The organism is Hymenobacter sp. APR13 (assembly GCF_000737515.1).
In the GTDB taxonomy this organism is placed as follows: Bacteria; Bacteroidota; Bacteroidia; order Cytophagales; family Hymenobacteraceae; genus Hymenobacter.
Window position 1 is genome coordinate 57,672 of the sequence record NZ_CP006587.1, and the last position, 57,671, is coordinate 115,342.

Consider the following 57,671-nt stretch of genomic DNA (forward strand, 5'->3'; position numbering starts at 1 on the left):
CCGGCAGCTGATTGAAGACTACGCCGCCGCCGCCATTTCTACCGATAGCCTGATTGCGCTGCTGGACGCGCACCCCGAGTTGGTAGCTCTTAATGCCCACATCGAACAGAAGAAGCTGTAACGCACTGGGCGGTAGTAGGCGGGCAAAAAACCGCCTCACGCAGGCCCAACCGCGGGTTTTCACTTTTTAATTCTCGATTTTTAATTGACTCCTCCCCGCCTTGTGCTCCGCGCCGATGGCAACTCCCGCATCGGGCTGGGCCACGTGATGCGCCTGCTGGCGCTGGCTGAGATTCTGCGGCCGGACTTCACCGAGCAACTGTTTCTGATTCGGGAGCCGGATGAGGCGCTGGGGCAGCAGCTGGCGGCCGCCGGCCTGCGCGTGGTGGCGCTGCCCGCCCAGCCACAGCCCGAGGAAGCGGCCCATCTGGTGCGCCACGTATTGCGCGCCACCGACGTGCTGGTGCTCGATGGATACGATTTCCGCTACGACTACCATAACACAGTGCGCGGGGCAGTGGCCCGGCTGGTGTATGTGGATGATCTGCACGGCTTTCCGCTGGCCGCCGACCTGGTGCTGAATCCCGCCGGCGGCGTGCAGCTCCGCCAGTACCAGATGCGCCAGCCCGGGGCCCGGCTGCTGGCCGGCCCGGCTTTTGCGCCGCTGCGTAGCGCCTTCCGCGAAGCCACCCGGCAGCCTGCCTCTGAGGCTCCCTGCACGTCGGTGCTGGTGTGCTTGGGCGGCGCCGACCCCACCCACCAGACCCGCCATGTGGCCGCCGCCCTGCTGGCGCTGCCCACCGTGGCGCAGGTGCACGCCGTGGTGGGCAGCGCCTACAGCGGCCGGGAAGCCCTGCAAGCCTGGGCTGATGAGCAGCCGCGCCTGACGCTGCACCACAGCCTGCCGGCCCCGGAGCTGGTGGCGCTGATGCGCCGCTGCGGCGCGGCCGTGTGCTCGCCCAGCACCATCAGCTACGAGTACTGCGCGGCCGGGGGCGGCCTGCTGCTGCTGCTGCCCGTGGCCGACAATCAGCACGACATCAACCACTTTCTGCTGGAAGCCGGCCTGGCCCTGCCCTACCCCAGCGCCCCCAACGTGCTGACCAGCCCCGAGGCCAACCGCCTGACCCGCCAGCTGCGCCAGACGCAGCGCCACGTATTTGATGGGCTGGCACCGGTACGGCTGCGCCAGGAGTTCCGGGCGCTGGGGCTGCCGGCGCCGCCGTTTCTGCTGCGCCCGGTAGTGGCCGCCGACTCTGCGCAGCTGCTGGCCTGGACCAACGACCCGACCGTGCGACAGTTTTCCTTCAACCCCGAACCAGTAGCCCGGCCCGCGCACGAGCAGTGGCTGGCCGCCCGCCTCCAGGACCCCGCCAGCCTGCTGCTATTGGCCGAAGACGCCGCCAGCGGCCAGCCCCTGGGCCTGATCCGGTTTCAGGTGGAAGAAGCCCGTGCCACGCTCAGCTACCTGCTCGATGCCCGATTTCGGGGCCAGGGGCTGGCGCCGCTGTTGCTGCTGGCCGGCACCCGGGTGCTGGCGCAGACGTTTGGCAGCGTCCGGCAGGTGGTGGGGCACGTGCAGGTGGCCAACGTAGCGTCGGTGAAGGCGTTTGAGCGGGCGGGGTTTCAGCTGAACACGGAGGCCGGCCCCGCGCCTGATTCGGTAACATTTAGTTGGGAAACTGCCGGGCTTTAGGCTTCTTTGAGAAGTCAAATCCTACCGATTTATTTCTCTTGCTTTATGCTCCGCGACAATTCTGCCCGCAGTCAGCAGGCTTGGTACATTTTCCTTAGCCTGGGCATCGTACTGGCCGCCAGCGCTGCCGTGAGCCTGATTTATTGCTTTATGCTGGCCAGCAACGACGCCTACTCCACTATGGGCACCGCCTTCGCGAGCTTGCAAGGGCTGCTGAGTCTGGTGGTGCTGGGCCTGACGCTGGCGAGTGCCGTGGCCTTTATGCGGTGGATGCGGCGCGCCTACTACAATCTGGCGGCGCTGGGCATCGGGGTGGAATACGACGACAGCTGGGCCGTAAGCGGCTGGATTATCCCTGTCGTGAGTCTGTACCGGCCCTACACCATCATGCGCGAAATCTGGCAGCGCACCCAGCGCATGGGCTACGGCTACGTGACTTCGCACACGCTGCTACGGGTATGGTGGACGCTGTTTCTGCTGCGCAGCGCCACCGGTATCGTCACCAACCTAATTGCCAACCAGGTGAATACGCTGGAAGGCGTTCGGGCACAGCTCCTGTGGCTGGCCGGGTCGACGGTTTTCGATCTGGCAGCGCTTTTTGTCACAATGAAGGTAATTCGGCGAATTGCCGATTTCGAGCAGCAGATGCAGCTGCAGGCGCAGGTGGCCACAATAGGCGGCCTGCCCCCAGAGCCGGCAGACCTGAGCCCTACGGCAGAGGAATCCTACGGCTGATATTCCTGCGCCCGGCTTCGTAGTTTTGCGGCATGACGATTTCCTTTGGCTCCCGCCTCGTGGGCCCCGATCAGCCACCGCTCATCATTGCCGAGCTCAGCGGCAACCACAACCAGGACCTCAACCGCGGCTTGGCCATCGTGGATGCCATGGCGGCGGCCGGCGCCCACGCCATCAAGCTCCAGACCTACACCGCCGATACCATGACGCTGCCCGGCGCCTACCGCATCGACGACCCCAACTCCCTGTGGTTTGGCCGCGAGCTGCACGAGCTGTACCAGGAAGCCCACACGCCCTGGGAGTGGCACAAGCCGCTCTTCGACCGCGCCCGGCAGCACGGCATGCTGGCTTTCAGCTCGCCTTTCGATGAAACCGCCGTCGACTTCCTGGAAACTCTCGACGTGCCGGCTTACAAGATTGCCTCGTTTGAGAACACCGACTGGCCGCTGCTGCGCCGGGTGGCCGCCACCGGTAAGCCCGTGATTATGAGCACCGGCGCCAGCACCCTGGCTGAGGTGGCCGAAGCCGTGCAGGTGCTGCGCGAGGCCGGCTGCCGCGAGCTGGTGCTGCTCAAGTGCACCAGCACCTACCCCGCCACGCCTCAGAATACCAACCTGCGCACCCTGCCCCACTTCCAGCAGCTCTTCCCCGATGCCTTAGTGGGCCTCTCCGACCACACCATGGGCGTGGGCGCGGCCGTGGCGGCCGTGGCGCTGGGGGCCTGCGTGGTGGAAAAGCACGTAACCCTACGCCGCGCCGACGGCGGCGTGGACTCGGCTTTCTCGCTGGAGCCCGAGGAAGTGGCCCAACTGGTTACGGAAACCGAGCGCGCCTGGCAGGCCCTGGGCCAGATTCAGTACGGCGTGCAGCGCGCTGAGGAGAAGAGCCGCCTCTACAAGCGCAGCCTCTACGTGGCGCAGGATATCCGGGCCGGCGAGCTGTTCACAGCCGAAAACCTACGCGTAGTACGACCCGGCGACGGCCTGCCGCCCCGCTACTACGACCAGCTGCTGGGCAAGCCGGCCCGCCAGGACCTGCGCGCCGGCACCCCGCTCACCTGGGACGCGCTGTAACGCCGGCCATGCCTGATTCTGCTGTCCCGCCTACCTCCGCTGCCCGCCTGCGCGACATATTGCAGCTGCGGTTTACGCCGCTGTTTGCGGCGCTGCCGGCCCGCATGCTGGAGCCGATTTCCCCGGCCAGCCCGTGGAAGCGGCTACTGAAAGTTGCGGGCTATGCGGCCGTGCGGCTGGTGGGCAATGTGCTGCATAAGGTGCAAAACCCAGAGCAACTGCACGGCAAAGTGTGGCTGTACGTGGTGAGCCAGAACAACTACGACGCCCTGCATTTCCTGCGCGAAGCCCGGCCCGATGCCGTGCTGGTGGCCGGGCAGAGCAAGGAAATCGGGCGTTATAATGGGCAGGTGAACCGGCTTTCTCTTCGGCGCAAACTGCTGTATTATGGGCAGCTGCCGGGTGTGTACCGGGCGATGCGCCGCACGGAGGGCCTGCAGGCCTGGCGGTTTTTTGATTTGATTTTCAACGCCATCGGCTACTACGAGGTGTACCGACGGGCCCTGCGCCACTACCGGCCACGGGCCGTGGTGTTTGCCAACGACCACAACGACGACGCCCGGGCCCTGCTGCTGGCCTGCCACGCCGAGGGCGTGCCCACGGCCTACGTGCAGCACGCCAGCGTAAGCACCAACTTCCCGCCCCTGGGCTTCGACCTGAGTTTGCTGGAAGGCCAGGATGCGCTGGACAAGTACCGGCAATGCGGCCCCGTACGCGGCCAGGTGGCGCTGGTGGGCATGCCCAAAGCCGACGCGTTTCTTGGTCAGAAAAACCAGCGCCCGGTCGTGCGGCGCGTGGGCGTGGCCTGCAACACCCTCGACACCACCGAGGCCATTCGGGAAACGCTGGCCTACCTGCTGCGCGAGTTCCCGGCTCTCACCTTCACTTTCCGCCCCCACCCCGGAGACCCGCGCGACTTTTCGTTTCTGCGGCAGCAAAACCCGCAGCTGCTGCTTTCTGATGCGCGGCAGCAGAATGTGTTTGAGTTTCTGCAGCAGCAGGATGCGCTGATTGCCGCCGACACCAGCACCCACCTCGAAGCCACGCTGCTGAATCTGGCCAGCCTGTACTTCCGTTTCGGCACCCACGCCGTGGCCGACGACTACTACGGCTACGTGGCCCACGGCCTGGTGCCCCGCGCCGCCACCCTGCCGGAGCTGGCGGCGCTGCTGCGCGGCTACCAGCAGCACAAACCGCTGGATTTATACCAACGGGCAACTTACTACAATGCCACCCTGGGCACCTCTGACGAGGGCCACAGCCGGCAGCATGCCGCCCGCCTCCTGCACACGTGGCTGGAAACTGTAGCATAAGCTTTAGCTTGTGCCGGCAAGCTTCTTTGGTTTCCAAAGCCCACTGCTTTACCGATTCAATTCTCTGCCGAAACCATGCTGCCGCCGCTGCCTCCTGTTGTTGCTACCACGCCCGAAAGCCGGCTGGCGTACGTGCTGCACCACTTCTGGCAGGCTTACGACGGCCAGCCACAGGTAACCATCGGCTATGCCGCCACGCAGCCGCAGGTGGAAATTGCGGAGGCGGCCGGCTCCTTTTTCAGCGAAACTGGACCCTACCCTGCCCCGCCCAACTGGCGCGACTGGCACGGGCAGCAACTGCCGTTCTTCTTCGACCCGCACCCCGAAGCGCCGCTATTGGAGCTGCTGCCGGCCGGCCGAGCGCGCATCAACGCCGATATCATATCGGCGGCGTTTTACCTGCTTAGCGGCTGGCAGGAGTTCTTCTCTGATGAGCGGGACCGGCACGGGCGCTTTCCGTTTGCAGCCAGCGTGCAGCACCGCTATGGCTTCGTGGCCGTGCCCGTCGTCAACTACTACTTTGAGGTGCTGAAAACGGCCGTGGAGCACGCCACGGGCCAGCCGCTGGCGGCGCGCCGCTGGGCGGGCGGCGCCCCCTTCGCCACCTTCGTCACGCACGATATCGACAGCCTGCACGGCGCCTGGAAGGCGCCGGCGAAAGCCGCTCTTCGCAGTGGCCGGCTGCTGAACTTCGGCCGGCAACTATGGCGGCATTTCACGCAGCCCGATGCCTGGGACAACTTGGAGCTGGTGCAGCGCACAGTGGCGGAGTTCGGGGCGAAGAGCACATTTTTCTTTCTGCCTGAGCACCGGAAAGCAGCCAACGGCACGCCGAATGCGGATTACGACCTCAAAATTGTTTGGCCACGCATCAAGCCACTAGTAGATAATGGGGCAGAAATCGGGCTACATGCCAGCTTGTTAGCCATTAATCAGTTACGTCTTGATAATGAGGTCGAATTAATGAGTGGGTATTCCCCCATTTTGGGCTTACGCTTCCACTATTTGCGTTGGGAACCACGTTCAACTCCAAGCATCGTCAAAGCAACGGATTGTAACTATGAATCTACGCTAGGCTTTGCCGAGCACTATGGCTTCCGCAACTCCTACTGCCTGCCGTTCCAGCCATTCGACTTCCAAACCGGCAAGCGGTTCGACTTCCTGGAAATCCCGCTCAACGTCATGGATGCCACGCTGCACCACCCCAACTACCTGCAGCTGGCCCCCGACGAAATCCTGCCGGCCCTGACGCCCATGTTCCGGGAAATCGAGCGATTCGGCGGCGTCTGCACGCTGCTCTGGCACAACGACCACTTCGACCCGGCCAACACGGCCACCGGCCCACGCCAGTTCGCCGAGCTGATGCACTACCTTCGCAGCCGCAACACAGCCTTCGTCAACGGCACAGACATATGGCAGGCCGTGATGTAGCTGTCATGCTGAGCTCGCCGAAGCATCTCTACCGAAGCTATTCAATTCGCTTTGCAACGAAGCGGTAGAGATGCTTCGGCAAGCTCAGAATGACGTTCTAGCCTCTCACCCCATCACTTCATTACCTCATCACGTCCATTGGGTATCGTTCGGCGGCAGGGGCTGCGCAATACGGTTATTTCTTACGCGGGCCTGGCGCTGGGCTTCGTGAATACGGTGCTGGTGCTGCCCAAAGTGCTGGAGCCGCGCCAGATTGGCCTGACCAGCGTGCTGGTGGCGCTGGCCACCATGTTTGCGCAGGTGTCGGCGTTTGGGTTCGGCAACATGGGCGTCCGGTTTTTCCCGTATTTCCGGCAGCCCGAAACCGGACACCGGGGGTTTCTGCCGTTTCTGCTGGGCGTGCCGCTGCTGGGCTTCGGGCTGGTGGCGGCGGCGTACCTGGCGGGCAAGCCGCTGGTGCTGAGCTGGTACGCCAAGGATGCGGACCTGCTGCGCGACTACTACGTCTGGGGGCTGGTGCTGGCCTTGTTCACGCTGCTGCTCAACCTGCAGGATACTTACCTGAAGTCGCTCTACCACACGGCTTTCTCGTCGTTTGCGCAGGAAATCATCCTGCGGCTGCTGATTACGGTCGGGGCGCTGCTGTTTGGCGGCGGCTACCTCAACTTCCACGGCTACGTGCTCTGGTACATCGGGGCCAGCAGCAGTATTGCGCTGCTGCTCACGCTCTACACGGCCTACATCGGCGAGCTGCACCTGCGGCCCGCGCGGGCGGCGCTGCGGGTGCGGCCGCTGGGCGAAATGCTCAGCTTTGGGGCCTTCGCGCTGCTCGGCAACGTGTCGGGCGTCATCATCACCACCATCGACTCGCTGATGGTTGGCTCCAAGGTCAGCTTTGATGGGGCCGGCATCTACAGCGTGGCGTTTTTCATCAGCACGGCGCTGGTGCTGCCGTTTCGGGCGCTGTACAAAATTGCCTTCCCGCTGCTGGCCGACTACTGGAAAGACAACGACCACGCCCGCATGGCCGACTTCTACCAGCGCACCACCCGCCTCAACACGCTGCTGGGCTGCTACCTAGCGCTGGGCATCGGCCTCAACCTCGACTTCATCTTCGCCCAGATGAAGCCGGCCTACGCCGCCGGTGCCACCTCGGTGCTTGTTCTGCTGGCTGGCCGGCTGTTCGATGGCATCACCGGCGTCAACGGCCTCATCGTCGTCACGTCGCCGCGCTACCGCTACGACTTGGTGTTCAATGCCTCGCTGGCCGGCGCCACGGTGCTCATGAATCTGCTACTGATTCCACGCCTCGGCCTGACGGGCGCCGCCGTGGCAGCTTCCGTAGCCATGGTGCTCATCAACATTGCGCGCACCTGGTTTGTGTGGCACAGCTTCGGGCTGCAGCCGTTTGATAGGCGCGTCCCGCTGATTCTGCTGCTGGCGGCCGTGGCGGGCGTAGCGGCGTGGCTGGTGCCGTTCGTGCACTCCCTGTTCGCCACAATGCTGCTACGCTCCACGCTGCTGACGGCCGTGTACGGCGGCCTGCTGCTGCTCACCAACGCCGAGCCCCAAGTGCGCGAAACGCTGCAGAAGCTACTGAAAAGAGGGGCAGCTTAAGTAAGCTGAGTTGCGGCTCACTACCTGAAAACGCCTCCTGCCGGCGCAGGCCGCCGCAGAATTTCCCCCAAATTACCTGCTGGCTGCCTCTACTATTGGTTGCACTTCCTCCGAAACGGGTTCGGCTGGTGGCTTAGTGGTTTGGTGCACGCGCCACAGTAGCCCGGCCAGCACGAGGGCGCTTAGTGCCACCACTGCCGCATATATCCAGGGCGCCCCAAACATAGCCGTAACCTCTTTGTCCTTGGCTGCCTCGGTGGCGGCCAGCATAGCTGTGAAGAAGAACATATTGTGAAGGAAATGCACGCCCATGCACAACCATAGCGAGCGTGTGCGATAGTAGAGCCAGCCCAGCAGCAACCCCAGCACAAACGCCAACAAACTCTGCGGCGGATTGAAGTGCATCACCCCAAAAACCAAAGCCGACTGGCCAATGGCTATCCACGGCCGGCCGGGAAAATTGCGCAGCAGCCCCTGCAGCATCACGCCCCGTAGCAGCAGCTCCTCCAGCACCGGAGCCGCCACGCACAAAATCAAAAACGCTACTACGGGCAATTGCTCTAGCTTCTGATAGGGTTCACCCTCGAAGCCCGGCAGGTGCAACAGGTCTATCAGCGAAAGCACCATATCGGCCGCCAGCACCAGCACGGGCAGCGCGATAATCAACCAGCCGGGTACATGCCCATGCAGGTTGATACTGGGCCAACGGCCGGAGTAGCGCCGCCGGAGAAACCACAGCAGCGTACCGTTGCCAGCTACCGCAAACAGCAATAGCGCTACGGCCGTGGGCAGGGAAAGTAGCTTCTCCCCTAACAGCAGAACCGGCACTCCCACCACCAATGAAAACAACATATACCACCCCAGAAAACCCCAGCTTTCTTTGATGGTAGGATAGACTGTCTTGGCTTGAACGGCCGGAACGGGAAGCGCAACTATAGTTTCCACAGAAGATAGGATAAGCTGGATACGGGCTCAAAGCTACGTGTCAGCAGGCCTAATCCCAACCGCAGAAACCCCTAATTCCACTGCTCAACGGCACCTCCTACGCGCCCAACTGCCGGGCAATATCCGCTATAGTAGGGCCGGTGTAGGCGGGGGCGGCAGCCAGCGGGTACAGCGCCTGGCCGGGGCGCGCCACGAAGGCCGCCTGCAGGCCGGCACGCACGGCCCCGGCCGTATCCCAGCCGTGAGCCGCAATCAGCAGCGTGTCGGCGGGGGCTACCTGAAGCTTCTGGCAGGCCATGCGGTAGGTGTCGGGGTGGGGCTTGTAGCGCTGCACAACGTCCACGCTCAGTAGCTGCTCGAAGAAGCTGCTGAGGCCCGCGTAGGCTATCTGCTTTTTCACGGCCGGACCCGACGAGTTGGTGAGCGTGGCCATCCGGAACCCGGCTTTTTGCAGGCGCGTGAGGGCTGGCACCACGTCGGGGTGCGGCGGCAGCTCGGTGATGAGGGCCAGCAGCTCCTTCTTGCGCGCTTCCGGGCGAGCCGACTGACCGAGGGACTGCGCCAGCATATCGAGGGCGGCGGCCCCAATCTGCCCGAAATCGTGGTAGGCAGCGGTGGCAGTATCCACCAGCGAGTATTGCAGCAGCAGCGAAAACCACTGTTTGAAAGCGAATTCGGACTTGAACTCTTGGTTGATGGCCGTCTGCAGCTTGCTCAGGTCCAGCAGGGTTTCGTTGACGTCAAACAGCAGCAGTTTGGGACGGGCGGCGAGGGGCAGGGCCATAAGCGAAGAAGGCAGCGCGGCCGCCGTAGCAGCCAGCGCGAGAGAAGAAAGAAACGTGCGACGAGTACTCATAGCCCCGTTATACGCAGAAACCCGGCGCCGACCGGGTTTTTCTCCACATGCCACCCCGTAACGCAAACAGCCGGAACATCCCGGCCCCGGCTGCTTCATAGGCCATAACGGCCCAATTTTTAATTCTTAATTTTTAATTCATTTCCCAGCTTGCTATGCTTGCGGCCGTAGCCGAAGTAGATGGCCAGGCCGATAGCCAGCCACACGGCCAGCCGCAGCCACGTTTCCCAGGGCAGCGCCAGCATCATCACCACGCAGGTCAGGATGCCGAGGATGGGCACCAGCGGCACCCAGGGCGTGCGGAATCCGCGCGGGGCGTCGGGCTCGCGCTTGCGCATAATCAGGATGCCCACGCACACCATCACAAAGGCCAGCAGCGTGCCGATGCTCGTCATCTCGCCCACCACTGAAATCGGCACGAAGCCCGCAAACAGCGCAATGAACAGCCCCAGCAGCAGATTCGACTGCAGCGGCGTGCGGAACCGCTCGTGAATCCGGGCGAAAACCGGGGGCAGCAGGCCATCTTTGGCCATGCTGAAAAACACCCGGCTCTGGCCCAGCAAGTCCACCAGAATCACGGACGTATAACCAACGATGATGGCCAGAATTACGGCCGACGACAGCCAGGCGTAGGGCGTTTTCTCGATGGCAATGGCCACCGGCGCAGCGCTGTTCTTGAACTCGGTGTAGTTGGCCAGTCCGGTCATCACGTGCCCGAACAGCACGAACAGCACAGTGCAGATAAGCAATGAGCCGATGATGCCGATGGGCATGTTGCGCTGCGGGTTCTTGGTTTCCTGGGCCATGGTAGCCACGATATCGAAGCCGATGAACACGAAGAACACCACGCCCGCCCCGCGCAGAATACCGCTCCAGCCAAACTCGCCAAACACGCCGGTATTGGCCGGAATGTAGGGTTGGTAGTTGGTGGGGTCGATGTACTGCCAGCCCAGCGCAATAAACACCAGCACCACCGACACCTTCAGCGTCACGACCAGCGCATTAAACCACGCCGAGCCCGACGTGCCGCGAATGATAATCAGGGTGATGGCCAGCACAATCAGCATGGCCGGAATATTGACGAAGCCGTGCACGATACTGCCGTCGGCCAGCGTGGCCGTTTCGAACGGCGACATCACCAGCTGCGGCGGCACGATGATGCCGTACTTGCTCAGGAACTTAAGCAGATATTGCGACCAGCTGATGGCCACCGTGGCCGCGCCCACCGAGTATTCCAGCACCAAATCCCAGCCGATAATCCAGGCGAACAGCTCGCCCATGGTGGCGTAGGCGTAGGTGTAGGCCGAGCCGGCCACGGGCACCATGGAGGCAAACTCGGCGTAACACAGCGCCGAGAAGGCGCAGCCCACGGCCGCCACCACAAACGAGAGCGTCACGGCCGGGCCGGCGTTGTTGGCGGCGGCAATGCCGGTTAGCGAGAACAGGCCCGCCCCGATAATTACGCCGATGCCGATGGTAATGAGGTTGAAGCCGTTCAGGCTTCGTTTGAGCGTTCCGGCGCCGGTTTCGGCCGCCTCCTGCCGCAGCAGTTCCAGTGATTTTCTAAGCATGAAAAAGGGTGAAGACGCGCGCAGCCGTTGTGTAGCGGCGCCTTGCTGGTAGTGGGGTGATAGGCAACTGGCTGGGACTGAGCTGCCCGCCAGTACGTGAGAAACTGAAGTTTGAGGGCGAACGAGCTACGCCACTACCTGGATAACGGATTCAGAGAAACGCTCCATTTCTTCCAGCTGCGGACTGGCCTGCAACAAAAAGAAATCCACGCCTACGGCCTCGAAAGCGCCAATCCGGTCCTGCAGCTGGGCAGGCGTGCCGGTCAGGCCGGTGCGCAGGCCGCGGTTGGAAACCGAGTAGTCGTGCAGCGACACCTGCTGCTCCAGCTGGGTGCCGGCCAGCCACTGCTGGTAGTTGCCGTAGCCCGAGGCCGAGGCTTTTACGTTGGTGATGCGGTCCAGTTCCTTCTTCACGTCCTGCTCCGAGTCGCGCACGATGGTGTAGCCGGCCACGCCGAATTTCATCGGCGGCAGGCCTTTCTGCTCGCGGCGGCGGCGCATATCCGCAATGCGGGCCCCAATCAGCTCCGGCGAGTCGCCGTGCATCACGTAACCGTCGCACTGGGTGGAAATGAGGTCCTTGGCCGCTTCCGATTCGCCGCCGGCGTACAGGAATGGGGCTTTGGCGGGCTTGGGCTGCAGCACGTTGTCGGCTACCTGGTAGTACTTGCCGTCGTAGCTGAAATGGTCCTGCTTCCACACGTTGGTCACCACGTCCAGCCACTCGCGGGTGCGGGCGTACCGGTCGTCGTGCTGCTCGAAGTGCAGGCCATACTTGGTGGCCTCATCCTTCCACCAGCTCGATACCACGTTCAGCGACAACCGCCCGGGCGCAATCAAATCGATGTTGGCGGCCTGCTTGGCCAGCAGCGCGGGGTTGTGGAAGGTGGGCCGCACGGCCACCATAATTTCCAGCTGCTCGGTGACAGCGGCCAGCGCGGCGGCCGTGCTCCAGGCCTCCAGCGAAGGCGCCTCGGTGCCTTTGATGTCGTTCAGGTACAGCTCCGCAATCAGCGTGAGGTCGTAGCCCAACGCCTCGCTGCGCTGCGCCAGCTGCTTCACATAGCTCCAGTCGGTGGGCATCTGCTCGTCCTCGACGTTGCGCAGCCAGCCCCCGAAAACGGGCATCCAATAGCCAAATTTCATGGTTCGTTGAGTTGAGTAGAACGTCATGCTGAGCTTGCCGAAGCATCTCGCGTGCTGACGTTGTGATAGTAATCCGGCGTCAGCACGCGAGATGCTTCGGCAAGCTCAGCATGACGTTCTGATTGTTTGCTTGAATGAATCGTCGGCCTATGCCGTGGCCACTCCCTCCTGAGCCACCGCCGTCACCGGCAGCTGCGATTCCAGGTAGTCCACGAAGCGGGCGTAGGGGTCGAAGCCGACCACGTTCACGGCGTCGGCCACGAAGTTGGACAGGGCGTTGATGTCGTAGAACAGCACGTCGCCGGTGCGGTCATCAAGCAAGTATTCGATGCCGCCCACGTCGATTTTGGCGGCGGCCACGATGCGCTCCACGGCTTCAATCACCTCGGCGGGTGGCGTGAAGGCCTCTACCTGGATTCCCTTTTTCGGGGCTTCCGTCAGGCAGAACTCGGCCGACTGCTCTTCCGGAATCTGGCAGATTTCGGCCGGGCACAGGTTGAAGCTCTCGCCGGTGGTGTACACCTTCATGGCGTAGAGAAACTTGCCATTGAGCGTTTCCACGCGGTGAATGTGGCCGCCGCGGGGCGTCACGTACTCCTGCACCAGCGCCGTCTGGTCGATGCCCAGGTCAATCTGGTTGTTGTCGACGGCGGCTTGCAGGCCTTCCGGCGTATCGAAGCGGATGATGCCCGCGCCGCTGCCGCCGATGTTCACCTTCACCACCACCGGAAAGCGCAGCTCGCGCGCGGCATCCGCGGCCCGCGAGGCGTGGTTGATGACCCGCGAAGCCGGATATTTTAGCCCCAGCGACTCAAACAAGGACAGCTGCCGTGCCTTGTTGGTCTCGATGGCCGTGGCCGCCGAGCCGTTGATGATGCGCGTACCGATGCGCTCCAGATGCGTGGCGTAGCCGGCCGTGTGGAAGATACCCTGCCCATGCCCGCGCAGGTACGCCGACGAGCTCATGCGGTTCACCACGAGGCTGTAGCGGCTTTCCCTTTCCGAGGGGTTGAACAGGTGATGCGCGGCGTCGATTTTCTCGTAGGGCAGGCCGCGGCGGTCCAGCTCCGCAAACAGGGGCTTGAACCACTCGGGGTGCTCGAAATAGATACCTATGGGCTTTTGGAGGGATGACACAGTCAGAAGCAAAAAGACGGAAAATGAAAAACGAAACGGCGCCGGCAGAAGCGCAACGCCACCGGCTCCCGGGAAAAAACAACGCAGGAACGGAAGTCCGGCCTAGCCGATTACACCGCCCGCAAACCGCGCAACGAACGAATCAGCAGCCACCGCAGGCCGCCAAACGGAGCGCAAAGCCTGCACCCGGCCTGGCCATCGGGCGACAATCCGAGAAAAAGAGGAGGTGCGGGCGCGAAGCCGCTCAGTGCAGCAGCCGGCCGACGTGCAGCGCCGGCGGGCGCATACCCGCGAAAACAGAGAAGGGGCTAGCTACGCCCGACAACAACAGCAACAACAGCCCCGGCCCGCCAGCCGCAACGCGGCAGCCGGAGCCAAAAAAGCGGAGGTTGAATGCAGGAGGTTGTTGGAAGCGTCCACGGCAACTTGTTTTTATATGGTCAGGAATTGGCACCGTTCCGGAGGGTTCCGGGTGGTTGCCGACGCTTCATCGAGCCTGTCTCTCAGCGCCTCTGTATAAAAACAATCCTTCGGGCTAGAAAGAATTGATAGGGCAAAGGTAAAACCGGATTGCTGCCCCCGCAACCCGGACTGTACAAAGCCCCAACCGCCCCATTTTGTTGCGACTGGCGGTTCTTTCCTCGCCCCTGGCTGCCCGCCTCCGCCAGCCCGAAGCCGGGGCCACGGCCTTCGCCCGCCAGTGCTGGAACCGGCCGATTCCAAGGCGTCAGCCCCGATAAAAACCCGCGACCGAGCCCGCAAACGAAGGTTTAACCGAAAAATTTAAATTTTTCAAGAGGCCAGTTTTTAGCCTTGGCACCGAAAACTGGCACCGGAGTTGCAAATGACCTTGCAGAAGCCCGGCCGCCAGTCCGGACGGCAGCGGGCTTCTTTCACCCGTCATAAATTTTCCAATCATAGCCATGAAGAAGTTCCTCGTCATCCTCGCCGCTTTCTCGTTTTCTGCCGCCGCCGTTTCGGCCCAGACGCTGCCCGCCAAAGCGCCTCACGGCCAGCACCGCATGAAAGGCGACAAAGCCGCCAAAACGCCCGAGCAGCGCGCCGACCACGCCGCCAAGAGCCTCACCAAGCAGCTCGGCCTGTCGGCCGCCCAGACTGAGCAGGTGCGCCAGCTGCACCTGAGCCGCGCCAAGGAAATGCAGGCCTACAAAGCCCAGGTCGGCACCACGCCCGCTACCAAGCGCCAGCACCATGAGGCCATGAAGGGCAAAAAAGCCCAGTACGACGCCCAGCTCAAGCAAATCCTGAGCGCCGACCAGTACGCCAAGTACACCCAGCTGCAGTCTGACCGCATGGCCAAGCGCAAAGCCCACCAGGGCCCCAAGCAGGCCAAAGGCTAAGCTTTCCTGCCACCAAAAAAAACCAGCCCTGACGGTAACGTCAGGGCTGTTTTTTTGTGTCATTCCGAGCGAAGCGAGGAATCTGGGTGATGCTGTAGCATGCGTGGTTACCCAGATTCCTCGCTTTGCTCGGAATGACACCCTACTTTGCGGAATCCGCCTCACCGGCAATGCGGCCGTGCTCGGCAAACCAGCGCAGGCGGTAGCACATGATGGCCGTGTCGCCGAGCTGGGCCAGCAGGCGGTAGTTGGCCACGGCCCCCACGGCGGCCCCGATGACGGGCACCAGCTGGGCCAGCTTGGCCAAGTCGATGTAGTCGCGGTACTCCTGCTGGAACGTGCGCCAGTCGAAGGTTTCGGCAGTGACGGTTTGCTGCGTTTCGGGCCAGGCGGCGAGCTGGCAGTAGGTTTCGCGGCGGGTGTGCTGGCTGCTGAAGGCCAGCTGGAAGATGTGCAGCAGGTAGAGCCGCTCCGGGAAGCTGCGCACGTCATGGCCGTAGAGGGCGGCAATATCAAACAGCAGCTTCAGCTTGATGCCCAGCAGCAGCGGAAAATCGGCCAGGCCCAGCAGGAAGCCGCCGGCCCCGGTCACGCCGCCTTCCACGGCCGCCGTGTTGCGGTACGCCCGGATGCGGGCCCGCACCCGCGCCTCCCGCTCCTGTAGCGTGCCTTCCGAAACCGGCTTCTGCGTGGTGTGCGTGGATCCAAACAGCACGCCCTGCACCATCTTCTGAATGGCCACGGTAATGGCCACATGCACTTTCTCCGGCAGTAATGCGTTCAGCCGCGCCTGCACACGCCGCGCCACCTGGTTCAGCCACGTGGGCTGCTGCTGCATCCGGCGCTGCCAGGCCTGCAGGTCGTGGAGGGCTTGTTGGTCGGAGGAGTTCATGGCGTTGGCTTCATAGGTCCTTTATAATAACCTGGAGATATCGGTATTTGGTGTCATTTGGCTTGTGCTGCGCACTCTGCGCCATGGCTTCTTCGGCCGACATTACTCTCAGAATAAAACGCTTATTGCCATTCCAAACCAGATTAATGGGCACCCACTTTTGCTGATTGATAGCGAACATCTTTCTAATTCGTCCTCCCGCGCTACTATACACCTGAACGCCATTGAGGTCATCTTCGAATACCAGACCCTCATTTAAAGCCGCCATCAATTTGAAGTCTGGTGCACATATAGGTTCAGACCAGATAGTATCCGTTTGGCCACTACGCTCATCTACCAGAAAGACTCGGCCAGCCTCCCAGAACATCCCGGCCACGACGTATTTTTTGAGAGCCGGAATACGGCCTTTGTAGCGAAACTCTGCCACCTCGTCCTCATTCTGCGGAGTTAGCTTATTTTGAAAGAAGCGGGTTTTGCCCGTGTTCAGTTTTAGGAGAACACCTTTCTTGTCGGCCGTCACACCGGCTTTATCGACCACGATACTTGCCTTGGCGGCTTGGCGGGCTTGGTCAAAAGCAACTCTAGTACTAGCCTGGATAGTGTAACGCAAGACGGCCCCACTACTTTTTGCCGATCTTCTCGGCGCCTGCCTGCTGGTGCAGTTAAGGTTACCGACGGAAGCATCTACACAAAATAGGTGCAACAAACTTAGAATTACAGGTAAAAACATGGGTCAGCCTTGCCGTAGGTTAAGATTTCTCAACGCATAAATCCGCTCAATCATCTCCACCACCTTCAGGCCTTCTAGCGCATTAGTGGTGGCTACGCCACGCTGCTGGATGGTGTCGACTACGTTGTCGATGACGTGGACGTGGTTGGCGGCGGAGCCTTGGTAGGGGCCATATTGGTTGGCAGGGTTGGTGGGCGCGAGTTCGGGCATCTGGTAGTCGCGCAGGTGGCAGTAGTCCACTTTGTCCATGTACTGGCCGCCGAGGCGCAGGCTGCCGTGCTCGGCCACCACCGTGAGGGAGCTTTCCAGGTTCCGGTCCCAGACGGCAGTGCTGTATTGCAGGGTGCCGCTGCCACCGCGCAGCAGGTCGAACGTGACGAGGCCGCTATCTTCGAATTCGGTGAGGCCGGCGTGGTTGAAGTCGCGGAAGCGGGCCGAGATATTGGTGATGTCGCCGAACACCCAGTAGAGCAAATCCACGAAATGGCTGAACTGGGTGAAGAGCGTGCCGCCGTCGAGGGCGCGGGTGCCGTGCCAGCTGCCGGGCGTGTAATACCGCTCGTCGCGGTTCCAGAAGCAGTTGAGCTGCACCAGATACACCTGTCCCAGGCGGCCTTCGTCCATCACCTGCTTCAGCCAGGCAGCCGGCGGCGAGTAACGGTTCTGCATCACCCCAAACACAAAACGGCCGGTTTGCAGCGCCGTGTGTACAATCTGCTCGGCATCGGCTTTGCTCAGGGCCAGCGGTTTTTCCACCACCACGTGCAGGCCGGCGCGCAGGCCGCGCACTGCCTGCGGAGCGTGCAGGCCGTTGGGCGTGGCAATGGTCAGCACGTCGGCGGCGGGGCCGTAGATTAGGTAGTCATCGAGGGAGGCGAAGAACGGCACGCCGGAAAACTCGGTAGCCAGCTCCGCCTGCACTTCGGGGTTTGTGTCGATTAGGGCCACGAGTTGGGCGCCGGGGTGGCGCGCCACCAGTGCGGCGTGGCGGCGCCCGATGTGGCCCACGCCGCAAATGGCAAAACGAACGGCAGCAGAAGAATCAGCCAAGGCAAGCAGGGTTCAGAGCACATGAATGTTCGGCAAGCTCCGAAAAAACGCGGGTTTCTCCTGCGCCTATCCTGCCGCTCGTTCCGGGCACGCCGCACGCAGCCACCAGTAGAGCGGACTTTGTAGTTCGCGCCCCGCGCCGATTGCCCCATTCAGGTAGTTCTACCGGCGCGAGGGCGCGAACCATAAAGCTCGCGCTACTGCCACGGGCTGTTGGAAACGCCAAAAGCCGGTTCTGGCCTGTTGAGGCACTGGAACCGGCTTTTCATACCGAAGCGAATAGCAGCAGCCGTTACAGCAGCCGCTTCAGCTCCGCAAAGTTGGTGTTGCTGACCGTGCGGCTGGCGCAGCCCAGGGCCTGGGCGCTCTTCTGGATGTTGGTGATGCGCGAGCCGGGGTTGGGGTGGGTACTCAGGAACTCGGGCGTACCGCCTCCCCCCTGCTTTTCAGCCTTGATGAAGAAGCCGGCGGCCCCGTCGCAGTCGTAGTAGCGGGTGCCGTTGAGGTAGATGGTGGAGTATTTGTCGGCGTCCAGCTCGTAGTCGCGGCTGAACTTGAGCTGACCCACGCCCGCCGCCAGCTGCACCAGCTGGCTGTTAGAGCGGTTGCCGAGCACGATGCCCAGCAGCAGGCTGGTACCGTACTGCTTCTGCAGCATCTGGGTGCTGTGGCGGCGGTCGGCGTGGGCAATTTCGTGGCCCAGGATGCCGGCCAGCTCGCTTTCATTGTCCAGGAACTTGATCAGGCCCGAGTACACGTAGATGTAGCCGCCAGGCGTGGCAAAGGCGTTCTGCACGGCGTCGTCCTTGATGATCTTCACGCTCCACGGAAACTGGGTGCGGTACTTCAGGTTGCCGTTGTCGAGCACGCGCTTCACCACCCCGTCGAGCAGCTGGTAGGCGCGGGCATTGCGGGAGTTGCGCTCCAGCAGCTGGCCTTTAGCGCGGTAGGTGGAGTCGGTCTGGCGGGCCACCCGGGCCCCCAGCTCAATATCCTGCTGAATGGAAAACAGGCTGAACTGGGCGGGCTTGTTAACGGCGGCGGTAGTTAGGGCCGCTACGCCGGCCAGCGGCAGCAGCAGTGTCAGGAAAGAACGGCGCATAAAACGAGGAATCTGGAGTCGTGAAAAGAGGTGTCTATACGGCAGAATGAAAAAACAGTGCCAGTAGCGGCCTGTCATTCCAAGCGAAGGAACAATCTGAGGTACGTGCCGGACCAGCGAACCTCAGCTTCCGCCGGTGCCGGAAAGGCAGCCGGCCCGCACCACGGTCACTACGTACGCTACCTGCTCGTCGCTGAGCGTGGGATGAATCGGTAACGACAGCACCGTGCGGCACAGCCGCTCAGCCACCGGAAATTGTCCGGCGCGGTAGCCCAGGTGGGCGTAGGCCGGCTGCAGATGCGTGGGTAGCGGATAGTACACGGCGCTGGGCACGCCATGCGCCGCCAGATGCTGCTGCAGCGCGTCGCGGCGGCCGGGCCTGTCGTTAGGGAGTGTGAGGGTGTACTGGTGAAAGACGTGGGTGCTGCGCGGGTCGCGGGCCGGCACCGCCAGGCCGGGCACGTCGGCTAAGGCGGCATCGTAGCGGGCGGCCACGTGCTGGCGGGCGGCGGTCCAGGCGGGCAGGTGGGGCAGCTTCACGCGCAGCAGCGCGGCCTGCAGCGTATCGAGGCGGGAGTTGAGGCCGATGTGGGCGTGGTGGTATTTGCGGTCCTGGCCGTGGTTGGCGAGCTGGCGCAGATAGGTGGCGCGGGCTTCGTCGCGGGTAAACAGCGCGCCGCCATCACCGAAGCCGCCCAGGTTTTTGCTGGGAAAGAACGACGTAGTACCTACCTCCCCCACCGTGCCGGCCACCCAGGTTTCGCCCTGGCTGGTCTGGAACGTGGCCCCGATGGCCTGGGCGTTGTCCTCAATCAGGGCCACGCCGTGCTGGTTGGCCAGGCTGCGGAGCGCCTCCAAATCGGCGCACTGCCCAAACAGATGCACGGCCACAATGGCTCCGGTGCGAGGCGTGAGGGCCGCGGCGGCAGCCTGCGGATCGAGGTTGAAGGTGCCAGGCAGCACGTCGGCCGGCACGGGCACCAGCCCCAGGACGGCCGCGGCCTCCAGCGTGGCTACGTAGGTGAAAGCCGGCACTATCACCTCGGCGCCGGGCGGCAGGCGCAATGCCATCAGAGCCAGCTGCAGGGCATCGGTGCCGTTGGCGCAGGGCACCACGTGCGGCCCGCCGAGGTAATGGCTCAGCTCTCGGGTGAATTGCTGGACAGCCGGCCCCTGGATGAAAGCGGCTTCCTTTAGTGCATGGTGCAGTACCGCTTCCAGCTCACCCAGAATAGGCGCATGCTGGGCTGGCAGATCGAGAAGCTGAATAGGTTGCGGAGGCTGGGTAGCAGTAGGCACGAGGGCAAAGCAAATGAATATGCGCTAAAGATAGAAACCAGCCGCCGCGCTACCTGCTAAGCTGCCAGCGCAACCTCGGGCATCAGGGCTGCGTTAAATCTGGCTGAAGCCGACGGGCTACCTGCCAGCGGCAATCCACTCTCTACACTCTCTCCCACCATGTTCAAGAAACAACTCACCCTCCACGCTCTGTCGGCCTTGCTGCTGATGGGCGGCGCCGCCTTCACTCAGACCAGCTGTAGCCAAAACCAGCAGAAGGAAATTTCTGCCGAAAGCGACCAGGCTTACAACGACTTTGCCACGTTCGTTTCGGATGCCGAAGCCAAGGCCGATGCCGTAGCCACCCAGGCTGAAGCCGACTACGACCGTGAAACCGCGCAAATGAAGGCCGATTTCGATGCTAAAGTAGCTGCTGTCGATAAGTACGCTGATGGCTACGACGACGCTCGTCGTCAGGAAATTGAGGCCCTGCGCACCCGCTACACTGCCGCTTACGACAAGCGCGAAATGGCCTGGAAAAACCGTGCCGATGCTGGTATGGCCACCACCGGTGCCACTACTGATATGAGCACCATGAAGCCGGGCAAATACTACACGCCCATGAGCCCTGCCGCCCAGATTACGGCTGCCAACGCCCGCGCTACCTACGAGAAGTTTGTAGCCAACGTGAAGCAGAATGAAGACAAGTACGACATCGAAGACTGGCGCTATATCAACTCAGAGTGGCGCGCGTTGGATGAAGCCTATGACAAAGTGAAAGGCGACATCCCCGCTAAAGACCTGGCCGAAATCCAGAAGGAAAAGTTGAAATACGCTGCCTTCAAATCATTTGACAAATCGGAAGCCCGCGCGGCACAAGGCGCGGCAGCCGTTAGTGGCGAAGCCAAGGAAGTGAAAGCCGAAACCGCCGATGAGCGCAGCAAAGTAGGCCAAGCCGCCAGCAACACTGCTTCCGACGTGAAAGACGCTGGCAAGAAGGTAGGTGGGGCCGTGAAAGGCGCATTCAAGGAAGTGAAATCGGAAGTCAAGAATACCGATAACGACTAAGCACCCACCCGGGCAAAAGGCCTCTTCCCACATGGGGAGAGGCCTTTTTTTATGCTCTCTAGTCTAGTTTTACTCATCTGGTGGCAGTTGTGCAACAAACTGCTACTTCAGCTCCGTGAGCAGCCAGTACAGCTTCAGGGCGTCGAGCTGGCGCAGGCTGGGCTGGCTGGAAAGAAGGTTGCGGCGCACCTGCTGCTGCCGAAGCGCAAAGGCCACGCGCACAGCCTCGCCCAAACCCCAGCGGCGCAGCTGCAGGGCCGCTTTCAGCAGCTTGGTGTCGGCGCCCAGGCCTTCGGCGTGGTAGAGGCGGGCCAGGTTGCGCACGGCATCGTGGGTTTTGCCCAGAAACACGGCGGCGGGCTCCAGGCCGTCGTGCAGCACGGGGTTGTCGAGGTGGTGCACGGCGGTACCGGCCTGCCGCAGCAGCCACCCGAATTTGGTGTCTTCGTGGCCGTAGCGGGTCAGGGTTTCATCGAGGCCGAAGCGGTGGAACACGGCGGTCTGCACCAGCATGTTGTTGAGGGTGAGCTGGCCGTGTGGGGCTCGCTGGCGCAGGGCTGCTGGCCGGGCTTCGCGGCGGCGCCCGTAGAGCCAGCGCAGGTATAAGGCCGACTCGGCCGGCGGCTGTGCTTCGTAGGTGGTGCCCCCTACCAACACCGGCGCCAGCAGCAGGGCTGCGGCATAGCGGGCCAGAAACTGGTCGTCGGGCAGCAGGCTGTCGTTGTCGAGCAGAAGCAGCCACTCGTGGCGGGCGGCGGCGGCCAGCTGGTTGCGAATGGCGGCGCGCCCCACATTGTGCGGCAGCTCCTGATAGCAGACGCCCGGCAAATCGGCCAGCGCCTGGTTGAGGCAGCGGTACCGGGGCTCGGAGGCGTCGTCGAGGCAGTGGATTTCCACCGGCCCGCCCCAGTCGGCGGCCTGGGCCAGCAGGGCGCGTACTAGCGGCGTCACGTCGCGGTTGTACACCGGAATCAGCACCGAAAGTCCCGGAAAGCTCACCTCAGATTTGCGCATGTAGAAACCGTCCGTCCGTTCAATACTGCCTGGCAGCACTGGCCCCGCAACGGAGCCTGATAGCAGCCTAGTTTAAGGAATTGAGCTGAAACGGCGTAGTGGCGGAGTCTACCAGCTGCCCTTTTTCACATTTGAGTACGCGCTTGGGGTACTGCTGGATGATCTGGTAGTTGTGGGTGGCCATGAGCACGGCCGTGCCGGAGTTGTTGATTTCCACGAACAGGTGCATGATGCTGTCGGCTACGTCGGGGTCGAGGTTGCCGGTGGGCTCGTCGGCGAGCAGTAGCAACGGCTCGTTGAGCAGGGCCCGGGCAATGACCACGCGCTGCTGCTCGCCGCCGGACAGCTGGTGCGGCATCTTGGCGGCCGAGTTGGCCAACCCCACCTGCATGAGCACCTCCGAAATCCGCTGCTGCTTGCGGGCCTTGCCTTTCCAGCCGGTGGCGTTCAGCACAAACAGCAGGTTTTCAGCCACCGTGCGGTCGAAGAGCAGCTGGAAATCCTGGAAGATGATGCCCAGCTTGCGCCGCAGAAACGGCACCTTGCTGCCGCTGCTCAGCTTGGGCAGCGCAAACCCTACCACCGTGCCCGTGCCGCCGCCCAGGGCCAGGTCGGCGTACAGAGTCTTCAACAAGGAGCTTTTGCCGGAGCCCGTGCGGCCCACCAGATACGCAAATTCGCCTTTGTCGAGCGTGAACGTCACCTTTTGCAGCACGGTGTTCACGTCCTGCATGATGTAGGCGTCGTGGAGCTCGATAACGGGGTTGGTGGCAGTAGGCATGGGGCGAAGATACGGGGCGGAGGGACTTCCAGAAAAAACAGAATTCCGGATGAAGCGCGCTGCCGGCCGCCGGCAAACCCGGTCAGCTCCACAGCTTCACTTCATCCGGAACGCTACAACGTGGCGCGACAGCTCAGACTTCCAGCTTCTGCAGCTTGCCGAACTCCAAGCCCTCGATAACGGCCGCCAGCGGCGCCTCCTTGCCTTCCAGACCATAGCGGTGCAGGTCCTTCAGGGGCCGGTCGGCGCGGAAGTAGGCGATAAGCACAAACTCCTCGTCGCGCAGCTGGATATAGTCCGGAATCTTGGCCTTGCCTTTTACTTTGATGATGTACATAGTGGAATGGCTTACTTGTCAAATGGTTAACTGGCTGGCCGCGCAGATACCTGAACAGCCAACCAGTTAACAATTAAGCCATTTAGCCATTCACCTTGGCGTGGTCGGCCAGGAAGGTGGCCAGGCCTTTGTCGGTGAGCGGGTGGTTGAGCAGGCCCGTGATGACGTTGAGCGGGCAGGTTACCACGTCGGCGCCCAGCTCGGCGCACTGCAGCAGGTGCGGCACGTGGCGCACGGAGGCGGCCAGCACCTGCGTGGGGTAGCCGTAGTTCGAGAAGATGTCCACGATCTGCTGCACCAGCTGCAGGCCATCGTGCCCGATGTCATCGAGGCGGCCCACAAACGGCGACACGTAGGTGGCACCGGCTTTGGCGGCCAGCAGGGCCTGCCCGGCCGAGAAAATCAGCGTACAATTGGTTTTGATGCCTTTCTCCGAGAAATACTTAATGGCTTTTACGCCGTCCCGGATCATGGGTACTTTCACCACGATGTTGGGGTGCAGGTCGGCCAGGGCCTCGCCTTCCCGGATGATGCCCTCGAAATCGGTGGCAATTACCTCGGCCGACACGTCGCCATCCACCAGCTCGCAGATCTGCTTGTAGTGGCTCAGCACCGCGTCGGTGCCGCGGATGCCCTCTTTGGCCATCAGCGAGGGGTTGGTGGTCACGCCGTCGAGGACGCCAAGTTCTACGGCCTCCTGAATTTCTTTCAGGTTGGCGGTGTCAATGAAAAATTTCATGCGGGTAGGTTGGGGACAACAATGGCTGCAAAGCTAATCACGGATTAAGCGGATTTCTCGGATTGCACGGATTTTGTACCCAACAGGCCGGCGGCCGGCCGCGGCCCATGGGCCGGAAACACAAAGAGCGGCTTCTGGGAGCCGCTCTTTGCTTACTGGCGAATTGGTCACGCAACCGTGAAATCCGGCTGGGCCGGCGCAATCCGTGAAAAAAAGCGAGCCAAAATCGCACCGCTCAACCGTCTACCCTTGCTACCTTCCGGTCCTGGGGGAGTTCAACAGGAGCTGGTCGTTCTGACTCGCCGGGTCAAAGGTACGCACAGATTTGGCTATTGCGCCAACTGTGGCAACTATTTTCCTGGAATTTCTGCATCCAAAGCCCTTTCAGGTTCGGTACCCACGCAGTAAGTGGTTCGTATCCAAAGCCCTGCTGCCTGTGCTGTCCGGCAAAAAAAATCCAGCCAGCGCAACGCACGGCCTGTTACTGCGGCGCAAGGCACCTGCCGCCCTTCGGGGGAATGGCAAAAGAAGACCGATGCCAGGCCTGATGGCGCTAGTTTTTGCGCCACGCCTTGTCGGCCGACTTCAGCTGTTTCTTAAGCTGCTTCTTGTAGCGGGCCACCGGGCGCAGCTCCACTACCAGCGGCTGGCCGGCCGGCGGCATCACCACGGTGGTGTCGTAGTAGCCGGCGAAGCTGACGTGCAGCTCGGGCGTGGGCTGCGGGCTGGGCAGCAGAAAGCGACCGGCCGAGTTGGTGATGACCGAGGAGTTGCGGTTGGCCACTATCATGACGGTGGCCCCGGCCAGCGGCTCGCCGCTGCGGCTGGCCACGGTGCCCACCAGCTGGTGCGGGGCCGTCTGCTGCGGCACGGCTTGCACTGGTGCCGCGCCCGGTGCCAGTCCGGCGCCTACTCCTCCACCCAACACCCCCAGAAGTAAAACTTTGAAAAACATGGCAGATACAAAAGATTAATCCTAAAAGCACAGCCCAAAAACGGCGTCTGTGCTCTACTACGGCATGGTATAGCCCACGGTTGGTGAAAAATACCTTCGTTGGCGCAAACCTACTACCCAAACCCGTTTCAGGCCGCCACAGATACAGGGAATGGCTGCCTGCGCACGGCCAACACGCACTGGCAGCCGGCCGACGGGCCTTGGTGCCTATGGCCTGCAAATGGATTTAATGTGCCGGAAGTTTCCTATTCCGCAAAATCCGTGAGTAGCTTTGCAGTATGCCTCAACAAATCCTGATTCTCGATTTTGGGTCGCAGTACACCCAGCTCATTGCCCGGCGCATCCGGGAGCTGAATGTCTACTGCGAAATTCATCCGTATACCCACGCCCCGGCCCTCACTGAGGATATCCGGGGCGTTGTGCTTTCGGGCTCCCCGTGTTCCGTGCGCGACGCCGACTCGCCTGACCCCGACCTGAGCGCCTACCTGGGCCAGGTGCCGGTGCTGGGCGTATGCTACGGCGCGCAGCTGCTGGCCCACCAGCAGGGCGGCGAAGTGCTGCCGGCCACCATCCGTGAGTACGGCCGCGCCCGCCTCAGCCACGTGCACCACGAATCGCCTTTGCTGCACGGTGTGCCCACCGAGTCGCAGGTGTGGATGTCGCACGGCGACACGATTAAGACGCTGCCGGACGGCTTTGATATTGTGGCCAGCACGCCGGAAGTGGCCGTGGCGGCTTTCAAAATCCAGGGGCAGGAAACCTACGGTATCCAGTTCCACCCCGAAGTCACGCACTCGACGGACGGCAAAACGCTGCTCCAGAACTTCGTGGTGAACATCTGCGGCCTCGACCAGAGCTGGACCCCGGAGCACTTCGTGGACAGCATGGTGGAAACTCTGCAGCGCACCATCGGGGAGGAAGACCAGGTGATTCTGGGCCTTTCGGGCGGGGTCGATTCGTCGGTGGCGGCTTTGCTGCTGCACAAGGCCATCGGCACGCGCCTGCACGGCATCTTCGTGAACAACGGGCTGCTGCGCAAAGACGAGTACGAGCAGGTGCTCCACTCCTACCAGGGCCTGGGGCTGAACGTGCGCGGCGTGGATGCCTCGCAGGAATTCTACGACTCGCTGGCGGGCCTGACGGACCCGGAGCAGAAGCGCAAGGCCATCGGCCGCACCTTTATTGAGGTGTTCGACCGCGAAGCCCAGAAGGTGGAGGGCGCCCGCTGGCTGGCCCAGGGCACCATCTACCCCGACGTGATTGAGTCGGTATCGGTGAAAGGCCCGGCCGTGACCATCAAGAGCCACCACAACGTGGGCGGCTTACCCGAGAAGATGAACCTGCGGATTGTGGAGCCGTTGCGCGCTTTGTTCAAGGACGAGGTGCGCGAAGTAGGCCACACCCTGGAGCTGCCCGAGCACATCCTGCACCGCCACCCCTTCCCCGGCCCCGGCCTGGGCATCCGCATCCTCGGCGACATTACGCCCGAGAAAGTGGACCTATTGCAGCGCGCCGACGCCATCTTCATCAACGGACTGAAAGAGCACGGCCTCTACGAGAAAGTGTGGCAGGCCGGCGTGATGCTGCTGCCGGTACAAAGCGTGGGCGTGATGGGCGACGAGCGCACCTACGAGCGGGTGGTAGCCCTGCGCGCCGTAACCAGCGTGGACGGCATGACGGCCGACTGGGCTCACCTGCCCTACGAGTTCCTGGCCGAGGTCAGCAACAAAATCATCAACCAGGTGCGCGGCATCAACCGCGTGGTGTACGACATCAGCTCGAAGCCGCCCGCAACGATTGAGTGGGAATAGCGAGTAACTGAGTAGTTGAGTAACTGTGTAAAAAGGCCGCTGGCATTGTGCCAGCGGCCTTTTTGTGCGTAACAATAACAGCAGTCAGGGGGCAGCTATTGTCAGAAGGGCGCTACCTTCGAAGCTGTAGCTTAGCTTATTTCCTGTATCGTAGGACAGCCTTTGCAGGTACAGATCCAGCGTGTGGCGCCTGTTGGAAACGTGCAAGGTGAGGGCCTGATCGGGCACTTCCAAGGACCTATCTGGCTGACGGCCTATTCCGGCCGCCATTGAATCGGCCAGGCGGCCGGGATAGGTCGTCAGCTGCAACTGCCAGCTACCGTCGGCGCGTTCCTGTTCCAGCAGTATCCGGGCCCCGGAGTCGGGAAAATACAGGCGAAAGTTCCCCTCCCGTAACGACAGCGGGATACTGCCGCCTGTTTCCACCACATCTGAATTGATATTGGCTACCCAATATTTCCCATTTCCAAGACTCCTCACGTCGGGGGGCTTGGCATAGAAGGTCTGTCTAGTCGACTCGATTTCTTCTCGATAGTCGTAACTGTCGGGGCCTTCCAGACCACTCACGCTGAACAGCCGCTTTTTCAGCCAGTTATTTTTCTGCCACCCATCCTTGTTCAGCAGCGAATCTGCGGGGATAAGTGTAGTTGCGAACAACGGCTGCAACCGCTCTACGGAATTCCGCTTAGCGAAAAAGTCGAAGATGGAAGCCACCTGTTTCTGCGTGGCTGCCGGCAACTCGGGCACCCTCTTCCCGGCCCCATCCAGCTTGCCATTCTTCAAGAGCCCATACCGCGTGCTGATTTCGCGCAGCTGGTTGAGCTGGCTGCGCTCGGCCACGGCAAAGGCGCCCCAGGGCCCGCCGGCGGCCAGAAACGCCACCACGGCCAGGGAGGCCGGAATCCGGATGATGCCCTGCCCCTGCCGCCACAGGAAGTAGGCCGCTACCACCGCCAGCCACGCGGCCAGCAGCAGCACGAAGTAGCGCTCCTCGGTGATGCCGTACTGGCTCACGCGGGTGCCGATGGCCACGAACAGCAGCCCCAGCAGCGGAAACAGCGCCCGGTAAAACCAGCGCGCGAACGTGCGGAGCCAGGTGTTTTCGGGGGCGTTGCGGATGGGATGAATCAGGAGCAGGGCGAAGATGCCGGCCACCGAAAACGCCAGAATCAGGATGGATACCCAGCCTTCGGGCAGCTCCCAGCGCACCACGATGCGGGCCAGGTAGGCGTAGAGAATCAGCAGGTAGAGCACCACCAGCGGCAGCAGCACAAACTGCGTGAACAGCTTCAGGCCCTTCGGATACGGGGCTTCCTGCTCCAGCGCACCCCAGTCGTGGGGCACGCCGGCCAGAAAAAACCAGGTATTGAAGCCCGTGGCCAGCACCGTGAACAGGTGCTCGTAGACGTGGCGGTCCAGCTTCAGCTCGAACAGGTTTTCGATGGCCGTCAAAGCCAGCGCGCAGCCCACGTAGAGCACGCCGGAGTAGAGGCCACCCGTGAGCAGCCGCAGAAACAGGTTTTCGTTGTAGCGCCAGAAGCCGGGCGTATCGGTGCGGTGCCGCAGCTGCGGCAAGTAGGGCACCACCGCCACCAGCAGGTGCAGGCCCAGCAGCAACAGCAGCAGCCGCAGTCCCCACACGATGGTCAGCTCGGTGGGGCACAGCACGTACCAGAGCACCAGCAGCCCCACCGCCCCGGCGGCGGCCAGGGCTTTCCGCCACACCGGCCAGCGGTACCGCTCCCCGGCCAGCGCCACGTTCAGCGTGAGCGTCAAACCCAGCCCGGCCGCCGACAGCAGCGGAAACAGCCAATCGGCGTGGTTTTTCTCGGTGTAGCTGAGCCGCTGGTAGTAGATGCCGGCCGCGCCCAGCAGCAGGCTGCACAGCAGCGTCAGGGGGAAGCGCCGCACGGCGCGGGCCGCTTCGGCCGCCAGCAGCTGCAGGGAAGGAAGTTTCATGGATACCGATAGAATAGGGGCCGCAAGTAACGGACTTCCCAGACTTGCCGCGGATTTATGTGGCCGCACGGCCGGCTTGCGTATCACAATGGCAGATTCTACGTATTAGGCCCCAACTCTCTGCCCCAGTTCCTTGCCCGCGTTGCCCGTATGAAACGACCGTCCTTTCGCCAATTTCTGGCCGTTGCCGTGCTGGGGTTGGTGGTGGCGGTGCTGGGCGGCGTTTGGCTGGTAGGGACTGAGTGGGGCCAGCGCCGCCTGGAGCAACTCATCCGGGAACGGCTTACGCGCAACTCCGATCTGGTGCTGGCGCCGTTTACGGTAAGCATCTCGGCGCTACGCGACTTCCCGCACCTGTCGGCTTCGCTGGAAGGCGTACAGTTCACGGATACCTCTTACCGCCGCACGGTGCCGGTGCTACACGTGGGCCGGCTGGATGCCCGCCTGGATTTGTCGCGTATCTGGCGCGGCGAGTTTCGGGTTAGCCGCCTGACGCTGCGTGACGGCCAGTTCTGGCAGCTCACCGACCGGCAGGGCCGCGACTGGGGCCTACGTGGCAAGGGCCCGCGCAACGCTACCCCCAAAGCCCCGCCCGATTTCAACCTGGATTCGCTGCTGCTCTACAACGTGCGCGTCACGGACCGCAACGAGTTGCACCAAAGCGGCTTTTCGGTGTTTGTGCGGCGGGGCCAACTGTCGGCGCGGGTGCTGGAGGGCGCCGCGCACGTGCGGGGGCGGCTGGAGGCGCAGCTGCTGTACCTGCGCAGCGGGCGGGGCAATCTGTTCTCCGACGAGCCGGTGGTGGCGCAGGTGCGCTACCGCTACAACTTCCGGCAACGGGAGGGCCGTTTTCTGGGTACCCGCGTCACGCTCAACAACGATACGGTGCTGGTGCGCGGCACTCACCGGGGCGCGGCCCCCAACGAAACCCGCGGCACCCGCCTCGACCTACGCTTTGAGGGCCGGCAGCCCCTGTTGGAAGTGCTGCGGGTGGCGCTGCCCACCGGCCTGGAGCGTTTTCTTGATGACGCCCGCAGCCCCAGCCACGCCTTCATCCGCTACAGCATCCGGGGCGTGAGCGGGCCTACCTCGCGGCCTCGCACCATTCTGCGTTTCGCCATGCGCAACGCTCAGGTGCAGTGGGCCGACTCGGCGCGGCGCATCCGGCGCTGGGACGCCCGCGGCACCTTCGACAATGGCCCTGCTCACTCGCCACGCACCACCAGCCTCACATTTGAGCAGTGCCGCATCTATTCCCAGGCTGGTGAGTTAGACGCCGTGCTATCCGTCACGGACTTCACCAAGCCCCGCTTCAACGGCCGTGTACGCGGCCGCACCGACCTGCAGACGCTGGCCGCCGTGGTGGTGCCCGACTTCTGGCAGGCTCGCCAGGGCGAAGCGGCCATCAACCTGGAGCTCAACGGCGTACTGCCCACCATTCCGGACCGGGCCGGGCGGCGGGCGGCGCGGGCCGATACGCTGCTGCCGCCCATTGCCGCCCGCGGCACTGTGCGCCTCGAAAACGCCTCCTTCGCCATCCCGCGCCGCCACGCCGACATGACGGGCCTCAATGTGAACATCCGGCTGCACGACAGTCTCTGGACGTTGGAAAACCTCAGCGGCCGTCTTAATGGTATGCACCTGCGCGCCAACGCCACTACCACCTACCTGCTGGCCTACTTCAGCGGCCAGCACCCCACTACCACGGTGGCAGGCACTTTTGCCGTGGATGAACTGCGCCTGAGCGAAATGCGGCGGCTATTGGCGGCGCCGCGTGGTGCCCAGCGCCGCACCCGCCCGGCTGCTCCTGCCGCTACCAGCCGCACGCCCAACCAGAAGCTGGCGGCCCAAGCGCTGAACATGCTGCCGCCTGGCTTGCGCCTTAACATTCAGTTGCGGTGCGGCCGGCTGGTATTGGCTGCCGATACGCTGACGAACCTGGCCGCTACTGTGCGCCACAACGGCCACTACGTGCAGCTACGCGACCTGCGGGTGCAGGCGTGGGGCGGCCAGGTGCGCGGTACCGTCAGCTGGCCCACTGATACCCTCAACCTGCAGCCTGTGGCCGCACAGCTGGCTGTCCATTTCCCCACCCTCAACTATCAGCAGCTGCTGGCCCGCGTAATGCGCCCTACACGCCGGGCCACCACCGCGCCTAAAGACCCAACCCTGCGCGAAGTGCTGCTGGCTGCCAACGGCCAGGCCACTGTAGCCGTGGACCAACTGGTGCTGCCCGGTTCCGCGGCGCTGCAGCAGCTGCGCCTGCGCATCGACAAAAACGGGCGCCGCTTCCTGATTCCGGCTTTCACGTTTCGGTCTTCCACGGGCGGGAAAGGCCGTATCAGCGCCACAGCGCTGCTGGATGGCACCCAGCTGGCCCGCGCCCGCGCTGACCTCGACCTGCATTACGCCACCCTCGATATTCAGCACCTGCTGCAGCTGCTGGCAGCTTTAAGCACAATGCCCACTCCGCCAGAAGAGGCCCATTCGCGCCTGCGGGCGCCAGCCGGTACGCGCCCTTCTCCTTTCCTGGATGGCACCGTGACGGGCCGCGTGAACGTGACGGCCGACCAAGTGAAATACGGCGCGTTGCGTGGTGGCCGCTTTGTTCTCAGCAGCACGCTGGAAGCCGGCCAGGTACGGCTGCAGCAGTGCTCGTTGCAGGCTTTCGGAGGGGACATTACATTGCGGGGCGCTCTGCAGACCGATGCCGCCGCGGGCCATCATCCGCTGCGGGCCCAGCTACGGCTGCACCAGATTCAGCTCAGCCAGCTCTTCGGACTGGCTGGCGCGGTGGGGTTTGATGTGTTGGGCGCTGATAATATCCGGGGCTTAATGAATGGCGAAACCGACCTGCGCACCGACCTGGATAACACCTTCCTGCCCAACATCGCGCAGACCTATGCCTTCCTGAAAACCGATTTGCAGAGCCTGGAACTGCTGAACGTGGAGGCCTTGATGCAGGCGCTGCGGTTTATGCGGGAGGAGCGCACCAGCCACCTGTATTTCGAGCCCGTAAGCCCGCGCTTTGTGCTAGCGGGCGGCCGGCTCCTAATTCCGGACCTGCACCTGAACAGCAACCTCACCGACCTCAACATCAGCGGCGAGTACTACCTCAACGGCCAGGCCAACCTGTATGTAGGCCTAAGCCCCCTGCAAACCCTGTTCGGCAACAACGAAAAACGGATTGCCCGGATTCGGAGCGGCGAGGCTACCCGACAGCCCAGCCGCGGCTTGGTGTATGTGGGGCTGAGCCGGCCGGCCGGCGCCCGCCGCTACCAAGTCAAGCCGTTTCGCAAGCAACAGCAACGCCAGAATCAGCAACGAGTGCAGCAGCAGTACCAAACGCTGCTCCGCACCCAGCAGCTGGATACCACTTTGCGGCTGCTTCGCTAATTGGTCAGGCAGGCAGGCAAACCACAAACTCGGTGTACTTGCTAGGCTGGGTGGCCACCGTGAGCGTACCGTTGTGGGCTTTGGTTACGATGTCGTGGGCCAGCGACAAACCCAGGCCGGTGCCCTCGCCCAGCGGCTTGGTGGTGAAAAACGGCTGGAAAATCTGCTGCTGCACATGCGGCTCCATGCCGGTGCCGTTGTCGCGCACCCGGATGCAGACCTGCCCGGCCTCGCGGCTGGTGCTCACGTGCAGGGTCGGCTCGTAGTCGGCAGGCTGCTGCCGCGCCCGCTCGGCCAGCGCGTGGAAGGCATTGGTGAACAGGTTCAGAAACACCCGCTCAATCTCCGTGGGCACCAGCAGCACCTCCCCCACTGCCGCGTCCAGTTGAGTGTGCAGCGTGGCCCGGAAGCCGGGGTGTTGCACCTGCAGGCCCTCGTAGGCCAGCGTCAGGGCGTTGGCGACCATGTCATTGAGGGCAGTGGCCTCCTGCTGGCTGGTGCCGGTGCGGGCGTGCGTCAGCATGTCGGTGATGATGGACGAGGCCCGCTGCCCGTGCTGGCTGATTTCCTGCAGATTCTGCTTGAGTCCGCTCAGAATCTCCTGCTGCAGGCCCGGCGACGCGGCCGCCCCCGGGGCCCGGGTGCTGTCGTGGTCGAGCAACTCCACGCTCACTTCGGCGAACTTCTTCATGAAGCTGAGCGGGTTCTGCAGCTCGTGCGCAATACCTGCCGACAGTTCCCCTACGAAAGCCCACTTTTCGGCGGCCACCAGCTGCTTCTGCGTGGCCAACAGTTCCTGCTGCTGCTGCTCCAGGCGGCGGTAAGCCCGCTTTTTCAGCTGGTTGCTGCGCCACAGCACCACGCTCAGCCCGCCCACCAGCACCAGCCCGCCCAGCGTCACGCCCAGCAGCCACTGCTGCTGCCGGTTCTGCTGCCGGATGAGCTGCGCGTTGCGGGTCAGCTGGCTGATGCGGGTCTGCTGGCGGGCCAGCTGGGCGGCGTACTGCTGGGCCGCCAGCCGCCGGATCAGGTCGCGGCTGCTGAGGCTGTCCTGGTACACGCTGTAGAGGCGCTGGTAGCGGTAGGCGTCGGCAAAGCGGCCCTGCTGCACGCTGGCCTGGGTCAGGACCTGGCTGGCGTCGCGGATGCTTTCCTTCACGCCGCTTTTCAGGCTGGCCTGCAAACTGGCCTGGCCGTAGTAGAGCGCGCTGTCCGGGCGGCGGGTGTGCAGGTGGGTGCGGGCCAGCACCAGCTGGGCCCAGGGCAGGTAGCCCACCACATCCAGCTTCTGGATGTTGCGCAACACGCGGTAGCTGAAGGCGAAGGCCTCGGGAAAGCGCCCCTGGTGCTCGGCCATGTCGGCCACGTTCAGCTCATTTACCAGAAACCCGGGCTCGTCGCCGATCTGGCGCGTGAGGGCGGCATCCTGCTCGTAGTAGCGGCGCGCAACGGCCCACTGCTGCTGCGTGCGGTACAGGTCGCCGAGGCCGCGCAGGCCCTGCGATATACCGGGCTCGTTGTGGTGCTTGCGCGCAATCTGCAGGCATTTTTCCAGGTGAGCCCGCGCCTGCGCATACTCGCCCACTTCCGTCGTGATGATGCCCATCTGCGCGTTCATCAGCACCAGCCAAAGCGGGTCGCGCAGGGCTTCGGCCAGCGTAAGGCCGTTCTGAGAATAGGTCAGCGCCTGCAGGTAGTTGCCCTGGCCGGAGTAGATGTAGGCCAGGTTGTAGGTGCATCCCAGCTGATTGCGCCGGTCGCGGAGGCGGGCAAAGGTCTGGCGGGCCTGCTCGGTGTAGGCCTGGGCCGGGCCATATTCGTTGCGCTTGCGGTAGTAGAAGCCCAGCCCCAGCTGCGCCTTGGCCTCGCCGGAGCGGTACCCCAGCAGCCGGGCCAACTCCAGGGCTTCCTCAAAGCGCACCCGCGAGTCGCGCGGGGCAGTGAAGCGCAGCACGAAGGCCAGCTCGTTGAGCCGGTTCACACGGGCCGTGTCCAGCTGCGGGTGGGTGCGCAACCGGGTCAGCGCCTGCAGCAGCGCCGGCGGCTCAGCTCCCAATGCCAGACTGGAGGGCAGCAGCAGAAACAGAAAGAGCCAGAACTTCAAAGCAAACAGGTGGGCTGGATATAGGGGCACGGAACCCTACAAAGCTACTATATTCTTCCTGGAAGTAGTAGGCTTGCCGCTTACTCTGGCCCAGCTGCTAGCCTGGTTGCCAGCCACCAATAATTCAAAAACCCTTCGGCAAATCGATACCGCGAATGGTGCGGAATAAACTCAGCGCATTTTGGTCGGTGAGGCCCCCGATATGGTCGGTGAGCAGCACAATCTGCTCGTAGGCCGAGGCTCCTTCCTGCGGGCCCGACGCCCGGAACTGGTCGGGCAGCAGCTGAAGTAATTTGCGCGAACGGGGGCCGGCCTGGGGGTCGAAGGTGGCGTAGAGGAAGGCGTCGAGCAGGCCCGCCAGCACCTCGAAGCCGGCGGCCTCAATTTCCAGCACCGGGCGGCTTTGGTAGAGATGCTCCACGGTGAGGCGGTGGATTTCCTGCAGCTGCTCCCAGCAGTCGAGCTGCTGCACCAGTGGCTCGTCGGCGCGGCCGCGCAGCAGGTCGGGGGCGCGGTCGGCGAACAGGCGGGCGGTTTGCTGCACCAACTGGTTGATGAGGCGGGCCCGCAGGTAACCCAGTTCCTCGCGCCAGTCGCGCCACTCCACCGAGCCGCGGCGGCCGGGCGCGTCGCCGAGCATGGCGCGCAGCAGCGCCAAGCCGGTTTCGCACGGAATCAGCCCAAGCTTCAAGCCATCCTCGAAGTCGATGATGCGGTAGCACAGGTCGTCGGCAGCTTCCACCAGAAAGGCCAACGGGTGGCGGTGGTAGAAGCCGCCCTGGTCGGAGGCAGCGGCCTTAGGCAGCATGCCCAACTCCCGGGCTACGTCCTGAAAGCGGGAGGCTTCGGTCTGGAAGTAGCCGTATTTCTTTTCGCTGCTGCCGTGCGTGCGGCTGGCTTCCTCCACTACCGAGGGCCGAGGATACTTCGTGAAAGCGCCCAGCGTGGCATACGTAAGGCCCAGGCCGGCCGAGCCGCTGCTGTGCGCCGCGTAGGTGTGGGTCAGCACCCGGAAGCCGGCGGCGTTGCCTTCAAACTGCTGCAGATCGGCGCGCTGGGCGGGGTTGAGCATGCGCACGAACGGCTCGGCGGCAGCACTGCGGAAGTAGGCCGAAATGGCGTCTTCGCCGGAGTGGCCGAAGGGCGGGTTGCCGATGTCGTGGGCCAGGCAGGCGGCCGCCACAATGTCGCCAAAGTCGGAATCGAGGTGGGGCAGGCTCTCGGCCAGGCCGTCGGTTTCCTCGAGCAGCAGCCGGCCCCCAAGGCGGCCCAGCGAGCGGCCCACGCAGGCCGTTTCCAGCGAGTGCGTGAGGCGGGTGTGCACGAAGTCGGTTTCGGGCAGCGGCATCACCTGGGTTTTGCGCTGCAACCGCCGAAACGCCGAGCTGAACACCACCCGGTCGTAGTCGGCCACGAAGGCGCCGCGCACGGGCGGCGCGTCGGTCACGACGTGGAGCTGGGGCTGCTCGGGGTAGCGGCGGCGGCTAAGCAGCTGCTCCCAGGTCATGGTGGCGGTATCGGCGGGGTCGGGCGTGAGGTGCAGCATGGAACGGCAAGGTAGCGGAGCGGGGCCAGAAATGCGCGCGACGGGGCTTTAGCCCAACTGCTGTGCCCGGTTAGCCGCGCCCTGCGGCCAGCTTATACCATTCAGGTACTTATCGGAGCCTTACGCCCGTTCCCGGGTTTCGTCGGCCGGGCCCAGCAGGCGCACGGTGGCGTAGCCGAGCAGCAGAAACACGCCGTAGAGCAGCGTCACGCCCCAGGTACCGGAATAAGCCAGCGGGTGCAGAATCCGGTGCACGATGTCGTAGAAGAGGGTGAGCGGGTTGGTGACGATGTCCCAGGAATTGAAGCGCAGGTAGCGGCCCAGGTACACCCCGAAGCTACTCAGCAGCAGCGCCACGGTGGCAAACGCCCAGCCGGCGCCCCAGCCCAGCCGGCGCGCTACCAACCCCTGCATGTCGGTGAGTGAGGCGTAGGCCAGCATCAGGCCGTTCCAGGCGGCGCTCAGCAACAGGGCCAGGTCGAACCAGTAGGGCACGCCGACGCGGGGCTCCAGGTGAAACAGGTCGGTGAGGATGTAGGGGGCGTTGGGGAAAAACAGCAGCCACACCGCCCCCACCGGCAGCAGCACCCGCGCCTTCAGCCGCCCCGCCGACAGCCCCAGCATAGTGCTCAGCCCAAACGGAATCAACGCCAGAAACAGGTTCCAGAGCAGGAAAACGAAGGTTATCTGATGCGTCAGGAAAACGCGGAACGTGATGAGCACCACGCTCAGCGTGAGCGACGCGCCCAGCACCAGCAGCAGGCTTAGGCGCTGCCGCAGCTGCGGCAAAGCAATAGTTATGGGCATCGACATAGCTACAAGTACGGAATTTCCGGGCTTGGAAACGACCAATCGAGCCGGGTATTGCCCGGCTTACTTGTCAAACCACAACGAATAAATAAACCACGCCACCACGAAAATAATCATGATGTACCAGCCCCATTTGGCCGATTCGCGTGAGGTGTCGTTGTGCAGGCGCGGGCGGCGCTTAAGTTCCGGAAGCAGACCCATGACGAGAAAGATTGGTATCGGGGCCTTAACACGTACGTACGCCGCTCTGTTCCGCCAAACGACCCGGACTGTGACACGGACGTCAGTCCATACCACAGTCCGGGTCGATGTTTATTGGAAAGCCAGTGGCACGGACGTCAGTCCGTAGCCCAACCCGGCCGGGCTTCGTTGGGCAGTACCGCCGCTGCTGCCGGGCTGCGGACTGAAGTCCGCGCCACAGCCGGTGCCGCTTAGGGCTCTACTGCGTCTACGCCATCTATCCCGCCGGCAACCCAGCGTAGCGTGGCCTGGGTTTGGGCGTACTTGGCCTGCAGCTCGGCCAGTTTCACGCGGGCACTCACTAGGCTGGCCTCGCGGGTGTTGATGAGGAACACCGAGCTTTCGCCGTTTTCGAAGCGGATCTGCTCGCCGTTGCGCAGGCGGCCGGCGTTCTGCACCACCTGCTCCTGCAGGCGCAGCTGCTCCCGCAGTGCTTCCCAGTCGTTGGCCGCGGCGCGCACGCCGGTCTGGATTTCGCGGCTGTCCTGCTGCAGGTCTAGCTCGGTTTCGCGCAGCTTGAGGCGGTTGAGCTGCAGCTTGGCGCGCTCCTGGCGCAGCAGTAGCGGATACGCAAAGCTCACGCCCAGCTTGTAGTTGTTCTGCAGATAGGTGCCACTCAGGCTGGCCGCCTTTTCGGGGTTGAACGGCTGGCCGGCCTGCAGCAGGTTGTAGTCGAGGGTGAGCTTGGGCAGCAGCTTGTTGTTGAGCAGGCGCCGTTCGATGCCCAGCTGGGCCAGCTTGGCGCGGCTTTTCTGCAGCTCCGGGTGAATCTGCTGGGCCAGCGCCGTGAGGGCCGCCAGGGAATCGGGCGGCAATGAGCGCCAGTCGGTGGGGCCGGGCAGGGACTGGGGGCGCACGCCAACGGGCAGCTCGCGGGGCTGCTGCTGCTCGTCCCAGAGGTAGTTGCTGAGCTGCAGGGTGGCGTTCTGCCATTGCACCTGCGCCTGACTGAGCGTAGCCAGCCGGTTTTGCAGCTCCGTCAGCGCCTCCACCGAGTCGATGGCGGCCAAGTCGCCGAGGCGCACCCGCTCGCGCACCGCCCGGAAGCGAATGTCGGCCAGTTCGGCGTTCTGGCGCAGCAGTTCGCGGCGACGAAAGTTCAGGGTCCAGTCCCAATAGTCTTTGGCGGCCTGCAACAGCAGTTTGTTGAGGGCCGAACGCCGTTCGGCCTCGGCCAAGCCTTGCAGGGCCTGGGCCTGGCGCACGGCCGCCCGCCGCTCGTCAATTAGCAGGCCTTGGGCCAGCGGCACCGAAAGGCCCACGTAGCTCAGGCCCACCGGAGCGGTGTAGTTTTCGGGGTTGATGTAAGTGCCCACACCTCGCTCGAAGCCAGCCTTTATATCCAGCCCATACCAGACCGGAATCCGCAGCTGCGAGTCCCAGTCGTGGAAATACTCTTTGCCCTTAAACGTCTTGCCGTAGTATTTGCTGGTGGCCGTGGGGTCGAAGAGGCCGCGGGCGTAGCGCACTTCCTGCAGGGCGCGCTCGGGCAGCAGGCCGGCCTGCCGGGCCACGGGATGGCGCAGGGCCACATAGGTCAGCAGGTCGTTCAGGCCGAATACGCGGCCAGTATCGGGCAGCTCTATGGGGCGGGCCACCAGCGCCGGCGCGCTAATCACCGGCGACCGAACAGGCCGGCCCTGGCCCGAAACTGCAGACGCGCTCAGCAAAGCCAGCAGCAGCGCCGGCAGGGCCGCCCAACGGACCCACCGCCCCTGCTGAGGCCAGGAAGCCAGATTCAGATTCACACCCTGGCTCATTTGGCTTCCTCTTCTTCGCTGGACGCTTCGGCTTTGCCACCTTTATCGGGTTTGCCATACGTCGCCTTGGCTGTAGCGGGCTTACCCACGAAATTGGGCGGGAAGCCGTTCACCTGGCGCCAGAGCTCGTACCAGATCGGCACGTCGTCGAGCAGGGCCCAGCCATATACGCCGGAGCCTACGCGCAGCGGCGGGGGCCATGCTTCCTGCTCTGGGTCGGGCGTCACGAGCACGCGGTACTGGCCCTGCGAGTCGATGTTGTCGATGACGGATACCACGCCGCCGAACGTGCCGAAGCTGGTGCCGGGCCAGCCGCTGAACACCAGCGCCGGCCAGCCATCAAACTGCAGCCGCACTTTGCGGCCCACGCTCAGCAGCGGAATGTCCATGGGCTTCACGTACAACTCGGCCGCCAGCGTCGGTGCAATGGGCATCACCGTCACAATCGGCTCGCCTTCCTTCACGATTTCGCCCAGGCCTTCTTTGAGGGCTCGCACCACGTAACCGTCCTGCGGGGCCGTAATCTGGTAGAAGCCGGAGCGGATGCTCAGGTTGGCCAGCTCGTTGCGCATCTTGGCAATCTGGCCTTCGGTATCAAACTGGTAGGCCGTCACGGAGCGCCGGTCGGACTCCGACTTGGCCAGCTTGTCTTGGTATTCGGCGTTCAGCGAAGCCAGCTCCAGCTGCGAGTTGGTGAGCTCCTGGCGGCTGGCGTCGAGCTTGTTTTGGGCCGACTGCAGCTTGGCAGTGCTTTCCTGAAATTTCAGGCGGCGTTGCTCCAGCTCGGTCAGGGATTTCAGCCCCTGCTTATACAGGGCTTCCTGGCGCTCCTGTTGGCGCTCGGCAATCGTGAAATCGTTCTGGGCGGCGCGCAGGTCGGCCTGGTCGGAATTCACCTTCAGGCGGCTTTGCTCTACTTTGTTGCGGGCCTTATCGAGGCTCACGCGCAGGGACTGGCGCAAGGCCACCTGCTGGTTGAGCAGGGCCTGATCTTTGGCGCGGTTCTCCCCCAGCGCCCCAATTTTGGCGTTGAGCTGCTCGCTGGTGCGCTGCACCAGTTGCGGGTCGAAGTACTTTTCCTTGACTTCGGCAATGTCTACCAGCGTATCGCCTTTGCGCACGCGCTGGCCCTCGCGCACACGCCAGCGCTCAATGCGGCCGGCAATGGTGCTAGGCACGGTCTGAGGGCGGTCCTGGGGGCGCAGCGTGGTGAGCGAGCCGGTGGAACGGATGTTCTGGGTCCAGGGCAGAAAGCCGGCCACCAACACCAGCAGCCCCAGGCCAGCCGACCAGCGGGCCAGCGTACGGCCGGCCTGGGGCGTCTGAACGTGCGTAAACGAGCGAAAGCGCCCGGTTAGCGGGTTGGTTTCAGCAAGCGGATTTTCGGCAAAAGCCATCTAGTGAGTTGCTTAATTGTTGATTTGTTGAATGGGCGCCCCGATGAGCAACTGCCGGCAACTTTCTATATCCGGACAATCAGGCCTTTAACAGAGCACCCGCTACACCAGTTTCCCTTAGGCCAGCAGTTCCTGCACATCTGGCTGCGCCGCTACGACTTCAAATGACCCATTGGCGATTAAGTGGCCTTCGCGCAACACGGCCAGGCGTGGGCATAGCGCGGTCAGGCGCAGGTCGTTGGAGGCCAGCACGATGGTCCAGTGAAGCTCCGGATTCAGCACGTGGCGCAGAATGCGCAGACGTTCCGCGGGCTCTACGCCAGGCAGGAAGCCGTCGAGCAGCAGCAGGCGCGGGCGGCGCACCAAGGCACGGGCCAGCAGCAGCTTTTGGCGGGTGCTGTCGGCCAGGGGCGTGCCGGCACCAAGCGGGGTGTTCAGGCCCAGCGGCCGGGCGTACACGTTGTCGCGCAGGCCTACCAGATCCAGCGCCCAGGCCACATCGTCGGACCCGATGCCGACCTGCCCCAACGTGATGTTGTCGAGGATGCTGCCATCGAAGAGGTGCTGGTGCGAGATGTTGTCGCCGACGTGCTGCCCCAGCGACTCCGGCGACAGGTCCTGCAGGGCCAAGCCATCGTAGGCAATAACGCCGGTGTATTCGGTCAGCAGGCCAGCCATAATGCGCAGGAGCGTGGTTTTGCCCGAGCCGTCGTAGCCGGCCAGCCCCAGGTGCTCGCCAGGCTCAATGGTGAGGGTGATGCCTTGCAGTGGCTCTTTCTGCCCATGCGGATACTGATATCCCAGGTGGCGCAGTTCGGCCCGCAGCCCATTGCGCACGGCCGGCAGCGGCAGGTTGGTGGCCGCCTGTGGGTTCACCACTGGCAGGTCCAGCACGTGCCCGATCTTGTCGAGCGAGGTCAGGGCGTCGTACACCACGTCCAGCTTCAGCAGGACTTTCTCCACGGCCGAAATAGTGAGGATGATGACGATTTCGGCGGCCACAAACTGCCCGATATTGATCTGCCGGTCAATCAGCAGCCAGCAACCGATGATGAGCAGGCCGGCCGTAATGAGGGTTTTGAAGGCCACGAAGCCCCAGTATTGGGTGAGCAGCACTTTGAAGTGAGTTTGCCGGGCGCTCAGATAGCCCTCCACCAGCTTATCGGTGCGCTCCAGGGCCAGCTCCTGACGGGGCGGGTGCCGGAAGGTCTGCACGGTGCGGGCCACGTCTTCCAGCCAGGCTACTACCTTGTACTTGTACTTCGATTCCTGCAGACTGCTGCTCAGGCCTTTGGGGCCAGTGGCGCGCAGCATCAGCACCAGCAGCAGCACCAGCAGTACGCCGAAGGCAATGAAGATGGGGTGGTAGAACGAAAGCAAAATCACGCCGAACAGAATCTGCAGGGCGGCGGCGGAAAACTCTATCAGAATGGTGGCCAGGCCTTTCTGCAGGGTAGGAGCATCAAGCAGACGGTTCATCAGCTCGGGCAGGTATTCGCCGTCGAGGCTTTCAGTGCGCACGCGCGGCAGGCGCACCGCGAAATCGAGGCTGATGCGGGCAAACAGGCGCTGCTGAATGAACTCGACCAGATACACCTGCATCACCTGCAGGCCGCCTACCAGCAGCGTGCCCAGCACAATGAAGCTGATGAGCACCACCAGCGAGGTGCTGACGTCGCCGCTGCTTACAAACCCGATAACGGATTGCACGCCCAGCGGCAAGGAAAGGTTGATGAACCCGGCCAGGGCCGCGTACACGTACAAATAGGTGATGTCGCGCTTCTCGGAAGCCAGCAGGCGCCAGAGACGCTGGCCGGGGCTGAGAGCAGAAGCAGAAGAATCTGCCATAGAAGGAGGTCAGGAGGTAAGTGTGAGAGTAGGAAGCAGAACAGGATGAACCGGCCCGATTGGCCTGTCCGGGGTTGCGCACTATAAGCCGGCAGTGCCGAGGCTGGTAGCAGACATACCCGGCACAAAATTACGGCGGGTACCAAGGCAAGGACTTAAACCTGCATTAAATGGAGCTTAACTTTACATTAAAGGAGCAGCGGCGGTGAGAACAGCCCCCCTTAAACTGCCTGAGCCGGACGCGTGTTTCAGCAGGTGCTGGTGGAGGGCGGTTTTTGTGCCGGTTCTGGCTTTGCCGGTGCGTAGTAGCCGCAACATATCTTCCCCGGCGTTCCTGCGTACCTTTGCCGCGTGGGTTTCGGCCCGCCTGTTATTCCTCTCTCCCGCCTCTCACTTCTGGCTTCTCTGCCATGCGGTATCATTTTGCTTTTCGGTTGGCTTGCCTGAGTACCGGTCTGGCCCTGGCTACTCCGGCCCTGGCCCAGCAGCCCGCTCGCCCGACTACTACCCCGTCAGCTGCCCGGCCGGCTACCACGCCCGCCAAGGCCCCAGCCAAGCCAGCGGTGGCCAAGCCTGCTACTACTGCCGGTAAGCCGGCAGCTCCGGGTGCCAAGCCAGCCACTACTACCACTATGCCCGCCAAAACCGCCACGCCGGCTAAAGCCACGGCTGCGGCGGCCAAACCCGTTACGCCGGCCCCGGCCCGGCCGCAGGGCCCGCCCCTGCCTGCCAACCTGGGCTCCTCGGATTTCAATACGCGCTACAAAAACGGCAAAAACCCTCATCGGCCAGGCCCGCTATGACTTGGCCTTGCAGGAGCTGGAGCCCCTCACGGCTCCCGGCAACAAGTTCAGCCGGGCTCCGGAAGCAGCCTACCTCTACGCCGTGGCGGCCACCAAAGCCGCCAAGTGGCCCGAGGCCGAGCAGATGCTGAATCTGCTGCGCAGCGAGTATCCGCAGTGGCCCAATCTGCCGGAAGCCTTCTTTCTGCAGGGGCAGGTGTCGTTTGAACAGGGCGACTTCGACAACGCCCTGCGCGTGCTGGCCCAGCTGCCGCCCGACCGCCTCGCCACGGAGCGCGAGAACATGAAGGCCGTGTACCTGCCGCGCATCAAAGACAAGGCCACCTTCCAAGGCCTGCTCCAGACCTACCCGCAGGAAGCGGCGCTGGGCCGCGCCTACGCCGGCAAGCTGGCCAACGGTGGCTGGTACACCGACGCCGACAAGCCCCAGCTCGACCAGCTGATTACGCAGTTTGCCCTCGACCGTACCCGCTACACGCCCCGCCCCCGGGCCCAGCGCAAAAGCACCTACAACATCGGGGTGCTGCTGCCCTTCGAGTTCAACGACCCGAGCTGGGAAACGCGCCGCAAAAACCAGTTCGTGACGGACCTGTACGCCGGCCTGCGCCTGGCCCAGGACTCGCTGCAGCGCGAGGGCCGGCCGGTGCAGCTGTTTGCCTACGATACCGGCGCCGATACGCTGCAGCTCAAGCAGGTGCTGGCGTTGCCCGAGCTGGCCGGCATGGACATGCTCATCGGGCCGGTGTATAAGTCGGGCGCCCGGATTCTGGCCCGCTACGCCCAGCAGCGCCAGATTCTGTGCGTCAACCCCCTGTCGCAGGATGCCGATTTGGTGCTGGACAACCCCTGGCACTATCTCTACGAGCCCAGCACGGCCACCCAGGCCCGGCAGGCGGCGCAGTTTGCCTTCAGCCGCCTCGGGGGCCCGCGCACGGCCGTGGTGCTCCACGAAGACACCAAAGACGAAACCGCCTTTGGCCTGGCCTACAAGCAGGCCTACGAGGCCCTCGGCGGCCGCGTGCTGCAGCTGCGCCGCATCAATTCCGACGCAGATGAGTCGCTCAGCACCGGCTTTGCCGGGCTCGACCTGAAGTCCGTAGGGCACCTGGTGGTGGCCTCCGACGCCAAAAAGGCGGGGCCTTACACGTTTGGGGTCATGAAAGCCCAGGAAGCCCGCGTGCCGCTCATCACCTACGCCTCCTGGCTCGATAACAGCCGCGTGGGCCTCTATCAGCTCGACGCCCGCGACGTGTACTTTGTGCATTCCAAGTTTCTGGACCGCACCAACCCCGGCGTGCGCCGATTCCGGCAGCTTTACCTGCAGCGCCAGAAGCTGCCGCCCTCCGTGTTTGCCTTCACCGGCTTCGAGCTGCTCTACTACTTCGGCTCGCAGCTGCATCAGTACGGCCCGGCCTTCCAGCAGAACCTGGCCGCCAGCGGCCCGGTTTCCGGCGCGGTGTTCCAGGGCATCGGCTACCCCGGCGGCACCCACGACAACCAGTACGTGCCCATCACCAAGCTGGAGCGGCTGGAAGTGGAAGTGCTGAACCCCGTGGGCATCCGGTAGGTTGTTACCTGAAACAAAGGGCTCTTGGCCAGCTTCTGGCCTGTCTGAAAACTGTCACTCAACGCTACGCGAAGCAGAAGCTTCGCGCTACATACCCCTTATGTCGCAAGCTACCCTCACCCCTGCCCTCAACCTTTCCACTTCCGATGCGCTGTTTACGCGCGCCAAAGACCACATTCCCGGTGGCGTGAACTCGCCGGTGCGCGCCTTCCGGGCCGTAGGCGGGCACCCCGTGTTCATGCAGTCGGCGCAGGGCGCCTGGCTCACTGATGTGGATGGCAACCGCTACCTGGACTTCATCAACTCCTGGGGGCCGATGATTCTGGGCCACGCGCCGCAGATTGTGCTGGATGCCGTGCAAGGAGCCATCGGCAACTCGCTGTCGTTTGGCGCGCCTACCCGCCGCGAGGTGGAAATGGCCGAGCTCATCAAGCAGATGGTGCCCAGCATCGAGAAAGTACGGCTGGTGAACTCAGGCACCGAGGCCACCATGTCGGCCATCCGGGTGGCGCGCGGCTACACGGGCCGCACCAAGATCCTCAAGTTTGAAGGCTGCTACCACGGCCACGGCGACTCGTTCCTGATTGCGGCCGGCTCGGGCGCCCTCACCCTCGGCACCCCCGACTCGCCCGGCGTGACGCCCGGCGTGGCCCAGGACACCCTCACGGTGCCCTACAACGACTTGGCCGCCGTGGAACAAGCCATTGCCGCCAACGACGGCCAGATTGCAGCTCTGATTCTGGAGCCCGTAGTGGGCAATATGGGCCTGGTAGCCCCAGCCGAAGGCTATCTGCAGGGCCTGCGCGCGCTGTGCACCCAGCACGGCATCGTGCTCATCTTTGATGAGGTGATGACCGGCTTCCGCCTGGCCCGCGGCGGCGCGCAAGAGCTCTACGGCATCACGCCCGACATGACGACGCTGGGCAAAATCATCGGAGGCGGCATGCCCGTGGGCGCCTACGGCGGCCGCCAGGACATCATGGACAACGTGGCCCCCGCCGGCAAGGTGTACCAGGCGGGCACGCTCTCCGGCAACCCCATTGCCACCGCCGCTGGCATTGCCCAGCTCACCTACCTGCAGCAGCACCCCGAACTCTACGACGAGCTGAACCGCATCACCACCCGCCTCGCCGATGGCACCCGCCAGATCTGCCAGGAGCTGGGCCTGAACTACACCGTCAACCAGGTGGGCTCGATGTTCAGCGTGTTCTTTACCGACAAGCCCGTGCGCAACCTCGAAGACGCCAAAACCTCCGACACCGAGGCGTTTGGCCGGTACTTCCAGGGCATGCTGCACCGCGGTATCTATCTGGCGCCGGCGCAGTACGAGGCCCTGTTCGTGAGCACCGCCATTACCGACGAGCTGGTTGACCACTACCTCACGGCCTGCCGCGAAGCCATGCGCGAAGCCCACGGCCTGTAGTACCAGCCTGTCGGCCCAGGTATTCCTGCAAACCTCGGAAAGCCTCCCTACTATCTGTGGAGAGGCTTTTCCTTTGCTGGCAGTAGTGGATAAAAACCCGCGCAAGCGTATGGGCAACGTGTTACCTTTGCGGCAACCATTTGCGCTGCCATGTCCCGATTTCGTTTGTTGCTGCCCCTTTTCCTGTTGCTGTGGCTAGCTGTGCCGGTTGCGCTGCCGGCCCAGAACAGCACCCCGGCCGCCGCCAACAAGCAGCTTTTCGACCGCACCGTAGACGAGCTCAACTTCCGCACCATGGAAACCGTGTACGACAAGTCGTTTACGCGGCGCAAGTTCCCGGCTTCCATGCGCACGGCCAAGGCTCGCCGCGACTTCACCGATTTCAACGGCCGCGCCGACCTGCAAACGCTGTTTCAGAACTACAACGGCGTATCGGAGCGCTACAAAAGCCGCTTCGGGAAGGGCCGCACCGATCTGGCCGAGTTTGAGAAGCAGCTGGGCAGCGTACTGGTAGACAAGAACTTCGAGTTTTTCATTCGGGTCCTGCCCCGCGACGAGCGGGTGGCCCTCATCCGGGCGCTGCAGCGCGTGATTTCGCAGGGCGCCGCCCGTTTCAACGCCTCCGAAGACCCCGTGCCGGAAGAGCTGTCGGCCGATGGCGCGGCCGTGCCGCCTGCGGATGTCGATGCGCCGGCCACCACCTCGGCCGCTACCGAAGATCCGGCGCCGCAGCCCGAAGCGCCGCTTACCACGGTCACTACTTCAGTCAGCAGCAGCCCCCGACCCCTCGATGTGCCGGTACGCCACGATTGGCTCGACTACCTAACGCTGCTGCTGGCGGCCACCTCCACGCTGCTGCTGCTGCTGCTCGTAACCAGCGTGCTGCCCGACCTACGCGCCCGCCTCGACGGCCTGGCCGAAGAGCTGGAGCAGCAGCCCACCAAGCCCCGCTCCCGCTCCAACGCCCTGCCCAAAGACCGCTACGACGAGGAAGAGGTATAATTAGTAATTGAGAATTAGTAATGAGTAAGCATGCGCTACCTGTGGCTTTTTAGCCTTATGATAACGCTAACTCATTACAGCCAATTCTTACTTACTAATTCCTAATTGCTAATTCACCCCCTACATGATCCTGACCGACCAGCAGATTCTCGCCGAGATTGAGCGCGGCAACATCGTCATCGAACCCTACGACCGGAGCTGCCTCGGCACCAATTCCTACGACGTGCACCTGGGCCGCTACCTGGCCACCTACCGCGACAAAGTACTGGACGCCCGCAAGCACAACGAAATCGACGTATTCGAAATCCCGGAGGAAGGCTTCGTGCTGCAGCCCGGCGTGCTCTATCTGGGCGTTACGGAGGAATACACCGAGAGTCACGCCCACGTGCCGTTTCTGGAGGGCAAGAGCAGCGTCGGCCGCCTCGGCATCGACATCCACGCCACCGCCGGCAAAGGCGACATCGGCTTCTGCAACACCTGGACCCTGGAAATCAGCGTGTCGATGCCGGTGCGCGTGTACTACCTGATGCCCGTGGGCCAGCTGATTTACTTCAGCGTACAGGGCGATGTAGAGACGTTCTATAACCGCAAGCCCAACGCCAAGTACAACGAGCGGACCGTGAAGCCCGTGGAGTCAATGATGTGGAAAAACCAGTTCTAGCGCAGTATCGCGCTGTCCGTAAGGCGTTTTGCTGAGCCTGTATATAGGCTTGGCAAAACGCCTTTTTGCTTTCAGTATAAACTCCTTGGCACAGTTTTTCGTTAGGAACTAGCAACTGGCTGCCGGTTCTCCCTCTGGCTTCGCTGGTTTTCCCGATTTTCGAACGATCAACGATAAGTCTACCATGAGAAACCAACTTGCTACTGCTGCCCTGCTGCTGGCCGCCACGCTCGGCTCGCAGGCCCAGCAAAAGCCGGCCCTGGCTCCTAAAGATAAAACCCAATCGTCGCCGCGTCTGACGCCGGTGCAGGTGCGCGCCGCCCGCCTCTCCGACCAGATGGCCCGCGAGCTGCGCCTCAACGGCTACCAGGCAACCCGCCTGCGCGCCATCAACGAAGACAAGATTGCCAAGATGGCTGCTATCGAGCAGCGCAACGCCGGCAACCCCAAGCTCATCGACGAGCAGTGCGGTGCCGTGTGCAAGGAGCGCGACCGGGAATTGCAGGCCGTGCTTTCCAACGACCAGTACAGCAACTACTACGGCTCCCGCTCAGCATATTATAAGTATGACAAGGACTACGCCTCGCGCTCTGGCAATGTCAACTCCGACTTCGTAAACTCGGTGCAAAACCCATCCCCTGCCTCTAGCGGCGCTGTAATTGCCCCGGCCCGCAAGCCGGCCAGCACCACCCGCTAGTAGTTTATTCTCACAAAAAAAGCCCCGCTCAGCAGCTGCCGAGGCGGGCTTTTTTTGTGGGCCGCGAGGCCTACTTCTGCTTGTTGTTTTCCTCGTCGATGTGGTCGGTGAGGGCGCGGCACAGGTCGCGCATCTTGGTAGCCATTACCACGTCGTTGGTGGCCGTCATGATAGTTTCGGCCATGGCACCGATGTTGTCAACCACGAAATATTTCATGGCATCGATGGGCATGTCCTTGGTCCAGAGGTCAATCTTCATGGTGCCATCCTGGTCCCGGTCCCAGATGGCCACGTTGATGGCTTTGGCAAAGTGAATGTCAGGGCCGGCATCGGTAGCAGTCCAGCTGATTGCCTCCGGCACTTTCTGGTCGTCGAGGGCAATGCTAAAGCGGATTTCGGATTTCTTCATGGGTTCAGAAGGTGAAAAAGCACGTCATGCAGAGCGGAGCGAAGCATCTCGCCAGTGCAGTAAACTCATGTATTGAATTACTATACTGGCGAGATGCTTCGCTCCGCTCTGCATGACGTGCTGAAGTAATGCAAAAGTTAAACGTAGTTGTTCAGCATCACCGGCATCACCAGCATCAAGATGCTTTCGTTGTCGTCGGCGAGGGTGGGCATGAGCAGGCCGGCGCGGTTGGGCGTGCTCAGCTCCAGCGTGATTTCCTCGGAGTCGATGTTGCTGAGCATTTCCTGCAGGAACTTGGCGTTGAAGCCGATTTCCATGTCTTCGCCGTCGTACTGGCAGGCCAGCTTTTCGTTGGCTTCGTTCGAGAAGTCGAGGTCCTCGGCCGATACGGTCAGCTCGGAGCCGGCTAGGCGCAGGCGCACCTGGTGGGTGGTTTTGTTGGAGTAGATGCTGATGCGTTTCACCGAGTTCAGCAGCTCCTGGCGGCTGATGATGAGCTTGTTGGGGTTGCTGACCGGAATGACGTTTTCGTAATCGGGGTAGCGCTCATCAATCAGGCGGCACACAAGACGCATCTGGTTGAAGCTGAAGAAGGCGTTGGAGTTGTTGAACTCCACGCGCACCGGCGTGGCCTCGGAGGGCAGCGCGCCTTTCAACAGGTTGAAGGCTTTGCGCGGAATGATGAGGTTGGCGGTCTGGCCGGCGCCCACGTCGGAACGGCGGTAGCGCAGCAGGCGGTGGCCGTCGGTGGCCACGAAGGTTACCTGATTGTCGGCCAGCTGCACCAGAATGCCAGTCATGGCCGGGCGCAGCTCGTCGGTGCTGACGGCGAAGATGGTCTTGTTGATGGCGCGGCTCAGCGACGACGACGGGATTTCCACCGGCGTAGAGCCTTTCACAACGGGCACGCGGGGGAAGTCGGTGGCGTTTTCGCCGGCCAGCTTGTAGCGGCCGTTGGAGCTGGCAATTTCGATACTGTAGGTTTCCTCGTCCAGCGTGAAGGTCACGGGCTGGTCGGGCAGGTTTTTCAGGGTGTCGAGCAAGATGCGGGCGGGCGCGGCAATGCGGCCACTTTCGCGGGCTTCCACGGGCAGCTCGGTCATCATGCTCGTTTCCAGGTCGGAGGCCGTAATCGTCAGCTTGCCGTCTTCGATTTCAAAGAGGAAGTTCTCCAAAATCGGCACCACAGGGTTGTTCGTGACCACGCCGTTGATGCTCTGAAGCTGCTTGAGCAGGGCGGAAGACGAGACGATGAACTTCATAAAGGATGGGGTTCGGGAGTGTTTTTGGAAGGGAGACAAAGATAGGAAACCGGGGCGGGGTTTTCTAGTGCAAAAACCGGTTGGCCTGTACTTCGTTCAGCGTACGTACGCCGAACGCAGGACGCCGAAAAGCAGCCTAGCTGAGCCAGGCTGCGGAGAACAAGGACTACAGCACCACAGTCAGCAGCAACGCCAGCACCAACAGAATGCCGACGGCTGCCACCACCTTCCAGACCACGACCAGCCCGGCATTGGCGTAGCTGCTTTCGTATTCTTTTATCAGCACGCGCCGTGCTTGCATCCGGCTGCGGTGCCGCAGGTACAGGTACACAAACCCGACGGGAGCCAGTACGATGGTACTGAATATGCCCTCCATCAGCACTTCAAACAAGACCGTGAACAGTTCTTCCATCCGGCTGTGTGCTTGAAAACCTGCAACAGACAAGGCTGCTATTTCCTAAAACCGCGCGTACCGCCGCTTCCGGCGCCAGGCCCGCACGGCGCCAAACACGCCCAGCAGCACCAGCGGGGCCACCAGATTCAGCAGCTGCCACTGGCGGCGCTCCTCGGCCACGCGCAGCTTATCGAGGGGCCGGAGCGTGATGTGCTTGCTGCGCACCGATATCAGGTTGCTTTCATCGAGCATGTAGTCCACGGCGTTGAGCACCAGCTCGCGGTTGGCAAACTCGGTGGCAGCGAGGCGGTCGAAGCCCAGGCGCAGGGGGCGGCCGGTTTTGGGGTCCACGTCGTTGCGCACGAAGTCACCATCGGAGAGCACCAGCACTTTGGCGGGGCGGTCCTGGGGGCTGGTGGCGGGCTGGAAGCGGGCCGTGCCGGGCTCGGCGCGGTTGGCGTAGAGCGAGCGGAACTGGCCTTCTAGCAGGTAGCCAACGGGCTTGAACTGCGAGGTGTAGAGCTGGCGGTTGGGCTCCAGGCGGGCGTCGTTGAGGTTGACGGGCACCGGCGAGGGCAGCACGCGGGTGTAGCGCGAGGTGAACAGCAGCGGCGTCTTACGAATCCCGACGGCCTTCACCGTATCGATGCTGCTCACAAACTTGGTGTACACCGCGTCGAGGTTGCGGGTGATGGGGTGCTGGCTGAAGTTGTTGATGAGCGGGTAGAACTGCCATGGCATGGGCTCCACCTTGGGCTTGTTGCCCATCATGCCGGTCACGAGCGGGATGACGCCAGAGTTGAGGTCAAGCAGCAGGTCAGGGTTGACGCGCACGCCGTACTTGAACAGCAGGTCGTCGAGGTTGGTCTGGATGGGGAACGAGAGCATGCCGCCGCGGCTGGCGCTGTCGAGGTTCACGCGCATGGCATCCACGAAAAACAGCGCGTTGCCGCCGTGCGTGACAAACTGGTCGAGCTTGAACTTCTCGGGCTCCGAGAACGTGCCGGCGGGCTTGGCCACCACCAAGGCGCTGAGCGTGCGCAAGTCCTGGGGGCGGGTCTGGGCGAGGTTCACCCGGAACACGTCGTAGAACTGGCTGAGCGAGCCAATCAGGTCGCCGGCTTCGGCGTTGCTTAGCTCGCCGTGGCCTTCCACCACCCCAATGCGCTTGCGCTGGCCGGGCACCACCCGGCGGATGGCGCTGGCCATTTCGTACTCCAGCCCCTCGATGCTCTGGTTGAGGCGCACGTCAGCCGGGGCGGCCTGGTTGCCGCGCAGCAGCAGCACCTGCTGCTCCTTGCCCCCGGCCGATACGGTAGCCCAGGGGAAGATGATCTTCTCGACCCGCTTGCCGTTTTCGTTGGCCCCGAGGTTGGTGGGGCGCAGGCCTTTTTTGAGCAGCGTGGCGTAGTAGGCGTTGCGGGCCTGCTCGGTGCCGGCCGCCGACGGGTCGATGAACACGTAATGCAGGTTCTGGCCGCCGTAGACCTGCATTTCGTTGAGGGTTTCGCGCACAGCCTGCTGCAGGCGCCGGAACGACGGCGGGAAGTCGCCGTCGAGGTACACCGTCACGGTAACGGGCTGCGGCAGCTTCTGCAGCAGCTCCTTGGTGGCCTCCGCCATGGTGTAGCGCTTCTCCTCCGTCAGATCGAGCCGGAAAAAGAACTGCTGGCCCAGAAAGTTGAACAGCAGCAGCAGGCCGATAACCAGCAGAAAGCGGGTCAGGTCGCGGCGTTTGCGGGTTTGGATGGGCGCGGGGGATTGTGTTTCGGGCATGTTCTGTCGGGGGCCTCACCCCCTAGCCCCCTCTCCTGCAGAGAGGGGGGACTAGTTTTTAGCTTGTTAGCACCATATTTTTCTAGAGCTAGTTCCCCCTCTCTGCAGGAGAGGGGGCTAGGGGGTGAGGCAAACGGCCTGCTACCAGTTGCGGCTTTGCAGCACCAGCCGCGTGCCAAGCAGCAGGCCGGCAATCAGGCTAAGAAAGTACAGCAGGTCGCGGGAGTCGAGCAGGCCTTTGCTGATGTCGCGGTAGTGGGCCGCAATGCCGAGCTGGCCGATGTAGTAAGCCGGTGCCCCATCGAATACCGACGCCACCGAATCGAAGCCCGAGTACACCAGAAAGCAGCCGACTACCGCCACCAGAAAGGCAATAATCTGGTCGCGGGTGATGGCCGAGGCAAACACGCCGATGGCCGCAAACACCGCCGCCAGCAGCCCCAGACCCAGGTAGGAACCCACCGTAGCCGCCGAGTCGATGTTGCCGGCGGGCGCGCCCAGCTGGTACACCGAGTAGTAGTAGAGCAGCGTGGGCAGCAGCGCCAGCAAGGCCAGCAGCAGGCAGGCCAGGTACTTCCCTCCTATTATCTGGCCGTCGGTGAGCGGACGCGTGAGCAGCAGTTCCATGGTGCCGGCCTTCTTTTCCTCGGCGAAGGTGCGCATGGTGAGGGCCGGAATCAGGAACAGAAACACCCAGGGCGCGATGTTGAACAGCGTCTGCAGGTCGGCAAAGCCCGAATCGAGCACCGAGCTATCCGGAAAGACCCACACGAACAGGCCCGTAGCCACCAGAAACACCCCTATCACCACGTAGGCAATAGGCGAGTTGAGGAAGCTGTTGAATTCTTTGCGAAGGATGGCGAGCATCTAGGCGGGTAATGAGGTGATGAGTGGTTGTAAGAACGTCATGCTGAGCTTGCCGAAGCATCTCGCGTGCTGACGTTGAGTTACTAATCCTGAGTCAGCACGCGAGATGCTTCGGCAAGCTCAGCATGACGGTCAAGCGTTACTTCGTCAGCTCCTGGAACACCTGCTCCAGGTTCTGCTCTTCCTGGCGCAGCCCCAGCAGCACCCAGCCCTGAGCAGCAGCCAGACGCGAAATGGCGCCGCGCTGGTCGGAGCCGGCGGCGGCCCGGATACGGTAGGTGTGGCCGGTTTCTACGTCCACGCTCCGGATGCCGGGCAGCGCCAGCAGCGGCGCAGGGTCGATGGCCTGCTCGAACTCGGCGCGGATGATGGTTTCGCGCAGGGCCTTGCCGCCCAGCTCCGCCACCGGTGAGTCGGCCACGAGCTGGCCGCGGTTGATGACGATGGCCCGGCTGCAGAGCGCGGCCACCTCGGGCAGGATGTGGGTGCTGAAAATGACGGTTTTGTCCTGACCCAGTTCCCGGATCAGGGTGCGGATTTCGCTGATCTGATTGGGGTCGAGGCCGGTGGTGGGCTCGTCGAGGATGAGCACGCCGGGGTCGTGGATGAGCGCCTGCGCGAGACCCACGCGCTGGCGGTAGCCTTTGCTCAGCGCCCCGATCAGCTTGCTCTGCTCGCGCCCCAGCCCTACCCGGTCCACCAGTTGGCGCACCCGCTGGCGCAGCGTGCTGCCGCCCAGCCCGTGCACCGACCCGATGAATTCCAGGTACTCGTGCACGTACATATCGAGGTAGAGCGGGTTGTGCTCGGGCAGGTAGCCCACACGACGGCGTACTTCCAGCGGCGCCGTCTGCACGTCGTAGCCCTCAATGACGATGGTACCGGCCGAGGGCGGCAGGTAACCGGTGGCCATCTTCATGGTCGTGGACTTGCCCGCGCCATTCGGCCCCAGAAACCCCAGAATCTCGCCTTTGCCCACCGTGAACGATATATCATTCACGGCCGCCTGGGTGCCGAAGAGTTTGGTCAGATGTTGAATTTCTACCATAGGATGTGTGACCTGTAAACCTGACCGTCATGTTGAGCGAAGTCGAAGCATCTCTACCGCTCCGTTGCAATGCCATGCAGGCAAAGCGGTAAAGATGCTTCGACTTCGCTCAGCATGACAACGTATCGTGCAGCAGACTATTTCGGCTGCGTGGGCCGCATCTGAATTTCGGAAATCATGGTGGCCTGCGGGGCTTCCAGTGTGTGCACGATGGTAGCGGCAATGTCCTCGGGCTGCATCTTGTGCGGGTTGGGCTCGGCGCCCGGCTCCATGCCGCCAAAGTTGGTTTCCACCGAGCCGGGCATCACGCAGGTTACGCGCACACCCTGCGGGCGAACTTCCTTGAAAAGCGCATCGGAGAAGCCGCGCACGGCGTACTTGGTGGCGCAGTAGCCGGCCAGGTTGGCCGTGCCGGCCGTGCCCGCCAACGACGCCACGTTGATGATGTGGCCTTCCTTCTGCTTTTTCATCTGCGGCAGCACGGCCTTGGTGCAGTAGAACAGGCCGTGCACGTTGGTATCGAACATGGCGTGCCATTCGGCGGCCTCGAAGCCATCAATCGGGCCGAAGTTGCCGATTCCGGCATTGTTGACCAGCACGTGCACCTTGTCGCCGAGCAGCTTGGTGGTGGCGGCGTAGGCTTTCTGCACGTCGGCTTCCTGGCGGATGTCGCACTTGATGAAGTGGAAGCGTGGGTGCTTGAAGTCGTCGGGGGCGGTGCGGCCCCAGCCGGCTACCTCGGCCCCTTTGGCCAGCAGCGCCTCGACGGTGGCGCGCCCGATTCCTTTGCTGACGCCTGTGATAATGGCTACCTTGCCGCTGAGTTCCATAGCTGTAGAATGATGGTTGGGCGTACGTTTGGAGTGCAAGTTAGTGGCCCCCGCGGGGTTTTACGTGTCGCGCTGGCCTTGGGGCTGAGTGTGGGGCTGTTAGCGTCGTGCGGCAGCGACGATTGCCTGACCAGCGCGGGCCAGGAAACCACCGAGCGCCGCGAGCTGCCTGCCTTCCACGACCTCACCGTGGCCGACAACGTGAACGTGACCTTGGTGCAGGACACGGCCACCTACGCCGAAGTCCGCACCGGCTCCCACCTGCAGGCCGACCTCAAGCTGGAAGTGCAGGGCCCGCGCCTGTTCATCACCAACGAAAGCCGCTGCAACTGGGCCCGCAGCTACGACGTGGCCCACGACGTGGTGCTGCACCTGCCCCGCCTCATCAACATGGACCACACCGGCCAAGGCACCGTGCGCACCCAGGGTCGGTTCCGGGCCGACACCGCCTACTACCACATGAAAGGCACCGGCGACTACGACCTCGACCTGCAGAGCCGCTACCTCTGGCTCGACCAGTACGAGCTGGGCGACTACCGCCTGCGCGGCACCACCGACCAGCTGCTGCTCTCCGGCGGCGGGCTAGGCCGCTTCTACGCCACCGATATGCGGGCCCGCGCCTGCTATCTCAACCTGACCATTTACGCCGGCAACGACATTTACGTCAACGGCTCGGAGGAAGTAGCCGGCACGCTGGCCGGCCCCGCCACCGTCTACTACTCCGGCAACCCCACCACTGCCAATGTGCAAGTGACGGGCAAAGGCAAAGTGGTGAAGCTGAATTAGGGTCTTGGGGGCAGTAGCGCGAAGCCTTTGCTTCGCGTCTGTTCTGGCCTCATCAAACTGTCGGAAACGCGAAGCAAAGGATTCGCACTACTACCCCCAAGCTTCCACCTACAAATCCCCCAGCTGCGGGCGGATCAGCAGCTCCTCGATTACGGCCTGCGGCGAGAGGCTGTAGGCGCCGAAAATGGCTTCTGCCACGTCTTCCGACCGGATGAAACGCTCTGCCGGCAGGTCTACGCCTTCCCAGCTGGCGGTGAGGGTGGCGCCGGGCAGCACGGCCGTCACCCGGATCTGCTGTTCTTTCAGCTCCTCGCGCAGGTTGCGGCTGAAGCCGTACAGGGCGTGCTTAGCAATGCCGTAGGAGCCGCCGTTGGCGTAGGCCGCAATGCTGGCCGTCGAGCAGATGTTGAAAATATGGCCCTGGCGGCGCGCAATCAGGCCAGGCAGCAGCGGCAAGGTCACGTCGTAGGCGCTGAGCAGGTTCACGGCCAGCATCTGGCGCAGCTGCGAGCCGTCGGCGGGCTCATCCTGCAGGCGGCCGGGCAGAAACGAGCCGGTGTTGTTCACCAGCACCTCCACGGCGCCGCCCAGGCCCAGCACGAAATCCGTGAAGCGGCGGCACTCGTTGGTTTCACTCAGGTCGGCGGGCAGCGTGTGCAGCACGGCCTGCGGAAACTGCTGCCGCATATCGGTTTGCAGGGCCGCCAGATCCTCGGCAGAACGGGCACACGTAACCACCGGCCAGCCGGCTCGCAGAAAGCGCATCACCACCGCCCGGCCAATTCCTTTGGTTCCGCCGGTTACTACCACATATTTTTCCATTCCTTTGGTTGTTATTTCGGTTTTCACGTAAGTACGCGGGGCCGAAATGCCCCGTGCGCGCCGCTGCGCAAGTTCCTGCTTTTCCTCTCATTCTCCTTACCTCATGGTTAAGACCTTCGGCTCTTTCCTGCTGTTCATCCAGAGTATGCTCTCCCGCAAGGAGCGGTTTGCCGTGCTCTGGCAGCGTACCATCGACGAGTGCATCCTCATCGGCACCGATTCGGTGTTTATCGTGTCCATCGTTTCGGCCTTCATCGGGGCCGTAACGTGCGTGCAGATTGCCTACAACCTCATCAACCCGCTCATCCCGAAAAGCACTATCGGGTTCATGGTGCGCGAGATGACCATTCTGGAGCTGGCCCCCACCATCACCAGCATCGTGCTGGCCGGTAAGGTGGGCAGCAGCATTGCCGGCGGCCTGGGCACCATGCGCATCACCGAGCAGGTATCAGCGCTGGAAGTAATGGGCATCAACTCGGCCTCCTATCTGGTGCTGCCGCGCATCATTGCCGCCATGCTCATGTTTCCGCTGCTCGTGATTCTGGCCATGATGCTCTCCATCATGGGCGGCTACCTGGCCGGCACGCTCTCCGGCGCCATGTCGGCCCAGGAGTACATTGAAGGCATTCGCACCGACTTCGTCCCCTACAACATTCTTTTCGCCCTGATCAAGTCAGTGGTGTTTGCCTTCCTGGTGTCAGCCATTTCTTCCTTCAAAGGCTACTACACTGAGGGCGGCGCCCTGGAAGTAGGAGCCGCCAGCACGGGCGCGGTTACCAACTCCATCATTGCCATTCTGCTGGCCGACTACGCGCTGGCCGCTATTCTACTTTAAATTGTTGAATGGCTGTATGGTTAAATGGCTGGCTGTTTTGATAAGCCTGACCAACAATCAACCATATAGCCATTAAGCCATTCACCCAATGATTGAGGTCCATAATATCCAGAAGTCGTTCAACGGCAACCCCGTACTGAAAGGCATCACCTGCACCTTCGAAACCGGCAAGTGCAACCTGCTGCTGGGTGGCTCCGGCACCGGCAAAAGCGTGCTGCTGCAGTGCATTGTTGGGTTGATGAAGCCCGACCTGGGCAGCATCACCTTCGACGGCACGGTGTTTACCAACAACAAGGTGGATATCCGGCAGGAAATCCGCCGCAAAATCGGGATGCTGTTCCAGGGCTCGGCCCTGTTCGACTCGATGACGGTGTATGAAAACACTGAGTTTCCGCTGAAGATGCTCACGCCGGAAATGAGCAAGGAGGAACGCCGCGACCGGGTGGAATTCTGCCTGAAGCGCGTGGGCTTGGAAAATGCTGGCAATAAAATGCCTTCCGAAATTTCGGGCGGCATGAAAAAGCGCGTGGGTATTGCCCGCGCCATTGCCCCCAACTGCACCTACCTGTTCTGCGACGAGCCCAACTCCGGCCTCGACCCCGCCACCAGCATCAAAATCGATGAGCTGATTCACGAAATCACGCACGAATACGGCATCACCACCGTCGTCATCACCCACGACATGAACTCGGTGGTGGAAATCGGTGACCATATCATCTTCATGCACAAGGGCCTCAAGCTCTGGGACGGCACCAAGGATGAAATCCTGAACGCCAAAGTGCCAGAACTGC

Annotated in this window: 51 protein-coding genes, 1 other RNA gene and 1 riboswitch (2 of these 53 cut by a window edge); of the genes, 20 read left to right on the forward strand and 32 right to left on the reverse strand. The window is 62.8% G+C overall.

What is annotated here, in order from left to right; genetic code table 11:
• The 7 genes from N008_RS00195 to N008_RS00225 form a co-directional block, all read left to right on the forward strand.
• On the forward strand, positions 1-121 hold the 3' end of the coding sequence (locus tag N008_RS00195; protein WP_044012770.1) for a cytidylyltransferase domain-containing protein. The gene continues 605 nt to the left of window position 1, outside the view; only the last 121 of its 726 coding nucleotides appear in the window; the start codon falls outside the window, past its left edge; the stop codon is at positions 119-121.
• 84 nt (positions 122-205) lie between these two features.
• The gene (gene pseG / locus N008_RS00200; protein ID WP_081910517.1) at positions 206-1,696 is read left to right on the forward strand and encodes a UDP-2,4-diacetamido-2,4,6-trideoxy-beta-L-altropyranose hydrolase; all 1,491 of its coding nucleotides are present in this window, start codon (positions 206-208) and stop codon (positions 1,694-1,696) included.
• Positions 1,697-1,741: 45 nt separating this feature from the next.
• Positions 1,742-2,431: a DUF4328 domain-containing protein gene (locus N008_RS00205; RefSeq protein ID WP_044012773.1), complete on the forward strand. Its 690-nt coding sequence runs from the start codon at positions 1,742-1,744 to the stop codon at positions 2,429-2,431.
• Positions 2,432-2,463: 32 nt separating this feature from the next.
• Positions 2,464-3,504: a pseudaminic acid synthase gene (gene pseI / locus N008_RS00210; RefSeq protein ID WP_044012776.1), complete on the forward strand. Its 1,041-nt coding sequence runs from the start codon at positions 2,464-2,466 to the stop codon at positions 3,502-3,504.
• A gap of 8 nt (positions 3,505-3,512) precedes the next feature.
• The gene (locus tag N008_RS00215; protein WP_231569758.1) at positions 3,513-4,817 is read left to right on the forward strand and encodes a hypothetical protein; all 1,305 of its coding nucleotides are present in this window, start codon (positions 3,513-3,515) and stop codon (positions 4,815-4,817) included.
• Between the two features lie 75 nt (positions 4,818-4,892).
• Positions 4,893-6,248, forward strand: a complete 1,356-nt coding sequence (locus N008_RS00220) for a DUF7033 domain-containing protein (RefSeq protein ID WP_044012777.1) — start codon at positions 4,893-4,895, stop codon at positions 6,246-6,248.
• A 138-nt stretch (positions 6,249-6,386) separates the two neighbouring features.
• Positions 6,387-7,865, forward strand: a complete 1,479-nt coding sequence (locus N008_RS00225) for a lipopolysaccharide biosynthesis protein (protein WP_052381020.1) — start codon at positions 6,387-6,389, stop codon at positions 7,863-7,865.
• 72 nt (positions 7,866-7,937) lie between these two features.
• On the opposite strand, the gene N008_RS21115 is transcribed toward N008_RS00225, so the two are convergent.
• The 5 genes from N008_RS21115 to N008_RS00250 form a co-directional block, all read right to left on the reverse strand.
• A complete protein-coding gene (locus N008_RS21115) occupies positions 7,938-8,717 on the reverse strand; it encodes a CPBP family intramembrane glutamic endopeptidase (protein WP_081910518.1) in 780 nt (259 codons plus the stop codon).
• A 190-nt stretch (positions 8,718-8,907) separates the two neighbouring features.
• Positions 8,908-9,666, reverse strand: a complete 759-nt coding sequence (locus tag N008_RS00235; protein ID WP_044012783.1) for a haloacid dehalogenase type II — start codon at positions 9,664-9,666, stop codon at positions 8,908-8,910.
• Positions 9,667-9,785: 119 nt separating this feature from the next.
• Positions 9,786-11,237, reverse strand: a complete 1,452-nt coding sequence (locus N008_RS00240) for an amino acid permease (RefSeq protein WP_044012786.1) — start codon at positions 11,235-11,237, stop codon at positions 9,786-9,788.
• A gap of 126 nt (positions 11,238-11,363) precedes the next feature.
• Positions 11,364-12,383, reverse strand: a complete 1,020-nt coding sequence (locus tag N008_RS00245) for an LLM class flavin-dependent oxidoreductase (protein WP_044012788.1) — start codon at positions 12,381-12,383, stop codon at positions 11,364-11,366.
• A gap of 147 nt (positions 12,384-12,530) precedes the next feature.
• A complete protein-coding gene (locus N008_RS00250) occupies positions 12,531-13,520 on the reverse strand; it encodes a RimK family alpha-L-glutamate ligase (RefSeq protein WP_044012791.1) in 990 nt (329 codons plus the stop codon).
• A 429-nt stretch (positions 13,521-13,949) separates the two neighbouring features.
• Positions 13,950-14,043, reverse strand: a riboswitch (SAM riboswitch).
• 400 nt (positions 14,044-14,443) lie between these two features.
• Between N008_RS00250 and N008_RS00255 the strand changes: the two genes are divergently transcribed.
• Positions 14,444-14,881, forward strand: coding sequence for a hypothetical protein (locus N008_RS00255; RefSeq protein WP_044012794.1), 438 nt, complete (start codon positions 14,444-14,446; stop codon positions 14,879-14,881).
• Between the two features lie 142 nt (positions 14,882-15,023).
• Here N008_RS00255 and N008_RS00260 read toward each other — a convergent pair whose 3' ends face one another.
• The 5 genes from N008_RS00260 to N008_RS00280 all read right to left on the reverse strand — a co-directional run bounded on the left by N008_RS00260 (position 15,024) and on the right by N008_RS00280 (position 19,954).
• Positions 15,024-15,773, reverse strand: coding sequence for an EcsC family protein (locus N008_RS00260; RefSeq protein WP_044012797.1), 750 nt, complete (start codon positions 15,771-15,773; stop codon positions 15,024-15,026).
• A 10-nt stretch (positions 15,774-15,783) separates the two neighbouring features.
• Positions 15,784-16,479 (reverse strand): hypothetical protein, encoded by a 696-nt coding sequence (locus tag N008_RS00265; RefSeq protein WP_044012800.1) that lies wholly within the window; start codon positions 16,477-16,479, stop codon positions 15,784-15,786.
• Between the two features lie 27 nt (positions 16,480-16,506).
• Entirely contained in the window at positions 16,507-17,553 is a 1,047-nt protein-coding gene (locus tag N008_RS00270) for a Gfo/Idh/MocA family protein (protein WP_044012803.1), read from the reverse strand.
• Positions 17,554-17,845: 292 nt separating this feature from the next.
• Positions 17,846-18,655, reverse strand: coding sequence for a M48 family metalloprotease (locus N008_RS00275; RefSeq protein WP_044012806.1), 810 nt, complete (start codon positions 18,653-18,655; stop codon positions 17,846-17,848).
• Between the two features lie 123 nt (positions 18,656-18,778).
• Entirely contained in the window at positions 18,779-19,954 is a 1,176-nt protein-coding gene (locus tag N008_RS00280) for a DegT/DnrJ/EryC1/StrS family aminotransferase (RefSeq protein ID WP_044012810.1), read from the reverse strand.
• Between the two features lie 159 nt (positions 19,955-20,113).
• Between N008_RS00280 and N008_RS00285 the strand changes: the two genes are divergently transcribed.
• Positions 20,114-21,001, forward strand: coding sequence for a DUF6565 domain-containing protein (locus N008_RS00285; RefSeq protein WP_044012813.1), 888 nt, complete (start codon positions 20,114-20,116; stop codon positions 20,999-21,001).
• A 102-nt stretch (positions 21,002-21,103) separates the two neighbouring features.
• Here the strand turns inward: N008_RS00285 and N008_RS00290 are convergent, their stop codons facing one another.
• The 6 genes from N008_RS00290 to N008_RS00310 all read right to left on the reverse strand — a co-directional run bounded on the left by N008_RS00290 (position 21,104) and on the right by N008_RS00310 (position 24,827).
• Complete coding sequence (locus N008_RS00290; protein ID WP_044012815.1) at positions 21,104-22,015, reverse strand: glycosyltransferase; 912 nt, start codon at positions 22,013-22,015, stop codon at positions 21,104-21,106.
• Positions 22,016-22,082: 67 nt separating this feature from the next.
• The gene (locus tag N008_RS00295) at positions 22,083-22,796 is read right to left on the reverse strand and encodes a cell division ATP-binding protein FtsE (RefSeq protein ID WP_044012818.1); all 714 of its coding nucleotides are present in this window, start codon (positions 22,794-22,796) and stop codon (positions 22,083-22,085) included.
• A gap of 133 nt (positions 22,797-22,929) precedes the next feature.
• Positions 22,930-23,133 carry a hypothetical protein gene (locus N008_RS00300; RefSeq protein ID WP_044012821.1) on the reverse strand — a complete coding sequence of 68 codons (204 nt, stop codon included), beginning with the start codon at positions 23,131-23,133 and terminating at the stop codon, positions 22,930-22,932.
• A gap of 82 nt (positions 23,134-23,215) precedes the next feature.
• On the reverse strand, positions 23,216-23,872 hold the full coding sequence (fsa, locus tag N008_RS00305) for a fructose-6-phosphate aldolase (RefSeq protein ID WP_044012824.1): 657 nt from the start codon (positions 23,870-23,872) through the stop codon (positions 23,216-23,218).
• 209 nt (positions 23,873-24,081) lie between these two features.
• An RNA gene (ffs, locus tag N008_RS22135) (signal recognition particle sRNA small type) lies at positions 24,082-24,178 on the reverse strand.
• Between the two features lie 247 nt (positions 24,179-24,425).
• Positions 24,426-24,827: a carboxypeptidase-like regulatory domain-containing protein gene (locus N008_RS00310; protein WP_044012827.1), complete on the reverse strand. Its 402-nt coding sequence runs from the start codon at positions 24,825-24,827 to the stop codon at positions 24,426-24,428.
• Positions 24,828-25,105: 278 nt separating this feature from the next.
• Here N008_RS00310 and guaA point away from each other — a divergent pair, with 278 nt between their 5' ends.
• Positions 25,106-26,638 carry a glutamine-hydrolyzing GMP synthase gene (guaA, locus tag N008_RS00315; RefSeq protein ID WP_044012830.1) on the forward strand — a complete coding sequence of 511 codons (1,533 nt, stop codon included), beginning with the start codon at positions 25,106-25,108 and terminating at the stop codon, positions 26,636-26,638.
• A gap of 84 nt (positions 26,639-26,722) precedes the next feature.
• Here the strand turns inward: guaA and N008_RS21120 are convergent, their stop codons facing one another.
• A complete protein-coding gene (locus N008_RS21120) occupies positions 26,723-28,597 on the reverse strand; it encodes a DUF4153 domain-containing protein (protein ID WP_052381023.1) in 1,875 nt (624 codons plus the stop codon).
• Between the two features lie 150 nt (positions 28,598-28,747).
• On the opposite strand from N008_RS21120, the gene N008_RS00325 reads away from it, so the two are divergent.
• A complete protein-coding gene (locus N008_RS00325) occupies positions 28,748-31,993 on the forward strand; it encodes an AsmA-like C-terminal region-containing protein (protein WP_197062915.1) in 3,246 nt (1,081 codons plus the stop codon).
• Between the two features lie 4 nt (positions 31,994-31,997).
• On the opposite strand, the gene N008_RS21125 is transcribed toward N008_RS00325, so the two are convergent.
• The 7 genes from N008_RS21125 to N008_RS00355 form a co-directional block, all read right to left on the reverse strand.
• A complete protein-coding gene (locus N008_RS21125) occupies positions 31,998-34,097 on the reverse strand; it encodes a tetratricopeptide repeat protein (RefSeq protein WP_052381024.1) in 2,100 nt (699 codons plus the stop codon).
• A 124-nt stretch (positions 34,098-34,221) separates the two neighbouring features.
• Positions 34,222-35,643 (reverse strand): dGTP triphosphohydrolase, encoded by a 1,422-nt coding sequence (dgt, locus tag N008_RS00335; RefSeq protein ID WP_052381025.1) that lies wholly within the window; start codon positions 35,641-35,643, stop codon positions 34,222-34,224.
• A gap of 120 nt (positions 35,644-35,763) precedes the next feature.
• Positions 35,764-36,450, reverse strand: a complete 687-nt coding sequence (locus N008_RS00340) for a DUF1361 domain-containing protein (protein ID WP_052381026.1) — start codon at positions 36,448-36,450, stop codon at positions 35,764-35,766.
• 66 nt (positions 36,451-36,516) lie between these two features.
• A complete protein-coding gene (locus N008_RS22865) occupies positions 36,517-36,654 on the reverse strand; it encodes a hypothetical protein (protein ID WP_156108939.1) in 138 nt (45 codons plus the stop codon).
• Between the two features lie 230 nt (positions 36,655-36,884).
• A complete protein-coding gene (locus N008_RS00345) occupies positions 36,885-38,441 on the reverse strand; it encodes a TolC family protein (RefSeq protein ID WP_197062916.1) in 1,557 nt (518 codons plus the stop codon).
• 8 nt (positions 38,442-38,449) lie between these two features.
• Positions 38,450-39,850 (reverse strand): HlyD family secretion protein, encoded by a 1,401-nt coding sequence (locus N008_RS00350; protein ID WP_081910523.1) that lies wholly within the window; start codon positions 39,848-39,850, stop codon positions 38,450-38,452.
• Positions 39,851-39,967: 117 nt separating this feature from the next.
• On the reverse strand, positions 39,968-41,698 hold the full coding sequence (locus N008_RS00355; RefSeq protein WP_044012836.1) for a peptidase domain-containing ABC transporter: 1,731 nt from the start codon (positions 41,696-41,698) through the stop codon (positions 39,968-39,970).
• Positions 41,699-42,132: 434 nt separating this feature from the next.
• Here N008_RS00355 and N008_RS21130 point away from each other — a divergent pair, with 434 nt between their 5' ends.
• From N008_RS21130 to N008_RS21135, 6 genes are all read left to right on the forward strand, one after another.
• A complete protein-coding gene (locus N008_RS21130; RefSeq protein WP_052381028.1) occupies positions 42,133-42,501 on the forward strand; it encodes a hypothetical protein in 369 nt (122 codons plus the stop codon).
• Between the two features lies 1 nt (position 42,502).
• A complete protein-coding gene (locus N008_RS00360) occupies positions 42,503-44,068 on the forward strand; it encodes an ABC transporter substrate-binding protein (protein WP_052381029.1) in 1,566 nt (521 codons plus the stop codon).
• A gap of 100 nt (positions 44,069-44,168) precedes the next feature.
• A complete protein-coding gene (gene hemL, locus N008_RS00365; RefSeq protein WP_044012840.1) occupies positions 44,169-45,491 on the forward strand; it encodes a glutamate-1-semialdehyde 2,1-aminomutase in 1,323 nt (440 codons plus the stop codon).
• A 150-nt stretch (positions 45,492-45,641) separates the two neighbouring features.
• Positions 45,642-46,493, forward strand: a complete 852-nt coding sequence (locus N008_RS00370; protein ID WP_156108940.1) for a hypothetical protein — start codon at positions 45,642-45,644, stop codon at positions 46,491-46,493.
• A 124-nt stretch (positions 46,494-46,617) separates the two neighbouring features.
• Complete coding sequence (gene dcd / locus N008_RS00375; RefSeq protein ID WP_044012846.1) at positions 46,618-47,154, forward strand: dCTP deaminase; 537 nt, start codon at positions 46,618-46,620, stop codon at positions 47,152-47,154.
• 184 nt (positions 47,155-47,338) lie between these two features.
• A complete protein-coding gene (locus tag N008_RS21135) occupies positions 47,339-47,851 on the forward strand; it encodes a hypothetical protein (RefSeq protein WP_052381030.1) in 513 nt (170 codons plus the stop codon).
• Positions 47,852-47,921: 70 nt separating this feature from the next.
• Here N008_RS21135 and gldC read toward each other — a convergent pair whose 3' ends face one another.
• From gldC to N008_RS00415, 7 genes are all read right to left on the reverse strand, one after another.
• Entirely contained in the window at positions 47,922-48,260 is a 339-nt protein-coding gene (gene gldC / locus N008_RS00385) for a gliding motility protein GldC (protein WP_044012849.1), read from the reverse strand.
• Positions 48,261-48,397: 137 nt separating this feature from the next.
• Positions 48,398-49,522: a DNA polymerase III subunit beta gene (gene dnaN / locus N008_RS00390; RefSeq protein ID WP_044012853.1), complete on the reverse strand. Its 1,125-nt coding sequence runs from the start codon at positions 49,520-49,522 to the stop codon at positions 48,398-48,400.
• A gap of 166 nt (positions 49,523-49,688) precedes the next feature.
• A complete protein-coding gene (locus N008_RS00395; protein ID WP_156108941.1) occupies positions 49,689-49,967 on the reverse strand; it encodes a hypothetical protein in 279 nt (92 codons plus the stop codon).
• 12 nt (positions 49,968-49,979) lie between these two features.
• The gene (gldG, locus tag N008_RS00400) at positions 49,980-51,692 is read right to left on the reverse strand and encodes a gliding motility-associated ABC transporter substrate-binding protein GldG (protein ID WP_044012859.1); all 1,713 of its coding nucleotides are present in this window, start codon (positions 51,690-51,692) and stop codon (positions 49,980-49,982) included.
• A gap of 141 nt (positions 51,693-51,833) precedes the next feature.
• Positions 51,834-52,559 carry a gliding motility-associated ABC transporter permease subunit GldF gene (gene gldF / locus N008_RS00405; protein ID WP_044012862.1) on the reverse strand — a complete coding sequence of 242 codons (726 nt, stop codon included), beginning with the start codon at positions 52,557-52,559 and terminating at the stop codon, positions 51,834-51,836.
• Positions 52,560-52,698: 139 nt separating this feature from the next.
• Positions 52,699-53,607 carry a gliding motility-associated ABC transporter ATP-binding subunit GldA gene (gldA, locus tag N008_RS00410; RefSeq protein ID WP_044012865.1) on the reverse strand — a complete coding sequence of 303 codons (909 nt, stop codon included), beginning with the start codon at positions 53,605-53,607 and terminating at the stop codon, positions 52,699-52,701.
• 137 nt (positions 53,608-53,744) lie between these two features.
• The gene (locus N008_RS00415) at positions 53,745-54,437 is read right to left on the reverse strand and encodes an SDR family oxidoreductase (RefSeq protein ID WP_044012868.1); all 693 of its coding nucleotides are present in this window, start codon (positions 54,435-54,437) and stop codon (positions 53,745-53,747) included.
• 90 nt (positions 54,438-54,527) lie between these two features.
• Here N008_RS00415 and N008_RS00420 point away from each other — a divergent pair, with 90 nt between their 5' ends.
• Positions 54,528-55,223 carry a GIN domain-containing protein gene (locus tag N008_RS00420; protein WP_197062917.1) on the forward strand — a complete coding sequence of 232 codons (696 nt, stop codon included), beginning with the start codon at positions 54,528-54,530 and terminating at the stop codon, positions 55,221-55,223.
• Positions 55,224-55,331: 108 nt separating this feature from the next.
• Here N008_RS00420 and N008_RS00425 read toward each other — a convergent pair whose 3' ends face one another.
• Positions 55,332-56,045, reverse strand: a complete 714-nt coding sequence (locus tag N008_RS00425) for an SDR family oxidoreductase (protein WP_044012873.1) — start codon at positions 56,043-56,045, stop codon at positions 55,332-55,334.
• 103 nt (positions 56,046-56,148) lie between these two features.
• Between N008_RS00425 and N008_RS00430 the strand changes: the two genes are divergently transcribed.
• The gene (locus N008_RS00430; protein ID WP_044012876.1) at positions 56,149-56,880 is read left to right on the forward strand and encodes an MlaE family ABC transporter permease; all 732 of its coding nucleotides are present in this window, start codon (positions 56,149-56,151) and stop codon (positions 56,878-56,880) included.
• Positions 56,881-56,968: 88 nt separating this feature from the next.
• Positions 56,969-57,671: the 5' portion of an ABC transporter ATP-binding protein gene (locus N008_RS00435; protein ID WP_044012878.1), read on the forward strand. It continues 107 nt past the right edge of the window; 703 of the gene's 810 nt are visible here — the first part of the coding sequence; the start codon lies at positions 56,969-56,971; the stop codon falls past the right edge of the window.

Excerpts from the sequence above, each read along its gene's own strand:
- N008_RS00205 (WP_044012773.1), top strand. The coding sequence starts at position 1,742 with ATGCTCCGCGACAATTCTGCCCGCAGTCAGCAGGCTTGGTACATTTTC.
- pseI (WP_044012776.1), top strand. The coding sequence starts at position 2,464 with ATGACGATTTCCTTTGGCTCCCGCCTCGTGGGCCCCGATCAGCCACCG.
- N008_RS00215 (WP_231569758.1), top strand. The coding sequence starts at position 3,513 with ATGCCTGATTCTGCTGTCCCGCCTACCTCCGCTGCCCGCCTGCGCGAC.
- N008_RS00220 (WP_044012777.1), top strand. The coding sequence starts at position 4,893 with ATGCTGCCGCCGCTGCCTCCTGTTGTTGCTACCACGCCCGAAAGCCGG.
- N008_RS21115 (WP_081910518.1), bottom strand. The coding sequence starts at position 8,717 with ATGTTGTTTTCATTGGTGGTGGGAGTGCCGGTTCTGCTGTTAGGGGAG.
- N008_RS00235 (WP_044012783.1), bottom strand. The coding sequence starts at position 9,666 with ATGAGTACTCGTCGCACGTTTCTTTCTTCTCTCGCGCTGGCTGCTACG.
- N008_RS00240 (WP_044012786.1), bottom strand. The coding sequence starts at position 11,237 with ATGCTTAGAAAATCACTGGAACTGCTGCGGCAGGAGGCGGCCGAAACC.
- N008_RS00245 (WP_044012788.1), bottom strand. The coding sequence starts at position 12,383 with ATGAAATTTGGCTATTGGATGCCCGTTTTCGGGGGCTGGCTGCGCAAC.
- N008_RS00255 (WP_044012794.1), top strand. The coding sequence starts at position 14,444 with ATGAAGAAGTTCCTCGTCATCCTCGCCGCTTTCTCGTTTTCTGCCGCC.
- N008_RS00260 (WP_044012797.1), bottom strand. The coding sequence starts at position 15,773 with ATGAACTCCTCCGACCAACAAGCCCTCCACGACCTGCAGGCCTGGCAG.
- N008_RS00275 (WP_044012806.1), bottom strand. The coding sequence starts at position 18,655 with ATGCGCCGTTCTTTCCTGACACTGCTGCTGCCGCTGGCCGGCGTAGCG.
- N008_RS00285 (WP_044012813.1), top strand. The coding sequence starts at position 20,114 with ATGTTCAAGAAACAACTCACCCTCCACGCTCTGTCGGCCTTGCTGCTG.
- N008_RS00290 (WP_044012815.1), bottom strand. The coding sequence starts at position 22,015 with ATGCGCAAATCTGAGGTGAGCTTTCCGGGACTTTCGGTGCTGATTCCG.
- N008_RS00295 (WP_044012818.1), bottom strand. The coding sequence starts at position 22,796 with ATGCCTACTGCCACCAACCCCGTTATCGAGCTCCACGACGCCTACATC.
- N008_RS00300 (WP_044012821.1), bottom strand. The coding sequence starts at position 23,133 with ATGTACATCATCAAAGTAAAAGGCAAGGCCAAGATTCCGGACTATATC.
- fsa (WP_044012824.1), bottom strand. The coding sequence starts at position 23,872 with ATGAAATTTTTCATTGACACCGCCAACCTGAAAGAAATTCAGGAGGCC.
- N008_RS00310 (WP_044012827.1), bottom strand. The coding sequence starts at position 24,827 with ATGTTTTTCAAAGTTTTACTTCTGGGGGTGTTGGGTGGAGGAGTAGGC.
- guaA (WP_044012830.1), top strand. The coding sequence starts at position 25,106 with ATGCCTCAACAAATCCTGATTCTCGATTTTGGGTCGCAGTACACCCAG.
- N008_RS21120 (WP_052381023.1), bottom strand. The coding sequence starts at position 28,597 with ATGAAACTTCCTTCCCTGCAGCTGCTGGCGGCCGAAGCGGCCCGCGCC.
- N008_RS00325 (WP_197062915.1), top strand. The coding sequence starts at position 28,748 with ATGAAACGACCGTCCTTTCGCCAATTTCTGGCCGTTGCCGTGCTGGGG.
- dgt (WP_052381025.1), bottom strand. The coding sequence starts at position 35,643 with ATGCTGCACCTCACGCCCGACCCCGCCGATACCGCCACCATGACCTGG.
- N008_RS00340 (WP_052381026.1), bottom strand. The coding sequence starts at position 36,450 with ATGCCCATAACTATTGCTTTGCCGCAGCTGCGGCAGCGCCTAAGCCTG.
- N008_RS22865 (WP_156108939.1), bottom strand. The coding sequence starts at position 36,654 with ATGGGTCTGCTTCCGGAACTTAAGCGCCGCCCGCGCCTGCACAACGAC.
- N008_RS00350 (WP_081910523.1), bottom strand. The coding sequence starts at position 39,850 with ATGGCTTTTGCCGAAAATCCGCTTGCTGAAACCAACCCGCTAACCGGG.
- N008_RS00355 (WP_044012836.1), bottom strand. The coding sequence starts at position 41,698 with ATGGCAGATTCTTCTGCTTCTGCTCTCAGCCCCGGCCAGCGTCTCTGG.
- hemL (WP_044012840.1), top strand. The coding sequence starts at position 44,169 with ATGTCGCAAGCTACCCTCACCCCTGCCCTCAACCTTTCCACTTCCGAT.
- N008_RS00370 (WP_156108940.1), top strand. The coding sequence starts at position 45,642 with ATGTCCCGATTTCGTTTGTTGCTGCCCCTTTTCCTGTTGCTGTGGCTA.
- dcd (WP_044012846.1), top strand. The coding sequence starts at position 46,618 with ATGATCCTGACCGACCAGCAGATTCTCGCCGAGATTGAGCGCGGCAAC.
- N008_RS21135 (WP_052381030.1), top strand. The coding sequence starts at position 47,339 with ATGAGAAACCAACTTGCTACTGCTGCCCTGCTGCTGGCCGCCACGCTC.
- gldC (WP_044012849.1), bottom strand. The coding sequence starts at position 48,260 with ATGAAGAAATCCGAAATCCGCTTTAGCATTGCCCTCGACGACCAGAAA.
- dnaN (WP_044012853.1), bottom strand. The coding sequence starts at position 49,522 with ATGAAGTTCATCGTCTCGTCTTCCGCCCTGCTCAAGCAGCTTCAGAGC.
- gldG (WP_044012859.1), bottom strand. The coding sequence starts at position 51,692 with ATGCCCGAAACACAATCCCCCGCGCCCATCCAAACCCGCAAACGCCGC.
- gldF (WP_044012862.1), bottom strand. The coding sequence starts at position 52,559 with ATGCTCGCCATCCTTCGCAAAGAATTCAACAGCTTCCTCAACTCGCCT.
- gldA (WP_044012865.1), bottom strand. The coding sequence starts at position 53,607 with ATGGTAGAAATTCAACATCTGACCAAACTCTTCGGCACCCAGGCGGCC.
- N008_RS00415 (WP_044012868.1), bottom strand. The coding sequence starts at position 54,437 with ATGGAACTCAGCGGCAAGGTAGCCATTATCACAGGCGTCAGCAAAGGA.
- N008_RS00425 (WP_044012873.1), bottom strand. The coding sequence starts at position 56,045 with ATGGAAAAATATGTGGTAGTAACCGGCGGAACCAAAGGAATTGGCCGG.
- N008_RS00430 (WP_044012876.1), top strand. The coding sequence starts at position 56,149 with ATGGTTAAGACCTTCGGCTCTTTCCTGCTGTTCATCCAGAGTATGCTC.